At 59.9% G+C, this 56706-nt stretch carries 52 protein-coding genes and 1 pseudogene (1 of these 53 only partly in view); 37 read left to right on the top strand and 16 right to left on the bottom strand.

From position 1 onward, the window contains the following. The 7 genes from ACE04I_RS02010 to ACE04I_RS01980 form a co-directional block, all read left to right on the top strand. A protein-coding gene (locus ACE04I_RS02010; RefSeq protein ID WP_487206453.1) for an ABC transporter ATP-binding protein crosses the window boundary here: on the top strand, window positions 1-677 show its 3' portion. It extends 418 nt beyond the left edge of the window; 677 of the gene's 1095 nt are visible here — the last part of the coding sequence; the start codon falls outside the window, past its left edge; the stop codon is at window positions 675-677. Then, the gene (locus ACE04I_RS02005; protein ID WP_487206452.1) at window positions 677-1483 is read left to right on the top strand and encodes an SDR family NAD(P)-dependent oxidoreductase; all 807 of its coding nucleotides are present in this window, start codon (window positions 677-679) and stop codon (window positions 1481-1483) included. Before ACE04I_RS02010 ends, ACE04I_RS02005 begins: the two co-directional genes overlap by 1 nt. Window positions 1484-1564: 81 nt before the next feature. Then, window positions 1565-2842, top strand: a complete 1278-nt coding sequence (locus ACE04I_RS02000; RefSeq protein ID WP_487206451.1) for an ABC transporter substrate-binding protein — start codon at window positions 1565-1567, stop codon at window positions 2840-2842. 77 nt (window positions 2843-2919) lie between these two features. Continuing rightward, window positions 2920-3849, top strand: coding sequence for a carbohydrate ABC transporter permease (locus tag ACE04I_RS01995; RefSeq protein ID WP_487206450.1), 930 nt, complete (start codon window positions 2920-2922; stop codon window positions 3847-3849). Between the two features lies 1 nt (window position 3850). Next, window positions 3851-4687 (top strand): carbohydrate ABC transporter permease, encoded by an 837-nt coding sequence (locus ACE04I_RS01990; RefSeq protein WP_046793192.1) that lies wholly within the window; start codon window positions 3851-3853, stop codon window positions 4685-4687. Then, window positions 4684-5595, top strand: a complete 912-nt coding sequence (locus ACE04I_RS01985) for a dihydrodipicolinate synthase family protein (protein WP_046793193.1) — start codon at window positions 4684-4686, stop codon at window positions 5593-5595. Before ACE04I_RS01990 ends, ACE04I_RS01985 begins: the two co-directional genes overlap by 4 nt. 10 nt (window positions 5596-5605) lie before the next feature. Then, a complete protein-coding gene (locus ACE04I_RS01980; protein ID WP_046793194.1) occupies window positions 5606-6787 on the top strand; it encodes a mandelate racemase/muconate lactonizing enzyme family protein in 1182 nt (393 codons plus the stop codon). 39 nt (window positions 6788-6826) lie between these two features. Here the strand turns inward: ACE04I_RS01980 and ACE04I_RS01975 are convergent, their stop codons facing one another. Next, window positions 6827-7909, bottom strand: a complete 1083-nt coding sequence (locus tag ACE04I_RS01975; protein ID WP_487206449.1) for an alpha/beta hydrolase family protein — start codon at window positions 7907-7909, stop codon at window positions 6827-6829. After that, on the bottom strand, window positions 7909-9426 hold the full coding sequence (locus tag ACE04I_RS01970; protein WP_082118253.1) for a UDP-N-acetylmuramoyl-tripeptide--D-alanyl-D-alanine ligase: 1518 nt from the start codon (window positions 9424-9426) through the stop codon (window positions 7909-7911). Before ACE04I_RS01970 ends, ACE04I_RS01975 begins: the two co-directional genes overlap by 1 nt. 340 nt (window positions 9427-9766) lie before the next feature. Here ACE04I_RS01970 and ACE04I_RS01965 point away from each other — a divergent pair, with 340 nt between their 5' ends. The 12 genes and pseudogenes from ACE04I_RS01965 to ACE04I_RS01910 all read left to right on the top strand — a co-directional run bounded on the left by ACE04I_RS01965 (window position 9767) and on the right by ACE04I_RS01910 (window position 26502). Beyond that, complete coding sequence (locus tag ACE04I_RS01965) at window positions 9767-11155, top strand: TolC family outer membrane protein (protein WP_245282048.1); 1389 nt, start codon at window positions 9767-9769, stop codon at window positions 11153-11155. Between the two features lie 489 nt (window positions 11156-11644). Continuing rightward, window positions 11645-11968 (top strand): annotated as a pseudogene (locus ACE04I_RS01960) (BapA/Bap/LapF family prefix-like domain-containing protein); the annotation flags it as partial. Between the two features lie 100 nt (window positions 11969-12068). Further along, window positions 12069-13172, top strand: coding sequence for a hypothetical protein (locus ACE04I_RS01955; RefSeq protein ID WP_487206554.1), 1104 nt, complete (start codon window positions 12069-12071; stop codon window positions 13170-13172). Between the two features lie 26 nt (window positions 13173-13198). After that, window positions 13199-15760, top strand: a complete 2562-nt coding sequence (locus ACE04I_RS01950; RefSeq protein WP_046793197.1) for an Ig-like domain-containing protein — start codon at window positions 13199-13201, stop codon at window positions 15758-15760. Between the two features lie 85 nt (window positions 15761-15845). Next, complete coding sequence (locus tag ACE04I_RS01945) at window positions 15846-18086, top strand: type I secretion system permease/ATPase (protein ID WP_487206448.1); 2241 nt, start codon at window positions 15846-15848, stop codon at window positions 18084-18086. Between the two features lie 10 nt (window positions 18087-18096). Next, window positions 18097-19293 carry an HlyD family type I secretion periplasmic adaptor subunit gene (locus ACE04I_RS01940; RefSeq protein WP_046793199.1) on the top strand — a complete coding sequence of 399 codons (1197 nt, stop codon included), beginning with the start codon at window positions 18097-18099 and terminating at the stop codon, window positions 19291-19293. A gap of 189 nt (window positions 19294-19482) precedes the next feature. Continuing rightward, on the top strand, window positions 19483-21021 hold the full coding sequence (locus ACE04I_RS01935) for a hypothetical protein (protein ID WP_487206447.1): 1539 nt from the start codon (window positions 19483-19485) through the stop codon (window positions 21019-21021). Between the two features lie 438 nt (window positions 21022-21459). Beyond that, the gene (locus ACE04I_RS01930; RefSeq protein ID WP_046793200.1) at window positions 21460-22287 is read left to right on the top strand and encodes a metallophosphoesterase family protein; all 828 of its coding nucleotides are present in this window, start codon (window positions 21460-21462) and stop codon (window positions 22285-22287) included. Further along, entirely contained in the window at window positions 22284-23438 is a 1155-nt protein-coding gene (locus tag ACE04I_RS01925; protein WP_046793201.1) for an ABC transporter ATP-binding protein, read from the top strand. The genes ACE04I_RS01930 and ACE04I_RS01925 overlap by 4 nt, the downstream gene beginning before the upstream one ends. Then, window positions 23431-24363 carry a carbohydrate ABC transporter permease gene (locus ACE04I_RS01920; protein ID WP_487206446.1) on the top strand — a complete coding sequence of 311 codons (933 nt, stop codon included), beginning with the start codon at window positions 23431-23433 and terminating at the stop codon, window positions 24361-24363. Before ACE04I_RS01925 ends, ACE04I_RS01920 begins: the two co-directional genes overlap by 8 nt. Further along, a complete protein-coding gene (locus ACE04I_RS01915; RefSeq protein WP_137326737.1) occupies window positions 24360-25196 on the top strand; it encodes a carbohydrate ABC transporter permease in 837 nt (278 codons plus the stop codon). The genes ACE04I_RS01920 and ACE04I_RS01915 overlap by 4 nt, the downstream gene beginning before the upstream one ends. Before the next feature lie 40 nt (window positions 25197-25236). Beyond that, window positions 25237-26502 (top strand): ABC transporter substrate-binding protein, encoded by a 1266-nt coding sequence (locus ACE04I_RS01910; protein WP_046793204.1) that lies wholly within the window; start codon window positions 25237-25239, stop codon window positions 26500-26502. 60 nt (window positions 26503-26562) lie between these two features. On the opposite strand, the gene ACE04I_RS01905 is transcribed toward ACE04I_RS01910, so the two are convergent. After that, window positions 26563-27558 carry a substrate-binding domain-containing protein gene (locus ACE04I_RS01905; protein WP_046793682.1) on the bottom strand — a complete coding sequence of 332 codons (996 nt, stop codon included), beginning with the start codon at window positions 27556-27558 and terminating at the stop codon, window positions 26563-26565. Between the two features lie 178 nt (window positions 27559-27736). Here ACE04I_RS01905 and ACE04I_RS01900 point away from each other — a divergent pair, with 178 nt between their 5' ends. Continuing rightward, window positions 27737-28435 (top strand): pentapeptide repeat-containing protein, encoded by a 699-nt coding sequence (locus ACE04I_RS01900; RefSeq protein ID WP_487206445.1) that lies wholly within the window; start codon window positions 27737-27739, stop codon window positions 28433-28435. 20 nt (window positions 28436-28455) lie between these two features. On the opposite strand, the gene ACE04I_RS01895 is transcribed toward ACE04I_RS01900, so the two are convergent. Beyond that, entirely contained in the window at window positions 28456-29499 is a 1044-nt protein-coding gene (locus ACE04I_RS01895) for an LLM class oxidoreductase (RefSeq protein WP_487206444.1), read from the bottom strand. 12 nt (window positions 29500-29511) lie between these two features. After that, window positions 29512-30132 carry a glutathione S-transferase family protein gene (locus ACE04I_RS01890; protein ID WP_046793207.1) on the bottom strand — a complete coding sequence of 207 codons (621 nt, stop codon included), beginning with the start codon at window positions 30130-30132 and terminating at the stop codon, window positions 29512-29514. Window positions 30133-30270: 138 nt separating this feature from the next. Between ACE04I_RS01890 and gcvA the strand changes: the two genes are divergently transcribed. Then, window positions 30271-31173 carry a transcriptional regulator GcvA gene (gene gcvA, locus ACE04I_RS01885; protein ID WP_046793208.1) on the top strand — a complete coding sequence of 301 codons (903 nt, stop codon included), beginning with the start codon at window positions 30271-30273 and terminating at the stop codon, window positions 31171-31173. 6 nt (window positions 31174-31179) lie between these two features. Here the strand turns inward: gcvA and ACE04I_RS01880 are convergent, their stop codons facing one another. Continuing rightward, the gene (locus ACE04I_RS01880; protein WP_487206443.1) at window positions 31180-32247 is read right to left on the bottom strand and encodes a D-alanine--D-alanine ligase family protein; all 1068 of its coding nucleotides are present in this window, start codon (window positions 32245-32247) and stop codon (window positions 31180-31182) included. 163 nt (window positions 32248-32410) lie between these two features. On the opposite strand from ACE04I_RS01880, the gene pdxR reads away from it, so the two are divergent. The 5 genes from pdxR to ACE04I_RS01855 all read left to right on the top strand — a co-directional run bounded on the left by pdxR (window position 32411) and on the right by ACE04I_RS01855 (window position 36085). Then, window positions 32411-33910 (top strand): MocR-like pyridoxine biosynthesis transcription factor PdxR, encoded by a 1500-nt coding sequence (gene pdxR, locus ACE04I_RS01875; RefSeq protein ID WP_082118254.1) that lies wholly within the window; start codon window positions 32411-32413, stop codon window positions 33908-33910. Between the two features lie 459 nt (window positions 33911-34369). Further along, window positions 34370-34777 (top strand): hypothetical protein, encoded by a 408-nt coding sequence (locus tag ACE04I_RS01870; RefSeq protein ID WP_487206442.1) that lies wholly within the window; start codon window positions 34370-34372, stop codon window positions 34775-34777. A gap of 401 nt (window positions 34778-35178) precedes the next feature. Further along, entirely contained in the window at window positions 35179-35388 is a 210-nt protein-coding gene (locus tag ACE04I_RS01865) for a cold-shock protein (protein WP_046793684.1), read from the top strand. A 127-nt stretch (window positions 35389-35515) separates the two neighbouring features. After that, complete coding sequence (locus ACE04I_RS01860) at window positions 35516-35740, top strand: hypothetical protein (protein WP_487206441.1); 225 nt, start codon at window positions 35516-35518, stop codon at window positions 35738-35740. 48 nt (window positions 35741-35788) lie between these two features. Then, window positions 35789-36085, top strand: a complete 297-nt coding sequence (locus ACE04I_RS01855) for a hypothetical protein (protein WP_046793211.1) — start codon at window positions 35789-35791, stop codon at window positions 36083-36085. An 81-nt stretch (window positions 36086-36166) separates the two neighbouring features. On the opposite strand, the gene ACE04I_RS01850 is transcribed toward ACE04I_RS01855, so the two are convergent. The 5 genes from ACE04I_RS01850 to ACE04I_RS01830 all read right to left on the bottom strand — a co-directional run bounded on the left by ACE04I_RS01850 (window position 36167) and on the right by ACE04I_RS01830 (window position 41410). Then, window positions 36167-36805, bottom strand: a complete 639-nt coding sequence (locus tag ACE04I_RS01850) for a class I SAM-dependent methyltransferase (protein WP_046793212.1) — start codon at window positions 36803-36805, stop codon at window positions 36167-36169. 428 nt (window positions 36806-37233) lie between these two features. Then, the gene (locus ACE04I_RS01845; protein ID WP_046793213.1) at window positions 37234-39300 is read right to left on the bottom strand and encodes an ATP-dependent helicase; all 2067 of its coding nucleotides are present in this window, start codon (window positions 39298-39300) and stop codon (window positions 37234-37236) included. A 193-nt stretch (window positions 39301-39493) separates the two neighbouring features. Further along, window positions 39494-39952, bottom strand: a complete 459-nt coding sequence (locus ACE04I_RS01840) for an OsmC family protein (protein WP_046793214.1) — start codon at window positions 39950-39952, stop codon at window positions 39494-39496. Then, complete coding sequence (locus ACE04I_RS01835; protein WP_487206440.1) at window positions 39949-40581, bottom strand: GntR family transcriptional regulator; 633 nt, start codon at window positions 40579-40581, stop codon at window positions 39949-39951. The genes ACE04I_RS01840 and ACE04I_RS01835 overlap by 4 nt, the downstream gene beginning before the upstream one ends. A gap of 73 nt (window positions 40582-40654) precedes the next feature. Next, on the bottom strand, window positions 40655-41410 hold the full coding sequence (locus ACE04I_RS01830) for an SDR family NAD(P)-dependent oxidoreductase (protein ID WP_046793216.1): 756 nt from the start codon (window positions 41408-41410) through the stop codon (window positions 40655-40657). A 157-nt stretch (window positions 41411-41567) separates the two neighbouring features. On the opposite strand from ACE04I_RS01830, the gene ACE04I_RS01825 reads away from it, so the two are divergent. The 5 genes from ACE04I_RS01825 (at window position 41568) to ACE04I_RS01805 (ending at window position 45340) form a co-directional block, all read left to right on the top strand. Beyond that, complete coding sequence (locus ACE04I_RS01825) at window positions 41568-42152, top strand: TetR/AcrR family transcriptional regulator (RefSeq protein WP_046793217.1); 585 nt, start codon at window positions 41568-41570, stop codon at window positions 42150-42152. 251 nt (window positions 42153-42403) lie between these two features. Beyond that, window positions 42404-43189, top strand: a complete 786-nt coding sequence (locus tag ACE04I_RS01820; RefSeq protein ID WP_082118256.1) for an SDR family NAD(P)-dependent oxidoreductase — start codon at window positions 42404-42406, stop codon at window positions 43187-43189. A 14-nt stretch (window positions 43190-43203) separates the two neighbouring features. Beyond that, window positions 43204-44598: an FAD-dependent oxidoreductase gene (locus tag ACE04I_RS01815; RefSeq protein WP_046793218.1), complete on the top strand. Its 1395-nt coding sequence runs from the start codon at window positions 43204-43206 to the stop codon at window positions 44596-44598. A 95-nt stretch (window positions 44599-44693) separates the two neighbouring features. Beyond that, entirely contained in the window at window positions 44694-44945 is a 252-nt protein-coding gene (locus tag ACE04I_RS01810) for an AbrB/MazE/SpoVT family DNA-binding domain-containing protein (RefSeq protein ID WP_046793219.1), read from the top strand. Then, window positions 44942-45340, top strand: coding sequence for a type II toxin-antitoxin system VapC family toxin (locus ACE04I_RS01805; RefSeq protein ID WP_046793220.1), 399 nt, complete (start codon window positions 44942-44944; stop codon window positions 45338-45340). The genes ACE04I_RS01810 and ACE04I_RS01805 overlap by 4 nt, the downstream gene beginning before the upstream one ends. A gap of 79 nt (window positions 45341-45419) precedes the next feature. Here ACE04I_RS01805 and ACE04I_RS01800 read toward each other — a convergent pair whose 3' ends face one another. Genes ACE04I_RS01800 through ACE04I_RS01790 form a run of 3 tightly spaced genes read right to left on the bottom strand, consistent with a single transcriptional unit; the run spans window position 45420 to window position 47825 of the window. After that, window positions 45420-45755 carry a hypothetical protein gene (locus ACE04I_RS01800; protein WP_046793221.1) on the bottom strand — a complete coding sequence of 112 codons (336 nt, stop codon included), beginning with the start codon at window positions 45753-45755 and terminating at the stop codon, window positions 45420-45422. Further along, complete coding sequence (locus ACE04I_RS01795; RefSeq protein ID WP_046793686.1) at window positions 45755-46621, bottom strand: DUF6772 family protein; 867 nt, start codon at window positions 46619-46621, stop codon at window positions 45755-45757. The genes ACE04I_RS01800 and ACE04I_RS01795 overlap by 1 nt, the downstream gene beginning before the upstream one ends. Window positions 46622-46679: 58 nt before the next feature. Next, the gene (locus ACE04I_RS01790; RefSeq protein ID WP_137326739.1) at window positions 46680-47825 is read right to left on the bottom strand and encodes a mandelate racemase/muconate lactonizing enzyme family protein; all 1146 of its coding nucleotides are present in this window, start codon (window positions 47823-47825) and stop codon (window positions 46680-46682) included. Window positions 47826-47966: 141 nt separating this feature from the next. Here ACE04I_RS01790 and ACE04I_RS01785 point away from each other — a divergent pair, with 141 nt between their 5' ends. The 6 genes from ACE04I_RS01785 to ACE04I_RS01760 all read left to right on the top strand — a co-directional run bounded on the left by ACE04I_RS01785 (window position 47967) and on the right by ACE04I_RS01760 (window position 53722). Beyond that, the gene (locus ACE04I_RS01785) at window positions 47967-48722 is read left to right on the top strand and encodes a FadR/GntR family transcriptional regulator (RefSeq protein ID WP_046793223.1); all 756 of its coding nucleotides are present in this window, start codon (window positions 47967-47969) and stop codon (window positions 48720-48722) included. Further along, a complete protein-coding gene (locus tag ACE04I_RS01780) occupies window positions 48719-49510 on the top strand; it encodes an SDR family NAD(P)-dependent oxidoreductase (protein WP_487206439.1) in 792 nt (263 codons plus the stop codon). Before ACE04I_RS01785 ends, ACE04I_RS01780 begins: the two co-directional genes overlap by 4 nt. Window positions 49511-49646: 136 nt before the next feature. Further along, the gene (locus tag ACE04I_RS01775; protein ID WP_046793225.1) at window positions 49647-50894 is read left to right on the top strand and encodes an ABC transporter substrate-binding protein; all 1248 of its coding nucleotides are present in this window, start codon (window positions 49647-49649) and stop codon (window positions 50892-50894) included. Window positions 50895-50905: 11 nt separating this feature from the next. Then, on the top strand, window positions 50906-51829 hold the full coding sequence (locus tag ACE04I_RS01770) for a carbohydrate ABC transporter permease (protein ID WP_046793226.1): 924 nt from the start codon (window positions 50906-50908) through the stop codon (window positions 51827-51829). After that, entirely contained in the window at window positions 51826-52668 is an 843-nt protein-coding gene (locus tag ACE04I_RS01765; RefSeq protein WP_046793227.1) for a carbohydrate ABC transporter permease, read from the top strand. Before ACE04I_RS01770 ends, ACE04I_RS01765 begins: the two co-directional genes overlap by 4 nt. Before the next feature lie 13 nt (window positions 52669-52681). After that, complete coding sequence (locus ACE04I_RS01760; protein ID WP_046793228.1) at window positions 52682-53722, top strand: ABC transporter ATP-binding protein; 1041 nt, start codon at window positions 52682-52684, stop codon at window positions 53720-53722. 38 nt (window positions 53723-53760) lie between these two features. On the opposite strand, the gene ACE04I_RS01755 is transcribed toward ACE04I_RS01760, so the two are convergent. Next, window positions 53761-55380, bottom strand: a complete 1620-nt coding sequence (locus ACE04I_RS01755) for a rhodanese homology domain-containing protein (protein ID WP_046793229.1) — start codon at window positions 55378-55380, stop codon at window positions 53761-53763. Window positions 55381-55417: 37 nt separating this feature from the next. Continuing rightward, a complete protein-coding gene (locus tag ACE04I_RS01750; RefSeq protein ID WP_046793230.1) occupies window positions 55418-56659 on the bottom strand; it encodes an acyl-CoA dehydrogenase family protein in 1242 nt (413 codons plus the stop codon). Between the last annotated feature and the right edge of the window lie 47 nt (window positions 56660-56706).

The following is a 56706-nucleotide window of genomic DNA, read 5'->3' as shown; positions in this document are numbered from 1 at the left end:
AGCGCGTGGCGATCGGCCGCGCCATCGTGCGCGAACCGCGCATCTTTCTGTTCGATGAACCGCTCTCCAACCTCGACGCGGCACTCAGGGTCGAGATGCGTATCGAGATCGCCCGGATGAAGGAAACCCTCGGCACGACGATGATCTACGTCACCCACGACCAGATCGAGGCCATGACACTGGCCGACAAGATCGTCGTGCTGAATGCCGGCCGCGTCGAGCAGGTCGGCTCGCCACTCGACCTCTATAACAAGCCCGTCAACCGCTTCGTGGCGGGCTTCATCGGCAGCCCGAAGATGAATTTCCTGAAACTCGGGGCCAGGAAAGGCGAAGGTGCCTTCGCGGTGCCGGGTGGTGAAGTGCGCCTGCCGCGCAACCTCTCCTCCGCGCCGGCTGAAATAGGCATCCGGCCGGAACATGTGGAACTCGTCAATCGCGGCGCTGCGGACTCGCTGGCCGGCACGGTAACGATCACCGAACATCTCGGCAGCGATACCTATGCCTATGTGGCGCTCGATGGTTCCGAGGAGATGTTCGTCGTGCGGCTTTCCGGCGACCGCGCCGTCAAGCGCAACGAACCGATCGGGGTGCATGTCGATCCTGCCATGCTTCATGTCTTCTCGGCCGATGGACAGTCCATTGCGTCCGCGCGTCCGGTGGCGCTGGAGGCAGCCTGATGACCGTCCACCCGGAACTCGTCGAGAAAGTACATGTCGAGGCGGCGCACTATCCGAGCCTCAAGGGCAAGGGCGTGCTGATCACCGGCGGCGGGTCGGGCATCGGAGCATCGCTGGTCGAGCATTTCTGCGCGCAAGGTTGCAAGGTCGGCTTTCTCGAACTCCACTCAAACGTGGCTGACGCGACGGCCGAAACGGTCGGGAAAAAGACTGGCAACTGGCCATTTCACCGCGCCGCCGATCTCCGCGACATCGATGCCCTGCGAGCTGGCATTGCGGCACTTCGATCCGAGATCGGTCCGGTCCGCGTTTTGGTCAACAACGCCGGCAATGACGACCGCAGGCCACTGGAAGAGGTGACGCCTGAATATTGGGACGAACGGTTCCAGACCAATCTGCGCCACCAGTTCTTCGCAGCCCAGGCGGTTGCCGGCGACATGGCGGAGGCCGGCGGCGGGTCGATCATCAACATGGGATCGATCTCCTGGATGCGCGGGGCGGCGGGCCTGATCTTCTACACGACCGCGAAATCGGCCGTCATGGGCATGACCAAGTCGCTGGCCCGCGAGCTTGGCGAGCGCAACATCCGCGTCAATTCCATCGCGCCCGGCTGGGTGCTGACCGAGCGACAGGTGGAGCGCGCCAAACGCGTCTACCAGGGAAAATTTTCCGAATACCTCGAGGTCCAGTGCCTCAAGGAACACCTGCTGCCGCCCGATATTGCCCGCATGGCGCTGTTTCTGGCGGCAGACGATTCCCGTCTCATCACGGCTCAGACGTTCATCGTCGATGGAGGAGTGGTTTAGGATCGGACGGGTGTCAGCACTCGCCCTGCGATTTTTTGGAGGTTGAAACAGAGTTTCATCGTCTTTCATTGGGAGGAAGGAATGAACGCAATTCGCAAACTGCTCCGCGCCACGGTAATCTTGGGTGTCGCCATCTCTGGCGCAGCCCACGCGGCCGATACCAGCTTCATGGGCTATAGCTATGCCGAGGAATCGGCAAAGCCTTCCGTTGAGAAATTCCTCAAGGGTTTCACGGAAAAGACCAAATTATCGGTGGAGCCGATCGGCTCCGCCTGGGGCGACATGCAGAAGAATCTCTTCCTGCGCGCCCGCTCCAAGACGCTGCCGGACGTCGTGCAGATTTCCGAGCGCTGGTTGCCGACCTTCAGCAACCTGCCGGGTCTGGTCGATTACAACGAGGTGTTCGGCAAGGAATATCTGGCCAAGACCTATGCGCCCGATGCGCTTGCCATGGGTCAATTGGATGGCAAGCAGCTTGCGCTGCCGTTGATGTCCGGTTCGATCGGCATGGTCGCCAATACGGGCGTCCTCAAGAACGCCGGCATCGAGAAGGTTCCGGCAACGATCGAGGAATTCCAGACCGCTCTCGCCGCCGTGCGAGACAAGGTTCCTAATTCCGTTCCCTATGCGATGGCAACCAAAAACCCGAATTCCATTCTGCTCGACTTCATGATCTGGAACTGGACCTTCGGCGGCCATATCATCGATGCCAAGGGCAAGGTCGTCGTCGACTCGGATGCGGGCCGCAAGGCGCTCGCCTTCATGGTCGGCCTGATGAAGGATCGCCTTTCCGCGCCGGAAATCGATCGTCCGGACGCCCGTCGCCTGATGGGCCAGAACGCGGCTGCCTTCTATATCGACGCGCCGCAGTCGCGTGCCTTCCTGCGCAGCTTCTCCGGCCAGGGCAAGGATTTCGACAAGAATGTGCAGCCGATGGGCGTGCCGGTTCAAAATGCCGGCGACGAACCCAAGTCGATCCAGTGGGGCCATATGATCATCTCGTTCGCCCAGAGCGATCCGGCGAACAAGGATGATGCCAATATGCAGTTCGTCGCCTATCTGGCCGACAACGCCGTGCAGACGCAGTTCCCGGTCGAGCAGAGCGCGTTGCCTGGTACTGTCGATGCCCGCAAGGCTCCCGGCATTGCCGACGATGCCTACCTGAGCGACTGGGCGAAGTTCAACAAGTCTCCAGTCATGAACGAGGTCGGCATCTGGCCGGACGGCGCCGAGCTTACCCAGATCCTCGGCGAAGAGGTACAGGCGGCACTTCTCGACCAGAAATCGGCTGACGACGCCATCGCCTCCATGGGCAAGCGGATGGCGGCGGTCATGAGCAAGGCGGGCTACAGCCAGTAAGCCGGAGCTTATCCGATGCCGCGCCCCAACCGCGGCGTCGGACAATTGAATTTCCAACTTGGCAGGCGACCGATCCCATGACGAATTTAGAGATGACAGGCGGCTTCCGGGTGTCTCCCCTGACACGCCGAGGCGGGCTGAAAGGCGTTGAACGCCGTGTCGGCATGCTGATGCTGCTGCCGGCACTGGCCGCCTTCTCGATCGTTATCGTATATCCCTTCGCGCAGGCGCTCGGCCTGTCGCTGTTCGAATATACGCTGCAGAATTTCGAACCGACTTTCATTGGGTTCGATAATTTCCGCACCATCATGTCGAGCCCCGAAGTGCTCGACAGCTTCATCGTCACGGTGATCTATGTCGGCTGCGCCACAGCCGGCACGGTGGTGCTCGGTCTCGGCTGGGCCCTGATCCTCAATCAACCTTTTCGCGGACGCGGCGCGATCCGATCGCTTTCGCTTTTGCCTTGGGTGGTGCCGAGCACCGTCAGCGCCTTCATCTGGGGCTGGATCTTCAACAGCCGCTATGGCGTTCTCAACGCCCTGCTTCTGGAAATGAACCTGATCGAGGTGCCGCAGGCCTGGCTTTCCACGCCCAATGGCGCGCTAGCAGCGGTCGTGCTAACCCGCATCTGGCGCTCGATCCCGCTGTTCATGGCCTTTTTCCTGGCGGGCTTGCAGAACCTCGACAGGGAGCAGATCGATGCCGCGCGTGTGGATGGCGCCGGCAACTTCGCCATTCTGCGCGATCATATCATTCCGCATCTTCGTCCGGTCCTGCTGGTCGTGGTCGTACTGGGGGTCATCGGCGGTCTGCAGGATTTCGATACGATCTTCGCGCTGACGGGTGGCGGCCCGGTTCGGGCAACCTCCGTCCTCTCGATCGAGGTTTATCGCCGCGCCTTCGAACAATGGGATATCGGCATGGCCTCGGCAATCGGCGTGCTTTGGGTCGCAACGCTTCTGCCACCCGCCTACTTCTATCTCCGAATGCTGGTAAAGGGGCGCTGAGATGTTCGATCTTTCCAGCCGTACCGCCAAGGTCGTCTTCTTCGGAACGATGTGCCTGATCGGCTTCTATATGTTCTTCCCGCTCTACTGGATGATCACGTCCTCCCTGAAGGACAATGCCGAACTCTACCGCGTGGTGCCGACGCTCTACCCGCATGAGATCACGCTCAAGAATTACTGGACGGCGATTTCGGAGAGCAAGCTTCTGACCTATCTCACCAACAGCCTGATCACCTCCGGGTCGAGCGCGCTGCTGAACACGATCCTGGCCCTCTATGCCGGCTTCAGCTTCGCCAAATATCGCTACTTCGGACGCCAGCCAGTCATGCTGTTCATGCTGTCCGCGCAGATGTTTCCCTTCGGCCTGCTCCTGATCAGCCTCTATCCGTTGATGACGGAAGTCGGCCTCCTGGATACGCGTCTGGGGCTGATCCTCAGCTATATCGTTTTCGCGCTGCCGGTCGCGACCTACATGCTCTACAGCTATTTCAGTCAGGTTCCGGACGAGTTGATCGATGCCGCGCGTGCCGATGGCGCTTCGGATTTCCGGATCTTCCACACGATCGTCATCCCGATCTCCATCCCGCCGATCGTCACCGTGTTCCTCTATTCCTTCATGTGGTCCTGGAATGATCTTCTCTATTCGATGACCGTCATCGTCTCGGACGAAAAACGCACGATCGGGCCGGGACTTCTCCTGACCTATCTCAACGAACTCAATGCCGACTGGGGCGGCGCGATGGCGGCTTCTCTGCTCGTCTCCGCGCCGATCGTTGCGGCCTTCATGTTTCTCCAACGTTACTTCATTCAGGGCGTCACTGCCGGAGCTGTTAAATGACCAGAACCCTAGCCGGAGCTTTTCCCGTTCTCCCCACGCCCTTCCGCGACGATGGCTCGATCGATGAGGCCGATTTCCTGTCGATCATAGACTTTGCGCTGGAGAGCAAGGTGGACGGCGTCGTCTATCCGGGTGTGGCAAGCGAGGTGGATACGCTGACACCTGAGGAGCGCAGACGGCAAGTCGAACTATTGGCTGAACGGGTCGGCGGGCGCATTCCGATCATCCTCGGCGCCAGCGATCCGGACCCGAAGGCGGCGGCAAAGCACGTGGCGCAGGCAGCGGAGATCGGGGCAGGGGCAGCCATGGTGATGGCACCCTTGTCGCTCGGCAACGACATTGCCGCGCAGACGGACTATTTCCGGCAAGTCGCCGCCAATGCCGGCGTACCGATCATGCTGCAGAATCAGCCGAAGCCGATCGGTGCTGGGTTGACCCCGGAGGAGGTGGCGGCGGTTGCCAATGCTGTGCCGGAAATCCGCTACGTTAAGGAGGAGACGGCTCCTTGCGGTCAGCACCTGACCCGTATCAAGGCAGCCGCCAACGGTTCGGTCGAGGCGATCTTCGGCGGCGCCGGGGGGCGCTACGTCACCGACGAACTGGCGCGCGGCGCAGCCGGTACCATGCCGGCTGCCGAGCTTGCCGATATTCATGCCCAGATGATCCATGCCTGGCAGAAAGGCGATGCCGCCACCACGCGCAGGCTCTACAACGTTTCGCTCCCGCTTCTGAACTTCCAGGCGATTTTCCGCATGCATATGACCAAGGAAGTTCTGCGCCGCCGAGGCGTCATCAAAAACACATTCGTACGCGGCAAAGGCCCGAAGTTCGACGAGGGCGACCGCAAGGAGCTGGCACTGCTTCTGGCGGAGGCCGATTTGCCTTATACCAATCACAAGCCGAACTGAGCCGGGACCCATGCCCAAAAACGTCGTCGATGCGATCGTCTCGGTGGAGACCTTCATCATCTCCATTCCGCGCGAGGTGCCCTATCTCGGACCGCTCAAGGAAGGAGAGGCGATCAACGAGCGCGGCTACCTGATCCGCAAGGGCAACCGTACCATCTATCCCTCGACCGACATGACACTGTTGATCAAAGCAACCGGCGAGAGCGGCAAAATCGGCTGGGGTGAGTGCTACGGCATCGTGGCTCCCGAGGCCACCAAAGCGATTATCGATGATGTACTCGGTCCGGTCATCATCGGCCGCGATCCGGGCGATGCAGCGGTCATCCACGAGGATCTTTACGACCTGATGCGGGTGCGTGGCTTCTTCGGCGGCTATTACCTCGATGCGCTGGCAGGCGTCGATATTGCGCTTTGGGATCTCGCCGGCAAGAATCTCGGCGTGCCTGTCTCGACGCTCCTCGGCGGGCGGCGGCATGACACGATCCGCGCCTATGTTTCGGGTCTGCCGAAGGCGACATTGAAAGAGCGCTGCGATCTTGCCGCCTATTGGGTCGGCAAAGGCTACAAGGGCATCAAGTTCGCAGCTGTCGTGTCCGAGGAGGATATCGTCAAGGAGATGGCGGCGTTGCGGGAGGCCGTCGGCCCGGATATCGACTTGATGGTCGACCTGCACTGGAAGTTCGAGGCAGGCGAGGCGGTCCGCATCATCCGGCGGCTCGAACCCTATAATCTCTATTTCGCGGAAGCGCCGGTGCAGCCGGAGAACCTCGAGGGCCAGGCGCGGGTGGCGGCCGGCATCGGTGTGCCCTTAGCGCTCGGCGAGGAATTACGCACAACCTACGAATACCGTCCGCGTTTCGAGGCGCGCGCCATGAGCATCGTCCAGCCGGAAATGGGCCACACAGGCATTACCGAGTTCATCCGTATCGGTCAGATGGCGCAAGCCTTTCACATGAACATCATGCCGCATGCCTCGATCAGCGTCGGCATCTTCATGGCGGCGAGCCTCCAAGCCGCGTCCGCGCTGCAGAACGTGCCTTACCACGAGTACCAGCATTCGATCTTCGACCGGAACCTCACCTATACCAAGGGCGACATGGCTTCGGGCGAGGGGACCTATGTCGTCCCGACCGGCGCGGGCCTGGGGGTCGAGCCGAAGGAAGAGGTGTTCAAGTTTGCCATTCGCCGCTAGCCGCAAGGACAGCGGTTGTTTAAGGAAAACGGATCTTGCCTACTTACTGAGGCTTAGTAGATCCAATTCGACGAGCGCTCGCCGGACGACGGCATCGGGCTGGTCCCGCGCGATAAGAGTAGCCGCACGCTTTGCGTGCTCCGCAAGCAGATGGTGGGCGGGATCGGCAGCCTGTGCATAGATGTGTTGGGGCTTGAGACCGGAGGCACGCAACCGCCGCACGTAATAGAGTTGGCTGTAGAAAGGTACGGTCCGATCCTCCGGATCGGAAATGACATATATGCGCGGCGACGGCTCGGTTTTGATCCGATCAATTTCCTCTACGGGATCGTAAAAGGCCTCGACATCATAGAGAAAGCGGCCCGGAATATCCCGCCGGTTCTCCCAAAATGCCGCTACCTGCTTTACCGAGGCAAGCGGTGAGGACATGACAGCCGCGTGAAGATCGGCGCGTTTGTTGAGAAGTGCGGCGACAATCTGGCCGCCGGCAGAGTGGCCTGTCAGGACAAAGGAAGATACACCATATCTTTCCTTGAGACGGTCCATCGCTGCATTCATGAGATCGATTTCGCGGCTATGGCGCCGCTGATTGTGGTCTCCTGAAGATCCGTAAATCCCCGGACGCGCCAGGAAGATGGTTGGCGTACCGGCTTCTGTCGACCACTGGGCCATCTCGTCTGTGATGACCGCCGGAGAGCGGTCGGCATAAGAGGAGCCCACATATCGCTCCCCCTTAGGGGTACGCAGCATGACATCGCCGCTGAAATACACAAGAACCAGGGGGGTACCATTCGATGAAAAGCCGTGTCCGTAATATCTGATACACTCGCCTTTGCCATCCACTTCGATCCACATGCCATCGGGAACTTGCGCGCATTGGTCTGGCGAGCTCACCGCTCCATACAGTACCTCTTCCGCGTCAAAGGGCTCGCTTCCAACTGGTACGGAAAGCTGCTTCGGTGCTGACTGCTCAAACGGGCCGAGCCGGGGCTGATCGGCCAGGGTTACACTCGCCGGGCTCGGGATGCCGAAAAATAGGAACAAATACTTGATCACCTGCCAGCGCAGCAGTCGCCAGCAATAGTTGATAAATAGCTTTAACGCGTTCCTTACGCCGCGCATCAGATTTGCCGGCACCGAACAGGAGTTTCACCGGTCTCGTCCCGTGTTCGGTTTGCGTCCTGCTTCAAGGAGGCAACCAGTTTGTGCATCTCGGTGCTGTGGGAACCTTTGAACAGAAGAGTATCTCCGCAGCTCACGCCACTGGTGAGTTTCATGCGAAGGTCATCGAGCGATGTGGTTAAATAGCCTTGGCGGTGTGAGGGAAGGGCATGAAAGAAGTCTTCGTATAATTTTCCGATGCAGTAAAAACGGTCGATGTCGAGCCGTTTGACAAGCAGGGCGAGGTCTGAATGGTATTTGGGTGCGCCTGGACCGAGTTCAGCCATCTCGCCGAGAACCGCAATCTTGCGCCCCTGTGTGATCCGTGAGGCCAGATTTTCCAGTGCAGCGGCCATCGAGCCGGGATTGGCATTGTATGCATCGTCAATGACGGCTACGCGTCGTCCGGCGAGAACGATCTCAAACTCCTCGCCGCGGCCAGGAAGAGGAGAGAAGCATTCCAGCTGCTTCACCGCCGGTTCGATGGGCAGCCCGAGCGCACTCACGGCTGCAAGCACGGCAAGGCCGTTCAAGGCCATGTGCTTGCCCGCGGCCGCCATCCGATATTCGATCTTCTTTCCGGCGATAGATGCCAGCGCACGTTGATCAGCCGTATCGTATTCGAGCAGCTGAAAAGCGCTTTCCCGTGTGGTCCCGTAATGAACGACCTTCTGGTTTCTTGCCACCGCGGCCGAATGAACCGTCTCCCATTCCAGCATATCCCGATTGAGAACGGCAACGCCGCCTGGAGCCATCCCGGAAAATATCGCGCTTTTGGTCAGCGCGATGTCTTTCAAGGTGCTGTTCTCTCCCAGATGAGCGGGCAAGATGTTGGTGACCAGCGACAGATGCGGACGCGCCAGTCTTGAGCTTTGTCCCATGCGTCCAATTGCCAGCTCCAATACGACAAAGCGGGTTTGCCTAGGCATCGAAGCCAGGTTCCAGGCCACCCCGTGAGGCAAGTTTGCGCTATGGGAAGAGCTTGGCGTGTCTTCCCAGATAGATAAAACGTGAGCCAACATCGCGACTGTCGTTGTCTTGCCTGCGCTTCCGGTAACCGCCAGCACGGTGCTGGTCATCTGATCACGTGCATGTCGGCCCATCCCCAGAATGGCTTCATCGGTGTCGCGGACCTGCAGCACCGGCAAATCTGGCAAGCCTTGATCTGGGATCTGTGCGGCAATCACCGCCGCAGGCGGCGGCTTCAATCCAACAAGAGTATGCAGTGGAATGCCTCTTCCTGCGTCCCCCGGGGGGCGAAGAACGGCAAGATGGCCATGTCTCATTGTTGACGCATGGATGCACAGCCCGCTTGCAGACCAGCCCGCCGGCGGCGCTGCCAACCACGTGCCTTTGGTTGCCTCCACCACCTCTTCGGCCGTCCAGTGGGCGTCAGAAATAGTCCGCTCACCATGAAAAGTTTTGAATTTCGGGGCAGCCATTTCCCCAGCATCCATGCCTGGAAGGTTTTTCTTCATCGAACCTCCGGTCTCATGAGCATTGCTCGGCGTTTTGATATTATTCTAGGGTGAGCTTCACCGAAGTCCATTTCGAGGCACGCTCCGGACACGATGAGTGTGGCAATCTACTAATGAGACGTTAACACATGTCCCGGCTGGCGCTCGACAGCCCTCAATCGATCATTCAACCGTTGGGGTGTGATGCCGGTAGATATCTCGTTTGATGTCCCATGCTAAGCTTTTGCGCAAATTAACGAATCACCTATAGTGCAACATACAGGTGTTTAGGATTTTTCCTGCCAGCCATTGGTGTCGCGTGGGCCGGTTGCAGATTTGCTCTCCGGTTCATGGAGCCCAGATGCGTTTAACCCTTCGTCCCTTTATCCTCGGCCTCATCGCTACTGCTGCACTACTGCAATCCTCCTGCACTCAAACATCAAAGCAGAAACCGGTCCAAAAAGAACAGGCGGTCGCATCAAACCTGATCAGGCCGAAGGATGCCCCCTCCGCGGCCTCGGTAACGTCCGCCAAACATCTCTCTGATGTCGAGGCAATGGTGCATCGCGCGGTGAACCGGCACCCTGCAGTTCAAGAGGCGGCTGGGCGTATCAAGGAGCAGGATGAAGTCATTGCGGAGGCCAAGTCGGGCTATCTTCCGTCCGTCGGTGCAGGATTGGATCTGGGTCTCGAAAGTGGAGCGAGCCGGGATTGGGGTCCCAAGTTCAACATTTCCGCCACCCAAATGCTCTATGACTTCGGCAAGGTGTCCGGTCGGGTCCAGGCAGAATCGGCCGTGCATGATGTCCGCAGGGCTGAGTTCCTCGCCGCCGTCGACGATATCATCCGGGAAACCGCGCTTGCCGCCGTGGAGATTATGCGCAACGAAAAACTTGCCGGAGTTGCAAAGGAACAGATCGATGACGTGCAGGCGATTGGCCGATTGGTCGATGCCAGAACTGATAGTGGGGCAAGCACACGATCAGACAAATTGCAGGCGCAAGCTCGCATCCAGGCTGCGCAAGCCACAGAATTAGAGATTTCGGCACAAAAGCAAAGATGGGAGAGCACGCTGAATGCGCTTTTGGGAACGAATGGTCCCGTTCAGCTTCGTTCATCATTTCCTCCCAAGCTGGAGCGCGCCTGTTCAGGGCAGCAGCCGGCATGGGAAACCGTGCCCGCAGTCCTTGCCGCGAAATCCCGCAAGACCGAAGCGGAGGCGAGGGTAAAGCTTGCACGAGCCGAAATGTTGCCGACCATTGCCCTGGAGGCTTCCGGGAATTTCAACGTTTGGGGGAGCGATGATGACCCGGACTACGTTGTCGGGATAAAAGTCAAAGGAGACCTCTATAACGGGGGAGCTTTTAAGGCGCGCCAGAACGCCGCCCAGTATGCAGCCGAGGCTTCGGAGGCGGCAGTCGCGGCAGCTAAGTTCGACATTCAAAAGACGTGGGCCGAATCTGTTGCACAGGTAAGCAGCCTAAGCGCTCTTTTGAATTCTCTTGGTTCCAGGCAGTCGAATATGCGGGAAACCAGGGATCTCTATCAGAAGCAGTTCCTCGACCTTGGGACTCGAACTCTGCTCGACGTTCTCAATGCGGACCAGGAGCTTCATTCGGCACGTCTCGACGAGATCAACACGCGCTTTGACCTTTATAAGCTGAGTGTCGAGTGCGCCTTTGCGGCCGGTCAGTTGAGGGAAATGTTCGGGCTTGTTCCGCAGACGGCGAAGGCGCAAACCGCGCGTTGAAACTGTAAATAGCTACGTCCCAACCAATGAAGGGTTATGGTCCGTCCAACGCCAAATTACGCAGGCGATTTTAAGGAAGACCAAGATCGGCGCGGATTGCGCCGATCTGATTTTTTTGCGGATCACGTGATGGCGCAATTTGAGACGTTCTGCACCCCTTCGATCATGTGGCGGTGACCTCTTTGGTCCACACTGGGATTTTGGTGTCGCGGGTTGATACGCTTCACCTAGGATATGCCCTGCCGATTTCATCGCTCTTTAATGTTGTCGTGAAGCAGCGATCGACCTTGGGTTGAATTACGAGGCCATTGCGGCAGACTTTCCAGAGGGACCAAGGCGACGTAGTTGCCAATGAGATGGCAAGCGGCGGTTGCACCGCGATGTTGCGGTGAAGAGTGCTTCGAGGCGTCGCCTCGTGCACACCGTTGCGCGACAGCGTCGCTTGAATGGGCCGAATGATACGGCATCGATCACGCGAGGAGCATCCCGATGGTAGCAGTTGTCTCGGACAAGGTAAGCGGCGAAACGGTTACTGTAGCAGAAGATCGGATCTTCATATCAAACCCCAGCACCATAAAGCTTTCATTGTCCCCTGGCGATATCGCCTCCTTCAACCGCTCCGGTCAGGATCTGGTGCTACAGCTCAGAAATGGTGACGAGCTTTGGATCCGCGGTTTTTACACGGGTGAAGGCGACCAGCGGAGCGAACTGATCCTTGAGGACTCGTCCGGTAATGTGTGGGTTGGTGAATACACGGATGCATTGGCTGACTTTGAGTTTGCGCCGGCTGGCTCGGGTGACCAGCTTGTGGGTGCTGCTGGCGGGAGTGGGAGTGGCTCGATACTAGGCATTGCGTTGCCGCTGTTGCTTGCGGGAGGTGGAGCCGCATTGGCGGCCGGCGGCGGGTCCGACGATGATGATGGCGATGCTGACGCGGATGCGGATGCCGACGCAGACGCAGACGCAGACGCTGATGCGGATGCTGACGCCGATGCAGACGCCGATGCGGATGCGGACGCTGATGCCGATGCTGATGCCGACGCGGACGCAGATGCTGATGCCGATGCAGATGCGGATGCCGACGCTGATGCGGATGCGGATGCTGACGCCGATGCGGATGCTGATGCGGACGCTGACGCTGATGCAGATGCAGATGCGGATGCCGACGCTGATGCGGATGCCGACGCTGATGCGGATGCTGACGCCGATGCGGATGCCGACGCCGACGCAGATGCTGATGCGGATGCCGACGCAGACGCAGACGCTGACGCTGACGCCGACGCGGATGCAGACGCCGACGCAGATGCTGATGCGGACGCTGACGCCGATGCGGATGCTGATGCGGACGCTGACGCTGATGCGGATGCGGATGCGGATGCCGACGCTGATGCGGATGCTGACGCCGATGCGGATGCCGACGCCGACGCAGATGCTGACGCCGATGCGGATGCCGACGCAGACGCAGACGCTGACGCTGACGCTGACGCGGATGCAGACGCCGACGCAGATGCTGATGCGGATGCCGACGCTGATGCCGATGCGGACGCAGATGCTGATGCAGATGCTGACGCCGACGCTGATGCGGATGCCGACGCAGACGCTGACGCCGATGCGGATGCCGACGCTGACGCCGATGCGGATGCCGACGCTGACGCCGATGCGGATGCCGACGCGGACGCTGACGCCGATGCGGACGCCGATGCAGACGCCGATGCGGACGCAGATGCCGATGCCGATGCCGACGCTGATGCAGACGCTGACGCCGATGCGGATGCAGATGCTGATGCGGATGCAGATGCAGATGCTGATGCGGATGCCGATGCTGATGCGGATGCGGATGCTGACGCTGACGCCGATGCGGATGCCGACGCTGACGCCGATGCGGATGCCGACGCGGACGCCGATGCGGACGCTGATGCGGATGCGGATGCTGTTGATGATACTGCTTCCGCGGAGGTTGAGCTCAGCTCCGTCGCCAGCCAGAGAACAGATTTCGCCTCCGACACCGCACTCTTAACGGTTGGCGGATGGTCGCACAGCTACGTGTTCGACGTGCCCGAGAATACGACCACGGACGCCACCTTCGACGTATCGGTCACCAGTGCCCTTAGCCTGCTCGATGTGGCGGAGGCGACACTGGAGATCTGGAACGAAGAAACAGGTCAATGGGATTTTGTGGCTGACACCTCCCAGGGTGGCATTCTCGACCTGATCGGTCTTTCCGGCGAAAGCGCACGCATTACCGCCGCGGACCTGACATCGGGGCAATATCGGCTCACCTACAGCGGTGGCGGTCTTCTCTCTGTCGCTCCCACCGTTGAGCTCGATGCTACGTTGAACGACACGACCGTGCTCGCCGACGGTGTAGCGGTCGAAGGGAATGTTCTCGTCAACGACACCGTTGAAGGGGAAGTGCTGGAGATTCAGGACACCTCCGGAAACTTCGTCACCGTACCGGCTGGCGGCATCACTCTGGAGGGAGAGTACGGCAATCTGACCATCAACCCGGATGGTTCATACGTCTACGAACCCTTCGATGACCCAAGCGTTGCGGGGCAGCAAGATGTCTTCACCTATAGATTGGGAACCGACACCGCCACGCTAACAATTTCGATCGAGGGCGTGGGTGACACAACGCCTCCGGCTGCTCCGACCGTCTCTCTTCAAAACGACACCGGAGCCGAAGGAGATGGCGTCACAAGCAACGGAACGGTGGCGATTAGCGGCCTCGAAACGGGAGCAACCTGGGAGTATAGCACCGACGGCGGAGTCAGCTGGACAACCGGCACCGGCACTGGTTTCGAACTTGAGCCAGGCAGCTACCCGGACGTGCGGGTGCGCCAGACAGATGCCGCGGGCAACGTCGGAGAGGCGGTTTCGCTCGGGCCGATAATCGTTGATACCACACCACCGACGGCTTTGACCGCTTCACTCCAGAACGATACTGGCGCTGCGGGCGACGGCCTCACGGCCGACGGCACCGTCACGGTCGATGGCCTGGAAGCGGGCGCGAGCTGGCAGTACAGTATTGATGGCGGTGTGACCTGGCTCACCGGCGCAGGCAACGGCTTCGAATTGGCGGAGGGCGCATATGCCGATGCCGATGTGCAGGTCCGCCAAATTGACGCCGCCGGCAACGAGGGCCCGGCTACCCCCCTTGGCCCGATTACCGTGGATCTTACACCCCCAGCCGCTCCAACTGCGGTACTTCAGGTCGATACGGGCAGCATTGGCGATGGCCTGACCAGCGACGGCACCGTCACCGTCAGCGGTCTGGAAGAAGGCGCGGTGTGGGAATACAGCCTCGACGGTGGTGGCACGTGGCAAGCTGGTACCGGCAACAGCTTCGAATTGCCATCCGGCAGTTACGCTGACGGCAGCGTTCAAGTGCGGCAAAGCGACGTGACAGGCAATGTCGGAGCGACTGTTTCACTCGGATCGGTAACTGTTTTCGATTTGGAACCAGCGGATGATGCGGCGGCCGTGAACCTCACGGTCACCCCGACCACGGACATCCAGCCGGCTGAGTCCGGATCGGTCAGCACGGTCCTCAATCTAGGGGTTCTGGGAGACACCATCGACGTATCGCTGCTTGCCGGGCAAAGCCCGCTGAGCTTCACAGTCGCCGAAAATACAACTCGGCAAATCAGTATCGAAGGGGGTGGCGATGCTCTGGCATCGTTGAGTCTCGTCGGCGATAATGACTATGATCTGCTCGTCTACCGGGTGGCCGATGGCGAGACTCAAGCTACGTTGGTTCATGAGGTGACGAACTGGCTCGAATATGATCCCGGCGTCCTCGGCTTGCTGTCGAGCTGGGACGGGGCAGAACTCACTCTGCCTGAATTTTCCGGCGGCGGCACCTATTACCTTGTGCTGGCCAATCCTGGCGGATTGCTGGATTTGTCTGCGCTTGCGGCCGTGAGCGTGACAACCACCTCCGATGTTGTGACCGACTATCGCAACGTGAGCGGGTCCGCGGAAGGCAATGTCATCACTGATGATACGGCTCCCGACGGCACTGTAATTTCCCAAGTGAACGGAATAGCAGTGACCACGGCTGGTCTCGACATTCCGGGCGACCACGGTGTTCTCACCATCCATCCCGATGGCTCCTACAGCTACGTGGCTAACTCACCATTCGTTGGCTCCACCGGTGACGAGGATGTGTTTGAATACACGATTACTGCGCCTGACGGATCAAGCGAGACTGCTAGCCTGACCATCACCCTTGATCATCCCGGAGTGCCGGGGGCTGGTGTGATGATGGAGACGTTCTCGGAAGACGTGTTGGCTGGCACCGATGGCGATGAAACCGTGCCAGTCGCCGATCTGAGCGCCCAGGCCGACACCTCACAAGAGGCCGAAGTAGCCGAAAGCCCATCCAGCGCGGCGCTTCTCACGCTTAACGGTCTTATCGAGAGGGGTGCTGAGGACGTCGATCTCTCAGCCCTTAAGGAGGAAGCCGACACAACCCCGCAATCGACCGAGACAGTTCCCCTTCCAAGCACCCCCGAGGTGACGGAGATTGCGGAAATTAACCCCGTCGATCCGTTCGAACCCATCATTCGCGAGGATGAACGACTAGACTTGCCAGTCGTCTGATCGCCGTTGCCGAACCATCTTTGGCAGCACCGTTCCATGCGGATCCGGATCCTCCGGATCCGCGAAAATGGCAAGGGAAGGAAGAATGATTCATTCCTTGACTGGCTCTGAGATTACGGCCACCGACCTCATTCCGGGCGAAGCCTGGGTCGAGGTCCTCGGACATCTTGCAGAACGACTGGGGATTCCGCACTCGAAGTTCGCCGCCAGCTACTTCGCGATTGCGCAAGAAGATGTCCCGCCTGTCCAGCGTATCGAGCGCCTGGCGCGGCGGTTCGGAATTGAGGTGCGAGCGATCGAGCCTGTGGCAGCAGGCATTAGCGCGCGCCGGCTACCCATGCTGCTTCAGCTGCGCGACGGTTCTGTCGGGCTCGCAGTTTCCCTCGAGGGCGATCAGGTAAAGCTCATATTTGGCGGAGACAATGGGCACTGGACGGTGCTATCGCTGCAGGACCTGAGCGATCGCATCGCCTATCTTCTTATCGCGCGCGATGCGCGGCAGAGCGCCGATAAGCGTGTCGAGCAGGTCCCGGCAAGGAGTGGAAGCTGGTTTCACGAGCTCGCGCTCAAGGACCTTCGTCCCTATGGTTATGTGCTGCTGGCGACATTCATCGCAAACACCCTGTCGCTGGCTGGCGTCATCTTCTCCATGCAGGTCTATGATCGGGCCGTGCCGGCGCAGTCCATGACGACATTGTCTGTCCTGTTTAGCGGCGTCATGCTTGCCTTAGGGTTTGATTTCATGATCCGGCGCGTGCGGGCCGCCATCATCGACGTCGTGGGTAAGCGCGCCGACATAAAGATCTCTGATCGCGTCTTCGGGCATGCATTGCGCGTCAAGAACCAACACCGCCCGGTAGCGACGGGAACGTTCATTTCACAGTTGCGCGATCTGGAGCAGGTCCGAGAGCTGTTGACCTCTACCACGGTTGCCGCGATTGCCGACCTGCCGTTCTTTTTGATCTTCCTGGCGATGTTTTGGTATATCGGCGGTATCTTGGCCGTGATCCCGGCCGTTGCGCTGATACTGCTGGTGACGCCGGGCCTGCTTGCCCAAAGACGGCTGCGCAAGATTGCCGGGGAGGCCATGCGCGAATCCGCGCTACGCAACGCGATGCTTGTTGAAGCGGTTCAGGGAATGGAGGACATCAAGGTCCTCCAGGCGGAAAACCTATTCCAGCAACGGTGGAATACCTTTAACGCCGCGAACGCCGATTCCCAGCTGCGGCTCCGCTCGTTGACCAATACTTTGTCCAGCTGGGCGCATCTGGTGCAGACAGGAGTTTTCGCGGTTATCGTCTTCTGCGGCGCGCCGATTGTCATGGCTGGAGACATGACCACCGGCTCACTCGTTGCCTGCTCGATCCTTGGGTCTAGGATGATGGCTCCGATGGCGCAGCTTACACAGGTGCTGAGCCGGTATCAGCATGCCAAGATCGGACTGAAGGGCCTCACCAGCATCATGGAGCTGCCGCTCGATCATCCTGACAGCGAAACGAAAATCAATGTCAGCGGCCTTTCGGGCAGCTATCATTTCAAATCAGCATCCTTTTACTACGGGCAATTCTCCGGACGTCCGGCCCTCGTTTTGGAGAATTTCATGATGAATGCCGGTGACAAGGTCGCGCTGCTCGGTGGAAATGGCGCCGGCAAGTCGACATTTCTCCTGGCTTTATCCGGTATGATCGAGCCTGCTACCGGAGAGGCTTTGATCGACAATCTGGCTCTCGCCCATATCGATCCCCTGGATCTTAGGCGTGACGTCGGTCTCGTGTCGCAGCAATCGCGGCTCTTCTACGGCACCATCCGCGAAAACGTGATGCTTGGAGCGCAAAACGCTCCGCAGTCGGCGCTGCTAGATGCTCTTTCGATCACTGGGGCGGACGGTTTCATCCGTCTATTCCCGAGAGGACTCGATCATGTCATCCAGGAAGGCGGACGAGGATTGTCGGGTGGCCAGCAGCAATCCTTGCTTCTTTCACGGCTCATTATCCGTGATCCGAACGTTGTGCTCCTGGATGAGCCCACCGCCTCCATGGATGAAGTGACCGAGCGCCTCTTCATCGAACGCTTCAGGACATGGAGCAAAGGCAAGACGGTCGTGGTCGCGACCCACCGCATGCGCATGCTGGATATAGCAGAGCGGGTGGTCGCACTGGATGCTGGTCGCATTATCATGAACACGAGCAAGGCCGAAGCTCTCCTCAAGCTGAAGGCACAGCCGCGTACAACCGGTCCTTCTGCGTCAAACCGCACAGCTGCGGCGCGCCCGACCTCGGACCTCGTCCAGTCGAGCCGCCACGGTGCTTCCGTGTTAGAGATGTGAAGGTGCCGTAATGACTATTTTTGCCGATAATGACAAACTCGAAACCTGGCACTACGGCGGCGATGACGACGTTCGGCTTTCCCGTGCCAAGCGCGTTGTCGCGCTTTTTGCTTTATGCATATCAACCGGACTGCTTTGGGCCTATTTTGCGATACTTGACGAAGTCTCCACAGGTTCGGGACGGGTGGTCCCGATCCGCAAAGAACAGGTGGTACAGTCGCTTGAAGGTGGCATCCTGTCGATCTTGCATGTGCGGGAAAACCAGATCGTCGAAGCCGGGCAGATCTTGGCACAGCTTGATCCCACGATGACAGAGTCGGACGTGGGCGAATCTGCCGCAAAATATCGAGCCGCTCTGGCAAGCGCCTCGCGCCTTACCGCGGAGGTCAATCAACAGCCGCTGACGTTCCCTGAGGAGCTCGCCGCCTATTCCGACCTGATCACCAGCGAGACCCAGTTATTCGAAGCGCGCAAGCGCAACCTTACTGAAACGCTGTCCTGGATTGATGAATCGGCCGCGCTCGTGCGTGAAGAGCTTGCAGTGAATCAGGGGCTCTCAAAAATCGGAGCTGCAAGCGCCGTAGAGATCATCCGGTTGAAGCGAGAACTTGCGGAACTCGAATTGAAGAAGGTCGAGACCAGTACGCAATACGTCGTTTCGGCGCGCGAAGAACTCGCAAAGGCCAATGCGGAGGTCGCCTCGCTGCGATCTGTCATTAGTGGACAGGCAGACAGTTTGGCGCGCATGACCCTGCGATCTCCTGTGCGCGGCATTGTTAAAAATATTGAGGTTTCCACCATTGGCGGAGTTGTGCCGCCCAACGGGAAGCTCATGGACATCATTCCGCTCGGAGATCAGCTGCTGATCGAGGCACGGATTTCGCCGCGCGACATCGCGTTCATCCATCCCGGCCAACGGGCCACAGTCAAGATCACGGCGTACGACTACTCCATCTATGGGGCATTGCAAGGCAAGGTCACCACCATCTCGCCAGATACGATCCAGGACGAAATCGATCCGGAAATCTATTATTACCGGGTGTTCGTCGAAACCGAGAGCGACGCCCTGCTCAACCAAGCGGGCCAGCGGTTTCCCATTGCCCCGGGCATGATTGCAACAGTCGATATACATACTGGCGAGAAGAGCGTGCTCGACTATCTGATCAAGCCGTTCAACAAAGCACGCGAAGCAATGAGAGAACGTTGAGAGATGTCCGTGGCAATGTTTTCCTCCACACATTTGAATGAGATGCGCAGACAGGCAAAGGTGAGTTTTAAGCCTCTTGCATCCCCGCACCCCCCCGTCGTCCTTTTCTTCTCGTGTTCAGACGGTAGGGCCAGGGCGCAGGTAATAACGGCAACCGGCTCATCCTTCGAGTCCAGCTGGCAGAAGGGAATGGCGGCTATCCGTGAGTTGGCTTTGAAACTTGATCGCCCTTTGCGGTGGTTGCGGGTGGACTGGCCGGGCGAGGTTCACAAGGTTAACTGGGCTGGGCTTCGAGAGCTACTCTCGTCAACAAAACGCAACTATTTCCGCCTCGGTTTGGCACTTGATGAGGGTTTCTCCTGTGCCTTCCTGGAGCAGGAATTAAATGCCAACGCCATGCTCTATGGTGGCAAAGGAATTGACACCGCAACCTTGAATGAGAAGAATTTTCTGATCTACTTCAGGTCACGATTTCCGGGACTGCCGGAACCGGATTTTTGCAGCGGCCAGCCGATTTACCTGTTTTCCGGCGCCGGCCTGTTTCTGGATGGCGACGACATTTTTCCTCTGCATCCTACGGGTCTTAAGGCGGGCCGTCGAGTGGTGGGCGAGGCCGGAATACCTTTGCTTTCCTCGCTGATTTCCGACGCATCGCGCTATCTGACCAGGCAGGTTTGCCCAGACGGACTTTTCGTCTACGGCTATCACCCTTGCTTCGACCGACAGATCAACGCCTACAATACGCTGCGACACGCCAGCACGACCTACGCGATGATCGAAGCTTATGAACTCACACAAGATGAGGAGCTTCGGTGCGCGATCGAGCGGTCCCTTAAAAAGATGACGCACGACTTCATCAAGCAGGTCGATCTGGCAGATGGCACGCCAGCGGCCTTCCTTACGGAGCGCAACCTTGAAATCAAGCTAGGTGGCAATGCGGTTGCACTGCTGGCACTTGCCAAACATGCTCAGGTGTTTGGAACCGAGGCGAATGCCGCCTTGATGGCCAGACTCGCGGAAGGCATTTGCTTCATGCAGGATCGCAAAAGCGGTGCGTTTCGTCATGTGCTCATGTTTCCCACACTTGAAACCCGTGAGCAATATCGGACCATTTACTACGAGGGAGAGGCGGCTTTTGCTCTGATGCGGCTCTATGAGCTCACCGGTGATCAAAAATGGCTTGATTCCGTCGAAATGGCATTTGGGCACTTTATCGCGAACAATTATGCACGACATCACGATCATTGGCTGGGATATTGCGTCAATGAACTGACACGATATCGGCCGCGCGAAGAGTATTTCCGTTTCGCGATAGACAATGTGGCCGACTATCTGGATTTCGTAGCAACACGCATTACCACCTTTCCAACGCTGCTGGAGTTGATGATGGCGACATCGCAAACGCTGACGCGCTTGAACTCACTTCCCGGACTTCGTCATCTGCTCGGGCTTGTTGATCTGAAGAAATTTGAAAAGGCCTTGGACAAACGCGTCCACCACCTGCTCAACGGCCATTTTTGGCCGGAATATGCGATGTTTATGCGAAATCCGGAGCGCATATTGGGCTCGTTCTTCATACGGCATCATGCGTTTCGTGTTCGCATAGACGATGTTGAACATTATCTTTCAGGCCTGATTGCCTACAAAGCATATCTCGAGAAGCAGATTTTGCGGCGATTGGGAGGAGGAGGAGAGAGTGGTCCGCAGCGTTTGGCAACTGTGGCCTGACAACGCCCTAGCCCGAGTGATCTCGAATGCTCCGCCTGCGGTTTATTGAGCTTAGGCATCGGCCAGCAACCGCATGACCTGTCAGAAAGACCAGCCATCAAAAAGAGAGAGGCCCGCGCCAGGCTGCCAAGCAGGGTATGGACCTCTCTACCGTCGAGATTGGGGTTTGGGGGAACGGCAGCCATATACTGCTGCTTAAGTGTTATCGGAGCTATCCTCAAAATTGAGGGGCTTGGCTGCCGAACATGATTGGGCGCCAACGCCCGTTCCCGGCGACAGCACTGATCTTTTCGCCTCGATTTCATGACAAAATTGAAAATTCGCTGAAAAGCGATTTCACATCACTGACACCGACCTCTCCTAAAGACGGCGCCAGAACGGCTGCCGGTCTCCATCGCGATCGTGCCGCAGCCAGGACCAGACCTGCGGAGCAGAACCGTGAAGATCATTCAGATCACCGATACCCATTTCAGCGCCCTGAAACCTCATTTCAATGGCAACTGGGAACCGCTCCGGCAATGGATCGAAGACCAGAAGCCTGATCTGGTCATCCATACCGGTGATCTTTCAGTCGATGGTGCCGGATACGAGGAAGATATCATCTTTGCGGCCGATCTGATCCGCCAGCTCTCCGTCCCGGTATTGCTTGTGCCGGGCAATCACGATGTCGGACATTTCTGCGCGCCGACGCAGCCCGTAACCACGGATCGCCTTGACCGCTGGCGCCGCCTTGTCGGCCCCGATCGCTGGTTCGAGGACCGCGCAGAATGGCGCTTGATCGGACTCAACAGCCTGCTTGTCGGTCTTAATGACGAAGAGGATGCGGCGCAGATGACCTGGTTTGAGGAGGCGCTTGCCTCCCGCGAACAGCGCCGCGTCGCGATCTTCGCACATAAGCCCCTTTTCGTGGACGATCCGCTGGAGGGCGAGACTGGCTATTGGGGTGTGCCGCAGGCGCTGCGGAGGCACTTCTTCGATCTTATGCGCCAGAACGAAGTGATGCTTTTCGCGAGCGGTCACCTGCATTGGAGCTGGGCGGGCAACCATGAGGCTCTCTCCCTCGTGTGGGCGCCGCCCGCCTCTTTCATCCTGGGAGATCTGGAGCGGGTCATGCCGGGCGAGCGACTCGTCGGTGCCGCCGTTCACGAGCTCGGCGAGAAGGTGGAAAGCCGGCTGGTCTCCGTTCCAGGGCTGATCCCATACCTGCTCGATGATGTCGTGGAGGAGGTCTATCCGCAGGCTGCAAAGAAGGTGGCCGCCGAATGAGTGTTCTTTCCCTCGACGGCATCACCAAGTCCTTTGGCGGCAACGCAATCCTCAAGGGTGTCAGCCTTGAGGCCGATCCCGGGGAATTCATCGCGCTGGTCGGCCCGTCGGGCTGCGGCAAGAGCACGCTCCTTCGCATCGTCGCCGGCCTGGAGCATGCCGATGGCGGTACGATCACGCTTGGCGGACGCGATCTCTCGTCGCTGAGAGCAGCCGACCGCAACGTGGCCATGGTGTTTCAATCCTACGCGCTTTATCCGCATCTGACGGCGGCCGCGAACATCGCCGTTCCGCTTGCTATGCGCCGGCTGACGACATGGCAGCGCATGCCGTTCATCGGCTCTTTCCTTCCTGGGCAGAAACAGATCCGCGCCGGCATCCGCCGGGAGGTTGAGGCGATGGCCGCCTCCCTCAAGATCAATCACCTCCTCGACCGCAAGCCGGGACAGATGTCGGGCGGTCAGCGTCAGCGCGTCGCGCTTGCGAGGGCCATGGTGCGTCACCCCGGTCTGTTCCTGATGGACGAGCCGCTCTCGAACCTCGACGCCAACCTTCGCGTCCATGCCCGTGGCGAGATCGTGGAACTGCACCGGAAATCCGGCGTGCCGGCACTCTACGTCACGCACGACCAGTCTGAAGCACTCTCCATGGCAAGCCGCGTTGCGGTCATGATCGGCGGCCAGCTGCTGCAGCTTGCCACACCGCAGGCGATCTACGACGATCCCGCTCACATCGAGGTAGCCCGTTTCATTGGCCAGCCCCGCATCAATCTGCTGCCGGCGAAGGTCGGTGCCGGAGGTCGCGTGCAATTCGGCCCAATTGCGCTGTGTTCACCTGAGCTGGCCACTGGAGCCGAGGTGACGATCGGCATCCGCCCGGAATTCGTCGGGTTGGTGGAGACATCCGGCCTTCCGGCTAGGGTGCAGCGCCTGGAATTCCTGGGTTCCGAAGTGACCGCTTTCGCGCGGCTCAACGCGATCGGCGAGACAGTCGTGATGAAGTTGACGCCTTCCGAAGCGAAAGGGATTGGCGCCGGCCAGCCGGTCCATCTCGCCATGCAGCCTGAAAAGGCCATGGTTTTTGACGGAGATGGCAGGCGATTGGCCGTGCAGGCGGAAGTGGCGCTTATTCCGGAGCGATCCCATGGCTGACGCGACGGCGGACCTGCATTTCACATCGGCGGAAGTGGCGCAGCGCAAGGCGGCCACGCGCGAAGCCCGCATCGCCTGGCTGCTCGCCGCGCCAGCGCTCGTTCTGATGACGCTCTTCATCATCCTGCCGGTCGTCGCGGTCCTTGTTCTCGGCTTTACCGATTTCGAACTGGGATATGACGACTTCCGTTTCGTGGGCTTCGAAAACTACGCGGAACTGTTTTCCGACCGGACGTTTCGCATATCGCTGTGGAATACCTTGGCCTATGCCGCGATCGTCACGCCGTTTTCGATCCTGATCGGGCTCGGCATCGCCATGCTGATCGAGAGCGAGACGAAAGGGCGAGCTTTCTTCCGCACGATCTATTTCCTGCCCGTCGCATCGCTTCTCGTCGCTATGGCGACCGTCTGGCAATATATGCTGCATCCGAGCATCGGGCCGGTCAACATGGCGCTCGCGCTCTTCGGCATCCAAGGGCCGAACTGGCTCGGCTCATCCAGCACCGTATTGTTGAGCCTGGCCATTGTCGGCATCTGGCAGTCGGTCGGCTTCAATATGGTGCTGTTTCTCGCGGGTCTCACCGCCATTCCCCGCGAGCTCTATGCCGCGGCGGAGGTGGATGGCGCCCGTTCGGCCTTCGATCGGTTTCGCCTCGTCACCTGGCCGATGCTCGGGCCGACCACGCTCTTCGTCGTCGTCATTAGCATCATAAATTCCGTCAAGGTGTTCGAGACGGTGAAGACACTGACAGAGGGCGGGCCCAACAAGGCTTCCGAAGTGCTGCTCTTCACCATCTACCAGGAGGGCTTCGTCTATCTGCGCGTTGGCTACGCCTCTGCCATGACGGTGGTCTTCCTCGCCATTCTCGTGGCGCTGATGTTCCTCCAATACCGTGTCCTCGACCGCCAGGTGCATTACTCATGAACCAGTCGCGTCTTTCGATCGGCCGCATCATCCGTTTCGGTCTGCTTTCCCTCGGCGCTCTCGTCTTCGCCGCGCCCTACATCTTCATGATCTCCACGGCTGGCAAGTCGCAGAGCGAGATATTCTCTTCCTCGCTGTCGCTCGTCCCCGAAACCTGGAGCTACGGCGCCAATGTCATGAAGGCCCTGACGCGGGTATCCATGCCGACGCTGCTCCTGAACGGGCTGATCGTGTGCGGGCTCATCCTCGTCATCCAGGTCGTGGTCGCCATCCCTTGCGCCTATGCCACCGCCAAGCTGAAGTTTCGCGCGGCAAAGGCCATGATGGGCCTGGTGATGCTCGGGTTGCTGGTTCCGATCCACGCCACCGCCTTACCCCTTTATGTCGCCTTCGACCGGCTGGCGATATTGAACAGCTACACGGCGCTCGTTGCTCCGTTCTCGATCTCCGTCTTCGCGATCTTCCTGTTCTTGCAGTTCTTCCGCGCCATGCCGGACGATCTGATCCACGCGGCAAGGCTGGACGGTATGTCGGAGGCCGGCATCGTCGCGCGGGTGATCGTGCCGAACGCCTGGCCCGCCATCACCGCCTTTGCGATCTTCTCCGTCGTGGCGCATTGGAACGACCTGTTCTGGCCGCTGATCGTCGTCACCAACCAGAACTACGCAACCCCGCCGCTCGGCCTGCTCTATTTTCGCGCTGCCGAGGCCGGAGACGATTACGGCGCGCTGATGGCCGCAACCCTCATCATCACCCTTCCCCTGGTGCTCGCATTTCTCGCCGCACAGAAACGCTTCATCGAGGGCATCACCATGACCGGTCTCAAAGGCTGACCGGTTTTTCTTCACCATCGTCAACACAGGAAACCGTGCCATGAAATTCATCAGACACGCTCTTGCCGCAGCGGCAGTTTCGGCAGCGATCACGCTTCCGGCCCATGCCGAAACCACCCTGACCGTGCACTACCCGATGCCGGGCTTCTTCAAGGATGTGATGGACAACATCTCCAAGAAGTTCATGGAGGAAAATCCGGACATCAAGATCCAGTTCGCCAATCCTTCCGCGACCTATGAGGAAGGCATCCAGACGATCATGCGCCAGGCCGGCACGGCGGAAATGCCGGATATCACCTTCATCGGATTGAACCGCCTGCGCATGGTTAACGAGCGCGACATTCCGGTCGATCTCGCGCCTTTCATCGCCGCCGACGGCAACATGGCCGAGCAGGGTTTTTCCGATAACATCCTGAAGCTGGCCCAGGTCAACGGCAAGCAGGTGGGCCTTGCTTTCGCGACCTCCAATCCGATCATGTACTATAATGCCGATCTGGTGCGCAAAGCGGGCGGCGATCCGGAAAATCCACCGAAGACCTGGGATGAGGTCATCGAGCTTGCCACCAAGATCAAGGCGCTCGGCGATGGCGTGGAAGGTATCGACTTTCGCTGGCAGGGCGACGACTGGATGTTCTCGGCCCTCCTGTTCGGCGCCGGCGGTACCATGCTGAGCCCGGACGAGAAGACCGTGGCCTTCAATGACGAACACGGTAAGAAGGCGGTAGCGGTGCTGGAAAACATGGTGAAGTCGGGAGCGTTGCCGGTCTTCACCAAGCAGGCTGGCGAACAGGCTTTTGTCGCGGGCAAGGTCGGCTTTGCCTTCCAGACCACCGGCGCGCTGCGCAACACGATCAAGAGCGTCGGAGACAAGTTCGATCTGCGCACCTCCAAGATCCCGCTGATCGATGCGGCAAATGGTAAGCTGCCGACCGGCGGCAATGCCGTCGTCATCCTCACCCGCGACGCAGAGAAGCAGAAGGCCGCCTGGACGTTCGCCAAATTCGCCGCCGGTCCTTATGGCGCCTCCGTCGTGGTTCCCGGCACGGGCTATGTGCCGAACAATGAGCTGGCCGCGAAATCTGCGGAATACCTCGGCGATTTCTACAACGAAAACCCCCTTTTCGTTGCCGGCCTTTCACAGATGGACCGCATGATCCCCTGGTATTCCTTCCCCGGCTCCAACGGCGTGAAGGTTACCCAGACGATCGTTGAAAACCTGTCGCGCGTCGTCGAACAGCAGGCGACGGGCGAGGAAGCACTGGATGATGCTGCCAAGGAAGTGAAAAGGCTTCTGCCGCGCAGCTAAGCCGTCTTCCAGACGACTTGCTGGAAGGGGCGCTTGCCGGCGCCCCTTTTTGCTTTTTATCTAACCGCCAGCCTGCCGGATATCGCGCACGGTCTCTCCGGCAAACAGCCGATGATCGAGGCGCAGATGTCTGGCCGGCGCGCTGGCGGCAATGTCGAGGAGCAAGGAAGCGGCAGCCGTTCCCATGCTGGCATCTGGCATTTCGATGGTGGTAAGGGGCCGGTCGATCAGCCGGCCAATGGAAATCCCGTCGAAGCCGGCGACCGACATGTCATCCGGTACGGACATCCCCTGCCGTCTGAGCGCGCCGATCACGCCGAGCGCCATCAGATCATTGGAGCCGATAATGGCGGTCGGCTTGAAATGTTCGACGGCATCGATGAGGTCGAGATTGTCGTAGCCGTCCACAAAGGCGATCTGCACGGCATCGAGGGGAGCGATGCCGTTTTCCTTCATCGCCCGGCAATATCCCTTGTAGCGCAACAAGGCGCGATCGGAAGACGTGAAGTGCCCGGAAACGAAGAGAATCCGGCTATGTCCTTTTGACAGGATGAAGCGCGTGATCTCATGACCGGCGGCGAAATTGTCGACAGTGACGGCGGCGGAAAAGCGGCCCATCGGTAGATTGTTGAGGAGCACGGTCGGCGGCAGCTCCTTCTTCAGCACCTCGCTGTCCCCGGTGCCACAGAGCGTCAGAATAAGGCCGATCGGGCGCTGCGCCAGAAGCGTCGCAACGGCGGCCAGTTCCTCGTCGGGCTCGTAGTTGGAAAGTGCGATGAGCACGCCATGGCCGGCTGCCTGCATCCGATGCTGGATGCCCCCAACTGAAGCGGAAAAAACCGGGTTCGTTATGCTCGGCACCAGAACACCGACGACCGGCCGTCCGCGTTTGCCGCTCGTCGTCCTGCTGCCGGAAGCGCCATAGCCGATCTCGGCCGCGGCGCGACGGACACGCCGCTCCATGTCCTCGCTCACCGGACCCGTGCCGTTGAGAACACGGCTTGCCGTGCTGATGGAGCAGCCTGCGCGACTGGCGACGTCTTCAAGCGTGGCGATCGCACGCATCCGGTAGACCCTCACCCCTGGTGGCCATTAGCAAGCGCAAGATATTTCGTCCTGGCCCACCGGCGTCTTATAGCGATCCGGTCCCATCGGGAAAAGGACCACGCCAGAGGTCCAATTGCGGCCGGTCGTGATACAACGTTGCAAATCAGGATCGAGCGGGGAGCAGCCGATGGATGCCATAGATGATGATTTCGATGTCATCCTGGAGAACGAGGAACTGAGCCGGCTGGAGATCGAGCGCCATGCCGATGCCGGCCGGCGTCTCAAGCTGACCAACTGCGTAATGGAGGGCGAAGATCTTGCCCGGCTTCACCTCACGCGATGGCATTTCGAGCGGTGCAGATTGATCCGCGCCGAGTTCGACGGCAGCGCACTTGAAGAGTCGCGATTTGTGGGATGCAGGGGAGCTTTCGCAAGTTTTAATGGTGCGGACCTGACCGAGGCTATCATTGACGGAGGTGACTTCAACAACGCCAGCTTCCGCCGCTCGTCGCTGGCCCACGCCAAGCTTCTGCGATGCAAAATGACCGGCGCGGACTTGTCAGATGTGAAAAGCCTCGGCTTGAAGCTGGAGGAGGTGATGCTTTCGCTCGCGAAACTTCCAAAGCTGTCATTCCGTAAGTCCCTGCTAAATCAGGTCGATTTCAGCGATGCCGATCTCCATGCTTGCGATTTTCGGGAAACGGTTTTTGCCGGCTGCTCGCTGCGCGACGCCAATCTCGTGGATTGCCGCTTCGAAGATGCCGACCTCAGGGGCGCCGACATCGGCGGCATCAAGCTTACCGATGTCAAATCTTTCAAAGGAGCCGTAATATCAAAAGCGCAGGCTGCCGAACTGGTCGGACAGTTGGGTCTCAAGGTGGCGTAAGGATGATTTCTCCCGCCTGCTCACCATCGTGCCGCCAAAGGCGCCGGACCATCATGGGAGGGGAAAAGCGGCAAAACGTCCTCGGCCAGTTCCTGGATGATTTCCGCCGCTGGGCGCTCAGCGAACTGGATGCCGAGCGCGGCGTGGTTCACGCCAGCCTCCCGCCACTCGCCCAGGAGATCGATCAATCCCTTGCGTCCCGTGCGTAGTACGAACCCCCCGCGCAGAGGCGTGCGGGGAAAATCCGCATCCTCGACCAGATCCAGCCATTCGTTGGTCATATGCGGGCGGAAACCACGATCGGGTATGCGCGCTCGCCAGGCGTGAATGTTTTGCGCCAGGCGCTTCGGTCCCTCCGAGTTGTGAGCGGCCTGTGGATAGGTCAGCCAGCCGTCGGCATGGGCGGCGATCCAGTCCGGAGGCTGGCGGCTCGATCCGGTCACGATGAGCGGGATGCGACCCGTCACGGCTTTCGGGAACATATCCGCGCCTTGCAGCGTGCCGAGATGTCCCCGCAATGCGGGCGTACCCTGGCCGACCAGTTGGCGGAACCAATAAACGGCCTCCGCAAATCGGGCCGCACGGCTGTCGAAGTCGATGCCGTAGGCGGGAAACTCCACCGGACGGTCACCCGAGGCAATACCCATGATCAATCTCCCGCCCGAGAGGTGATCGATGGTGGTGGCCATTTTCGCCAGATCGATCGGATGGCGGAGCGAAAACACCGCGCTTCCCGTCGCCAGCGCGACATGAGAGGTCCGGGCAGCCAGCCAGGCCATATAGGTGAAAGGGTCGAACACCTGCCCAGCGTCGCCAAAGCCCGGATCGAAGAGCGGCACATCGCGCAGCCAGACGGCGGCAAAGCCGAGCTGATCGATCTTTGCAACGAGATCCCCCTGTGACTGCAATACCGCCATGTCTCCTTGCCAGAACCGCAGAGGAAGGAAGATGCCAAGGGTTAGCCGGTCCGGTGCGAACATGCGACGATAGCCAGGATGGGCGACGAAAGCGTCAGCGGAAGCGCCGCCTGGGATCACGCCCTGCGGGTGATGAGCAATTTGCATTGAATTGTCCTTTCAAGGGGCCGTCGCGGGTTCAGGCAGGATGATGCCGCGCTGCACGGCAGGCCGGGCCGCCATCTGCGAGTGCCAGCGCGACAGATGGCGGTGATGGGCGAGGGAAAAACCACAGATCTCCGTGATATGGGTCCAGCCGAAGGTCGCTATGTCGGCGATGGAATAGTCGTTACCCGCAAGCCATTCGTGCTCGCCCAGTCGGACGTCCAATGTGGCGAAAGCCTCCTCACTCAGGCGGCGATAACGGTCGATGGCCGGGGCAATCTTCTCATCTGCGAAAATCTCGAAATGCACTCGCTGCCCCAAGATCGGGCCCATACTGGCGGCATGGAACTGCAGCCATTTGATCGCTTCCCAACGGGCAAGGCCATCGGGTAGAAGTCTGCCGCTCATCTCCGCGAGATAAAGCAGAATCGCCGCGGATTCGAACAGGACGGCGCCAGTCTCGTCATCCGACAGCACCGGAACACGTCCATGCGGGTTCAGCGCCAGAAACTCCGGCGCGCGGTGTTCGCCCTTGTCGATACGGACATGGACGAGGCGCCATGGCAGGCCGAGTTCCTCCAGCGCGATCGTGGCCTTGAAACCATTGGGTGAGGCATCGGTGTAAAGCGTCAGCATGCTAGTGCCGGAATCATTGGTCATCCTCTGAATTAAGCCAGGCTCATCTTTTGAGGCCGGGATGACTTCACTAATATATGGACAGTATGTCGTTCTGAAACGATACGATCTCGTCAAAGACATTAGGAATTCTAAATTATGAACCCTGTTCTACCCCTTCTGGCACTGCGTGCCTTTGCCGAGACGGGCCGTCACCGCAGCGTAAAGCGCGCGGCCGAAGCGATGGGGGTAACACCGGGTGCCGTTAGCCAGCAGATTCGTCTTCTGGAGGAGCGCGTCGGCATTCCGCTCTTCACGCGCACCCGCTATGGGGTCGATCTGACCGCAGCTGGCGCCGAGGCATACCCCGCGCTGGTAGCAGCCTTCGACCAGATCAGCCGCAGCATGGAACGGCTGCAGGCTGCACGCGCTCGGCCAACGTTGACGATCAGTACGGTGCCTTCTTTCGCGGCCTCGTGGCTGGTTCCGCGTCTCGGGCGCTTCACCGCAAACCATCCAGATGTTGAGGTGCGGGTCGAGGCAAGTTCCGCCTTGGTCGACCTGCGCCGCGATAGGGTTGATATCGCCATCCGCCATGGGCTTGGGCACTATCCAGGCCTCAGGACCGAGCGCCTTATGGCTCCGGTCTTTCTGCCGGTTGCCTCGCCTGCCTTGCTGGCCTCCGGCCCAAAAATTCGCATGCCAGCCGATTGCCTGAACTGGCCGCTCTTGCAGGATTCCGACCGGGCGGACTGGCGGCTCTGGTTCAGTGCATTAGGTCTCCCAAATGATCCAAGGGCCGATCGCGGGCCATCGTTCGATGACGATCTGCTACTGATCCGCTCCGCTATTGCCGGTCAGGGTCTGGCCCTGGTGCGTGACATATACGCGACGGAGGAGATTGAAGCAGGTCGACTTGCGCTGGCGCTCAACATCACTTGGCCGACCGATTTTGCATACTACGCGGTGGCGTTACCGGAAGGCTCTCAACTCAAACCAATCGACGCTTTCCTCTCGTGGCTGAAGACGGAAGCGACGGCAGAGCCAACCAGGTTTGTGTGAGCTTTTTCACGCAGCTCTCGCCATCCCGTGTTCCACCAGCCGATCGATGATTTCCGAATAGCCGACGCCGCTTGCGGCCATCGCCTTTGAATACATGCTGATATCGGTGAAGCCGGGGATGGTGTTCACTTCGTTGACAACGAGACGCATGTCTCCCATCAGGAAGAAATCGACGCGTGCCATGCCGTCGCAGCCGAGTGCGCGGAAGGCGCGGGCCGCCATTTCGCGCATCCTTCCTTCGACCTCCGGGGAAAGCTCCGCCGGTACTTTCAGCGCCGCTCCGGCTTCGTCGATATACTTGGCGTCATAGCTGTAGAAGCCGTGGCTTTCGGCCGGCACGATCTCGCCCGGACGCGAAACGAAGAGACCGCCCTTCGTATCTTCCAGCACGCTGCATTCGATCTCGCGTCCGGCGATGAATTCTTCGGCGAGCAGTTTGCGATCATGCTCGAATGCCTCGGCGAGCGCCGGCGCGAATTCCTGGCTGCCGGAGACCTTTCTGACGCCGACCGACGAGCCCTGCCGGGCGGGCTTGATGAACAGTGGCAGGCCAAGCTCGCCTTCGAGTTCTTCCAGGACGGGCGACACTTCCTGATGGATCGTCACCGAGCGGGCGACCGGCAGCCCGGCGGCCTTTAAAAGCTGTTTGGCGATATCCTTGTCGAGTGCTGTCGCCGATCCGAGGATGCCGCAGCCAGCCAAAGGCACGCGCGCCACCTCGCAAAGGCCCTGCACCGCGCCGTCCTCCCCGTGCAGACCATGAAGAACCGGAAAGAGAATGTCGATCCTGCCGCCTTCGGCAGTCTTTCCGTCAGGTCCGATCATCAGGAAACGACCGCGCCCGCCCGGCACGAGGCAGATTTCGATGCCGGTCGCGGGCCGCTCGAGGTCCCCGTTGCCGAAGCGGCTTTGCAGCCATCGCCCCTCACGGGTGACAAACACGGGCAGTGCGTCATATTTCTGTGGATCGAGCGCCCGCATCACGTTGGTGCCCGACATGACGGAAACGTCGTGCTCGCTGGAACGGCCGCCGAAAAGCACGGCGATGCGCAGCCTTGTCATGGATGGGTTCATGAAAATCTCCTGAAGGAAAGTCGAGCGGAAGGCACATCAAAGCTTCTGATGATCGATATCTTCTTCGTCATTGGCGCTTGCAAGTGGCTCATTCTAAGGGCAGTTTTTGGGAGTATAACAGAGCCACTTTATCCGAGACGCTTGAGCCACTTGGGAACTGCACGTGATACTGAAGAGAAGACGCGAAGAGCCGTCTGCGGGATTTCAGCCCGCGATCGACCCTTCGTCCGCAGCGCCCTTGCCAAGGCAACTTTACCTCTTGCTTAGAAACGCCGTGGCGGAGAAGCGGCTCACAGCCGGGCAGCGCCTGCCCTCAACCCGTCTTGCGTCGGCAGAGTGGAAGATTTCGCGCGGCGTCATTGCGGAAGCCTATGAAATCCTGATCGCGGAGGGTTTTGCCGTCGCCCGCCATGGGTCCGGGACCTATATCGCCCCATCCATTCCCGAAAGCGTCGCGCGCATCGACCAGCCGGGCGGGGAGGGCGTGTGTCCGATCCGCCGCACCGTGTCGGCCGCGGCAACGGCGATCCTCACCCGCGGCCCAAGCCTTGAGCCGCAGAAGGCTTTGCCGTTCGTCACCGGGCGTATCGCCCATGACGAACGAACGGCTCGGCTCTTGAACCGCATTGCGGCGCGCCACGTGAATTACGCCTTCGAAGGCTATGGAGACATCCAGGGCGAAAACGCATTGCGGGCTGCCATCGGCGCGCATCTTGCTGTCTCGCGCGGCGTGCGCTGTACGCCCGATCAGGTTTTTATAACGGCAGGAACGCAGCAGGCGCTCGACCTTGCCTTTCGCGTGCTGATGACGCCAGGCGATACGGCCATCGTCGAAGACCCGTGCTATCCGCCTGCCAGGCAATGCCTGGCGCTGAACGGTATCAACGTCGTCGGTCTTCCCGTCGATCGGGATGGGCTTGACACGGAAAGACTACTGGTCGGTGCTATTCCGCCGCCCTCGGTCTTCTACGTGACGCCCTCCAATCAATATCCGGTTGGGTCGGTCCTTTCGCTTTCGCGAAGGCTCGGCCTCCTCGCCTATGCGGAGGAAAACGACTGCTGGATCGTCGAGGACGACTATGACAGCGAATTTCGATACCAGGGACATCCGATCGCTTCGCTCCATGGCCTCGATAAGGCCAATCGGGTTCTCTACACCGGCACGTTCAGCAAGGCCCTGCTGCCAAGCCTCAGGATCGGCTATCTGGTGGTTCCCGCCGATCTGGTCGGTGCGTTCAGGGCGGTGCGTCCGGCGGTCGACCGCTGCCCCCCGACCTTTCAGCAGCGCGTGATCGCGGATTTCCTCGAGGAGGGCTATTTTCCTGCGCATCTCCGCCGTCTGCGAGAACGACTTCGCGCCTCGCGCGATATGCTGACGGGTTTCCTGACCGAACGCATGGCCGAACATGTCCATGTGCTGCTGCCGGATCAGGGGATCAATCTCACGGTCAAAAGCACCGGAACCTGGCGCAATGACACTGCCGTTTCCTCCGCGGCTCTGAAGAAGGGCGTCGTCGTCATGCCGCTTTCGCGGATGAACGTGGCTTCCACCGATACGTCGAGGCTGCTGCTTGGGTTTTCGGCGCTTTCGGAACAGGAAGCGGATCAGGGAACATGGCTTCTTGCGGAAGTTTTCAGACGCAAAGCGTTCGTGGACGGCTAGGCTTTGGACCCTGTGCTATCGCTTGGTCGGGCTTCAGTGCCCGCCGCGTAAGCCAGGCGTTGAGAGCTATGGCCATCCATTCCAGAGCCGGGGCTGGAGTGCAAGAATGTCCGCCGATCATCGCGACGGTAAATGGAAAAATCTCAAGCGACGACTGCTTCGGCCGTAACAATGTCCCTAAACTTTAGCCCTCTCGGCTTGAGTGCTGTTGTTGCGAGGTTTGTTCTGAGCTTCGTTTGTCGAAACGCTGAAGGTGAGGGCGTGGGAATTTCTTTGAGTGAACGACGCGTTTCGGTCCGAAGCGAACTAACACGGGGTGTCCACCCATTCTGCCGCTATCTATCCAACGGTTACTCTCGCGCCATTGTCTCTCCCCTTGACCTCAACTTTGGTTGAGGTCGTACGAATTTCAAGGCGGTCGCAGCCCATCGACGGCGCCGCACTTCAAAGGAGAACGCCTTGGTCACCTATTTTCGTTATTCGAAACCGAAGTATTCCGGCGGAACACGACTCGTTGGAGCTGCCGTGTTGCAGCTATTGGGTACCGGATTATTGGCATCCATCTTTTGCCTGTTGGATACGTTTACGATGAAGCCGACGATAACTCTCGGTCAGTTTTTGCCATGCTTGGTGGGGAGTGTCACTGGCTTTCACTTTGTGGCTTTTGGTCGACTAGCTACGGACCGCCAACTTAACCTTGTCGCGGCATCGCTATTGGCATTTGGCACCTTTTATTGGCTGGTGTCCTATTCATTGCCTGATCTTTTGCTGGCAAGATTGATATCCGGGTTTGGATTAGGTGTGGTTGTGGCGAGAACTTTCCGACACCGCTTTCTTGAAAATCCAGTAGTTCCACGCATCCGCTAGAGTGCGCATCGGCAGATGCAAATTGACCGCCTAACCAATTTGGGACATGCACATTGCCGGTTCAATTCATGGCCGCAATTGGCGCTTTGCGTCATCGCGCCTATCGGCCCAAAAGCAGACATGCGAGGGCGAACAGCCAACAGTCCTTGTCCCGCTGGAATAACGCGCAGGGCGCGCGGTCCGGGTAAAGGCGTAGATGTCGGATCATGCGCCGAAACTACTGGTTGACATTATGACTGCCAACTACTATCTAACGTTTATCGATCTTTTTCTTGCTGAGCTTTGGTTACCGCGCGATTGGCACCGCGCCTGAACGAACCTTTCCTTTAAAAACATCGCTATCACCATCCACGATGTCACCGACATTGTGGTCGATCACTAATGCTACGAAAGGGTTCATCGTGACCACTGGCACAGTTAAATGGTTTAATTCCACCAAGGGCTTCGGCTTCATCGAGCCTGACAACGGTGGCGCTGACGCGTTTGTCCACATCTCGGCTGTCGAGCGTGCAGGCATGCGCGAAATCGTCGAAGGTCAAAAGCTCAGCTACGAGCTGGAGCGCGACAGCAAGTCGGGCAAGATGTCGGCCTGCAATCTCCAGGCTGCCTAATATCGGTACCTGCTCTCCTTTGACCACGGATGTACTGGCACTGTCGAGGGCATGAACCAACCAAAGCCGGGCGTGATGCCCGGTTTTTTTTGGCCGACAGAACGGCCGAGCCCGAGAAAGGGAATCCATGACACAGATGTTCAGTAAGACTCGTCAACAGGCGGAAAGCGCCTTCAGCAAGGTACAAAGCCAGTTCTTTGCCAGAGACCAGGCAGTGGAAGAGCAAGATTTCGTAACGCAGGCTCGCGATGCGAAGATGGCTCGGTTGCGGGAAGCCCGGCTGGCAAAAGAGTCGGATGACCGTGCGAGAGCAACCTCAGCTCTCATTACGAGGCGGGCAAAACAGGCGTGATGCCAGCTTCACCATGCACCTAGATAATCCACCAATGCAGGACATCCCATGGCAGACGATACGCTCGAACTTCAGGCAAGCACGACGGCATGGCAGATCGCAATGCAGGAAATCCTTCGCATGGTCGTCCGTGACCTCTATCAATCTCATAGTGAAGTCGCCTTCACGACACATATCAAGCGCCTCGAAGAGGGTGCGGTTGACAGCATCTACAGCGACCTCAGGCTGAGAGGAACGGATGAATGGACAGAAACTCTGGTGAAGGAGAAGGCGACCAACATTGTCACGAACCTCCTGACCTCCTTCACCTTCGAGCAATCTGACCCTCGGCCGCGGACGACATAAGTCTCTGTTGATGTGCCACGACCACCTTTAGTAGGACGAATTTACTCTCACGTGCGACGGTCCAGCCTCGGCCGCCCACATTTACCTCTTGCGAGCCACGATGTAGGGCCGTGGTTCGTTACCCTTCGTTGCGTGGTTCTCAGTGGCAAGAATGTCGAAGCCTGCGGTACATATATGCTGGCCGAGGTCCGCCGCCCCGAAGACGCCGGCATAGGGTGCTTTACCGATCACGCGCATCGCGGGCAGCAAGACAAACCGGATGAGCGGGTTCATATCTCCGATGCAGGGCGTCTTGGAAATGAACAAGCCATTAGGTGCAAGCAAGGCATGGATGCAGCGTAGCGTGCCGGGCAGATCGCGGACCAGATGGATGTAGTTGAAGCCCAGAATTGCATCAAACCGACCCGTTTCAGACATAAGCGCTTCTGCGGTCGCAGTGCGGAAGGCAAGCTTGGGGAAGGGGCCCGCGGCGCGCTTCTCTTCGGCAATCGCGATCATTCCAGCGGAAATGTCCGTCGCAAGATAGCTTTGTACATCGCCTGCCAGTCGAAGCGCCGTCGTCCCTGTTCCGCAGCCCAGCTCCAAAACACGGCCGTTTGATCCCAGCAGCGCACGGGTCCGGTCCAACGTGCGCTCATACCCGGCCTGATCCGTGATCGCACCCTGGGCATACTTGCGTGAACTCCGGTCCCAGAAACGGACATCGCTGGCTATGTTCATGATCGGTGCCTCGTGACAAACTTACTGAGGGTCAGAGCAAGAATTTCTCGAAATCATACGCTAAGCTCGGGCGGGCGTGAACGTTCATCGGGCGCCACTTCACCGCGCCTGCAGAAGATTCTTGAAGCGGAGATCACGAATGGGCTTGATTCGCTTAGGTGGATCAGCCTGGCTCTTCCGTCTTGAATGTTGCGCCGCTTGAATGGTCCCATCGGCGCCTTCCTGCGGATAGTTTCCACCGTCGGTAGCAAGCCAGCTGTTAGCGAGTGATCCAAAATAGAGCATGAGAGCGGTTTACGGGTCGCCGCCGCACCAACTTTCCTACAGCTCGAAAGCGAACTGGTCCGATACAGTACGGTCGGCTCGGGAGAGGGAGGATAGCGTTACGCGCTGCAAGCACACAGCCCGCCCGAGATCAGCGTCAGCCATCACTTCCACATTGCGCGCATTCGGGCGCCGACATCCAGCCTGACCTGACGCGCGCTCCGTTCTCCGGCCGATGCACTGATCTGCGGCCAGGTGGTCGCCTCGAAGAACTGCAGCAGTGTCGCGGGGATGAAACGGGTCCTTGAGGCATAGACGTGACGGTCGCCTTGCGAATTCTGTCCCCCGATGAAAAATCGCTGCGGCGTCAGAAGTGTGAGGCTGTCGCGCGCGCGGGTCATCCCGACGTAGAGGAGACGACGCTCTTCCTCGATTTCCGCCGTCGTTCCGACCGCAAGATCCGACGGGATGCATCCATCCACTACATTCAGCATGAACACCGACCGCCATTCCTGCCCCTTGGCGGAATGAATGGTCGACAGGATCAGATAATCCTCGTCCAACAGCGGCACCCCAGCCTGATCGCTGGTGGCGTCCGGTGGATCCAGCGTCAACTCGGTCAGGAAGCGTTCGCGATTGGCATAGCCGCTTGCTATCTGTTCAAGCTGCAGCAGGTCTGCCTTGCGCGTATCTGCATCTTCATGGACCCGCTCGAGATGCGGTTCGTACCAGGTTCGCGCGAGCGCTATCTCTCCCGGCCATCCCGCCTCCACTTTGCGCAGGGCTGACAGCAGCGTCACGAGAGCAGGCCAGTCGCCGCTCTTCGGCGGTGGGGGAATTTCCGCAAGCGACTGCAGTGGTTCCGGGTCAGCGGCGATCGTGTCGAGAATCTTCCCTGCCGTCTGAGGGCCGACGCCTGGGAGCATCTGCAGAAGGCGAAAGCCTGCCACACGGTCGCGTGGGTTCTGGGCGAAACGCAGCACGGCCAACAAATCCTTGACGTGGGCGGAATCGAGGAATTTCAGGCCGCCGAATTTGACGAAGGGGATGTTGCGCCGTGTGAGTTCTATTTCGAGATTTCCACTATGGCTGGAGGAACGGAACAGCACGGCCTGGCTCTTCAGCGGAATGCCGATCTCGCGGTTTGCAAGCACCTGCTCGACGATATAGCCGGCCTGATCAGCCTCGTCCTTCACGGTCACCAGAAGAGGCCGCTGCTCCGACTGCCGATCCGACCAGAGATTCTTCGTGAATCGCTCTCGTGCGAGGTCGATGACGCCGTTCGCGGCCGCCAGAATGGGCTGCGTCGAGCGGTAATTCCTTTCCAGAGTAATCACGTCTGCCGGCTGGGGAGAGAACTCGTTCGGGAAGTCGAGGATATTGCGAATGGTTGCTGCTCTGAACGAGTAGATCGACTGGGCGTCGTCGCCGACGACAGTGAGACCTCGCCCGCCGGGTTTGAGCGAGAACAGGATAGACGCCTGAAGGCGGTTCGTATCCTGATATTCGTCGACGAGGACGTGGTCGAAGCGATTGCCAACATCGTCGGCAAGATCGGGTTCGGACACCATCTGCGCCCAGTAGAGCAGGAGGTCGTCGTAGTCGAGGACGTTTTGCGCCTGCTTCGCCTCGACATATCCTGCAAACAGTTCCTTGAGCTGCAGCTCCCAATTGACCGCCCAAGGATATGAAGACTTGAGCACGTCCATGACGGAACTTTCCGAATTTACGACGCGCGAGTAGATGGCGAGGCAGGTGCTTTTCGTCGGGAAGCGGCTTTCCGTTTTCGAGAGCCCAAGCTCGTGCCGGACAAGATTCATCAGGTCAGCAGAGTCCTCACGGTCATGGATACTGAAGTCGACGTTCAGGCCGATCTGCTCGGCATAGATCCGTAGCAGCTTCGCACCTACCCCGTGGAACGTGCCCGCCCAGGTTAGCGCGTCTGTCATGATCGCCGACGTGTCACCGAGGACCTGTCGGCAAATCCTTTGCACTCGGCGGCTCATCTCCGCGGCGGCCCGGCGAGAGAAGGTCATCAGCAGGATGCGACGCGGGTCGGCTCCATTGACGATGAGGTGGGCGACCCGATGTGCAAGGGTGTTTGTCTTTCCCGAGCCGGCGCCTGCGATGATCAAAAGCGGACCGCCGATCCCGCTTTCCGGCAGGCCAATCCCATGTTCGACCGCCTGCCTCTGGCGATCATTGAGCTTCTCGAGATATGCCGTAGTCATTCGGTCTCACGTGGCTTTCTTGGACGCTGATCCGCTATTCAGCGCCGCTGAACAAAAGTGGAACATAGCGAGCTTCTTCCTTGATGAAAAGCGATCTCAGACCAAGCTGATGATTCCTGCGGGAGTGCGGCTGCGACACGTATTCGAGGGTTCAGGGGACAGCCAGACGCCAGATGAGGGCATCCGGCCAATGTCATTGGCCGAAGCCAACGACCCGGACTTCCGTCTTGACGGAATTGGCAATGAAGCACTCTTCATGCGCCGAGTGATGCAGTTCCGCTTGCATCGCGGCGGTCGGCTGTTCTCCGGCGTAGACGATGGTCGGATCAAGATCGACGCGGCTGATGACCAATTTTCCGTCGACCTTCTCCATCACGCCGATCGCCTTGTCGATATAGCTCTCGATGCCGATTCCCTTGGGTGCCGCGAGCGAGAGAAAAGTCAGCATGTGGCAGCTGGAAATCGCTGCGATGTAGGCCTCCTCCGGATCGACGTTGCCTTCCACGGAATAAGGAAGTGGCACGATATGCGGCGAAGCCGACGCCGGCACGATCTGGCCGCCGTCAAAGCGCCAAGTATGCGCACGGCTGTAGCGCTTATCGATGAAGACCGCTCCTTCTCGCTCCCAATGTATCTCGACGCTGACTTTCATGTCAGATCATCCTCTGCCGGCATGGAAAGAAGTCTTGCTGTCGTTCGTGTGAGATGACGGCGAAGCCGTTGCGCGGCAGTGTGGAGATCCTGCTTCGCGCAAGCAGCAATGATTGCCGAGTGCTCCACGAAAAAGTCAGTGCGCTCTTTGGCGCCATGCTTTTGGTGAAGCGTCGACCGCCGCGATTCTCGTCGCAGCGTTGTTATGGTTTTAAGCAGCCGAGTATTCTTGCATCCGCTGTACAGCGTGAGATGAAACTGCTGGTCAAGTTCCAGTATGCGCACCGGGTCGTATTCTGCGATGAGCTCGTCGTTGAGCCTTTCAGCCGTCCGCAAGACCGCTGACGAGAGCAACGGGAGCGACTGCTCCAAGGCGGCGATCTCCACAATAGCCCGAAGTTCGGAGAGTTCAGTCGCTTCCCGTTGCGAGAGAATTGCTACCGCCAGGCTTCGATCGCGACGCCGTACGACCAAACCACTCCCAAGTAACCGCTCCAAGGCCTGTCTGACTGGCTGCCGGCTCACCCCGAAGCGGTCGGCGATCACCTCCTGCTTGAGAATTGAGCCTGGTGCTAGTTCACCCGACTCAATCTCATCTTGCAGCTCGCTGAAAATCGCCTTTGGATCCATGGATCCAAATTAGTATGCTTCCTCCTTGCGGGTCAGGCGTGGATCGCGCCTGTTCGAGCTTTGACCTCGGCACTCAGATCTGGAAGCCGCCGGCAACGTCGATGACGCCGCCACCGATATAGCCGGCGTCTGGGCCTGCGAGGAAGCAAACGGTCCCCGCAACCTCTTCCAGCGTCGCGATCCGGCGAATTGCGTGAAGATCCATGATCGCCTCGGGCAACTTGTCGGCTACCGCCGATGCCATGTCAGTCGGCATAATGCCCGGCTGCACCACCGTTACCGTGATGCCGCGCGGACCAAGGTCACGCTGTACACCTTTCGCATACCCGGCAATTGCCGCCTTGGTGCCCGCATAGTCCGCCACGCCCGGGAACGGGACACGGCTGCCGAGACCGGAGCCGATGAAGATGATCCGGCCGCCATCCGACAACACCGGCGCTGCCGCGCGCGTGGTCGCCACCGCGCCCATGACGTTGATCTGCCACTGGCGATCGAGATTGACCGTGTCGAGATCGGGGTCGTCGACCGTCTTGCCTTGCACGGCGATCGCTGCATTGTTGACGAGTATGTCGAGCTTGCCGAAGTGCGCCACTACCTTATCGACCAGCGGCTTGGCCGCGGTCATATCGGCCTGATCGCTCCGGATCGCGATGGCGCGCACGCCCTTGGCCTCCAGCTTCTCCACAATCGCTTCGGCTTTTTCGGCCGAGGCGACGTAGCTGATCGCAACGTCCGCCCCCTGGTGGGCAAACGCCTCCGCCACCGCGGCGCCAAGCCCGCGCGAGCCGCCGGTAATGAGGGCGACCTTGCCCTTCAATGTGTTCGACATGAAAATCCTTCCATCATCTCTGGTGTCGCCTGATTTCGAAAGCGACTGTGCATAATTTTTGTAACGAGTGTTACGATAACGATTGGTATGAAATATTGACGGAAGCTGTCAAGCAGTTTAATAACAGTCATTATGGAAATGTGGCCGAGCTGAACTGATGGGACGCCATCGCGAATTCGACGTGGAGAAAGCGCTGGACGCCGTGTTGTGCGTTTTCTGGCGCAAGGGGTACGAGGGGGCCTCCTACGCGGATCTGACCGAGGCAGCCGGTGTGGAAAGACCCGCCCTCTATTCGGCATTCGGCAACAAGGAAGCGATGTTCCGCCGAGCGCTCGATCGCTACTACGAGCGATACCTGGACTACCTTCCCAAGGCGCTTCAGCTTCCGACAGCCCGCGAGGTCGCGACGCGCATTCTATTTAGTGCGATCGATCTCAATACGCGTTATCCGGATCATACGGGATGTCTCGGCATTAATGGGGTCCTGGCGGGATCGGATGAAGCGGAGCCGGTGCGGCAGGCTTTGATAGACGCTCGCGCGACCGCCGAGGCGCAACTGCGTGAGCGCTTCGAACGGGCAAAGGCGGCGGGCGACCTGCCGGAGATGGCCAGACCTGACGCTCTTGCGGCCTTCCTGATGGCTGTCCTTCACGGCATGGCGGTTCAGGCGAAAGCCGGCTTCAGCCGCGACATGCTGGAGGCCGTTGCCGAGCAGGCGCTTTCCACCTGGCCTGCCGGCTAGTTCCGCGCTTTCCGGAAAATCATCTTGAACTGAGACACGCGCCGGTATCGTCGCGGTCAGCGTCCTGTCGGGTATCTCCGTCCGGCGAGCGAAGCTCTTATCCTGTCTCTAAAACAGTTCAGCGACGATTTCGATCTTTACAACTACATAACATAGTAGCTAAGTTTCCTTGTGTGATGGCTGCCGTGAGACAGCGCATGTTTCGTTTGCCCCGAGCCTCCGGGAACCGCTTCAACCAAGGACCGTCGATAATGCCTCAGACCTATTCGACCTTTGCCGACGACTGCTTCGCCGGCCGATCCGTTCTCATCACCGGTGCCGCGAGCGGGATGGGGCTGGAAACCGCTCGCGCCTTTGCGGCCAAGGGAGCAGAGGTGGTCATGGCCGATCGAGATGAGGCGGGCCTGGAGCGTTATGGCACCGAGCTGCGCAAGATGGGCGCCAAGATCCACGCCGTACCGGTTGATGTCGGCGATCCGGAAAGCATCACAAGAGCGTTCGATTACTGTGACGCCAATCTCGACCGGCTCGACAACGTCGTGACCTGTGCGGCCATCATCACCGCCAAACGCATCTTCGAACAGGACTGGGCCCATTGGCGCCGCGTTCTCGACGTCAATCTGCTCGGCACCTTCTTCACCGTACAGGCCGCCGTCAAACGTATGCTCGACAATCCCGCAGGAGGCAGGATCGTCTGCGTCGCCTCCGACGCGGGTGTCCATGGGGGCGGCGGATTGATCGCCGACACGCCTTACGCGGCGTCCAAGGCCGCGACGCTTTCGCTCGTCAAATCCGTGGCGCGCGAACTGGCGGGCAAGAATATCCGGATCAATGCGCTCAATCCCGGCCCGACGGATTCACCGATGCATTCGCATATCGATCCGGCGCTGAAGGAGCGCATCGCCGCCAATCTGCCCATGCGGCGCATGGGGCGTCCGGAAGACATGGCCGCGGCCATCCTGTTCCTGTGCTCCGATGCGGCGAGCTTCACCTATGGCTCGGCGCTCGACGTCGATGGCGGATCAATGTTCCGCTAGGGGAGAACGAGGACATGGAGCAGACGGTGCGGCGTTACGCCTATGCGGCCGATATCCCCGAAATCGATGATGTGGACGTCCTTGTTGTCGGTGGAGGGCCATCCGGACTTTCTGCCGCGGTAGCAGCCGCACGCCTTGGTGTGCGGGTCCGTCTTGTCGAGAGGTATGGTTTTCTCGGAGGCAACCTGACGGCCGGCCTCGTCGGTCCCTGCATGACCTCCTATTCGCTGGATGGCGGCCAGCAACTCATCCGCGGCATCTACGAGGAATTCGTCCAGCGGATGATGGCGATCGGCGGCGCCCTTCACCCGAGCACGATTCCGGCGGGCTCGGCCTATTGCGGCTTCATCGTCTATGGCCACGACAAGGTCACGCCCTTCGAGCCGGAAGCCGCCAAGGTCGTGGCGCAGCGCATGTGCATCGAGGCCGGCGTGGAATTGCTTCTGCATACCATGGTCGTCGATGCGATCGTCGATGGCGCCGATATCGACATGCCGCGGGTGACGGGTGTCGTTTGCGCCGGCAAGGGCGGGCTGAGGGTGGCCCGGGCCAAGGTGGTGGTCGATTGCTCGGCGGATGGCGATGTCGCCCATTATGCCGGGGTCCATACCCGGCAGGGACGCGACAGCGACGGCCTTGCCCAACCGCAGACGCTGTTCTTCCGGGTTCAGAACGTCGATGATCGGGTGGTGGAAGACTATGTCCGCTCCCATCCGGAGGATTTCCGTCCCTTCTCCTCGATCGTCGCCAGGGCGACCGCCGAAGGCCGGTTTCCCGCGCCGCGCCGCGGTATCGGCCTCTACAAGACCATGGAGCCAGGTGTCTGGCGCATCAATACGGGCCGCGTGCTTCGCCGCAACGGGGCGGATGCGCGGGAGCTGTCGCTGGCGGAAGTCGAAGGCCGCGAGCAGACCATGGCGCTCATTGATTTCTTCCGCAACAACCTGCCGGGCTTCGAGAATGTCGAATTGCGTGACACGGCGACCCAGATCGGTGTGCGGGAGACCCGCCGCATCGACGGCGACTACGAGCTGACGCTGGACGACCTGCGTTCGGGACGGTCGTTCGAGGATGCTGTAGCGCTGTGCGGCTATCCGCTCGATATCCACGATCCTGCAGGCTCCGGCGGCGGCACCGGTGGCGAAGCCCCGCAGACCGCGAATGTCTATCAGATACCATATCGTGTGATGCTGCCGCGCATCCATGACGGCCTGCTGGTCTCCGGCCGGGCCGTTTCGGCCACCCACGAGGCCTTGAGCGCCATCCGCGTCATGCCGCCCTGTTTCGCACTGGGGCAGGCGGCGGGCGTGGCGGCCGCGCTCTCGGTCGGCAATCGTGCAAGCCCGCGCTACATCCAATATGAGGACCTGCGGCGGGAATTGCTCGTGCAGGGGGCTTATCTCGGTTGATTAAAGCGATACTCTAGCCTGCGAGACTCTATTCAGCATTGACGGTAATGAAGTTTTACATTACCTTGTTGCGGGAATAGAACGTGGAGGCTGCTATGGCACCGTTGGCAGTTACTGTGAAAGGCCAGGTCACCCTCAAGCGGGACTTGCTGCAACACCTCGGCATCAAGCCGGGAGAGCGGATCGACTTTGAAAAGTTGCCCGGCGGTGAGCTTCGATTGCGGGCAGCTCGACCGACCGGAACTATAGACAATTTCCTCGGCCTGCTTGCTGGCAAAACCAAGAAAGTCGCTACGATTGAGGAAATGAACAAAGCCGCCGCCGCCGGCTGGGCGGGCGAAGAGTGAAAGTCACCGTCGATACCAACGTCCTTGTTCGGGGCGTCGTGCGAGACGATCCCAAGCAAGCCAGCAGCGTGGACCAGATTCTGAAGCAAGCCTCGTTGATCGCAGTTTCCTTGCCGTGTCTATGCGAATTCGTATGGGTGCTGCGCCGAGTTTACAGCTTCGACGACGAGCTAATCGCCTCCGCCATTCGCGCATTGCTCGATACCGGGAATGTCGTCATGAACCGGCCAGCCGTCGAGGTCGGGCTTGCAATGCTGGAAGCCGGCGGCGATTTCGCCGACGGTATCATGGCCCACGAAGGGACATGGCTAGGTGGCGAAACTTTCGTCTCACTCGACCGGAAAGCCGTAAGGTTGCTTTCCCAGCAAGGCGAAGCGGCGCAACTCCTTTCCTGAGAGCCTGAAAGGTAGTGATGCCGACACATTTCTGTACCGTCGGTCCGGCCTCATGCCCGTTTCCGATCGATTGCGTGCATCAGGCTTTCAAATGCACAGTCACCAGAACGGTGCATTCGGACCCTTCTTCGAAGCGCGTGGCAACACGCAGCCAGTTGCCGAAATGCCGGACACGCGCTGCCGCGATCCCGTCCAGCTCCCCCGGCATGACGAATTCGGTACCTTCCGGCACCCAATGCATGCCGTCCGGCGAAATCTCCACCCAGGCTTTCGGGACGGCTCCGATGGGGTCCTTCAGGGCCCGGACGAAGAAAACGGCTTCGCGTGCCCAGCCGGCCTCGTAAGGCTCGCTTGCGGCGTCACCGCTCCAGCGCTCATTGCGGGCGACGATGGCGGTGATGTTCTCGGGCAGCATCAGAAATCCCCCGATATGCAAATGGAATCGACGTAGAGGAAGGCGCGCTTGGCAACGTCCGTTTCTGCGAACAGGCAGAAGTTGAGCATACACCACAGGTTCTTCATCGCTGGGATGCGGATGGAATCGAAGCCCGACAAATCGAAGCTGCGGTCGTTGCATTGCAGCCCGGTCGCCTTCATCGAAGCGAGGTCGAAATCGAAGCGCAAATAGCTCCAATTCACCTTGGTGGGGATCTCGTTATAGCAGAGCCGTTGATCGCCGTTCGGCAGATCCAGCCAGCCGTCGGGAGAGAGATGGTAATGGCTGACGGTCTTGTCCTCGCTGCCGATCGAGGTGAAATGCGTCGTCTCGCGCTTGTATTGCCACTTTTGCAGGTGCTTGCCCTCGAGCGCATTCAGGAAACGCAGATGCGGCATGACCCGTTCGCCATCTCCATCCCGGTCTCCGCATTGCAGATCGAACAGGAAGCCGACCGAGCGGACATCCGTTTCGGAAAGCTTCAGTTCCGTCGCTTCCGGCTTGAAGGTGAAGAAGAGTTCGAAACGGATAGGCCCGCGTTTGCGAAACGTATGTCGCTTGATGGCGACGTTCTGAGCCCCTGGCCGCGGCTTGGTGGCGATCTTCAGCGCATAGGAGGAATCCATGCCGCCATGCGAGCCCGCTTCCCAATGTCCGAGGGTCGAGAGCATGGCGCTGGAGTGCTGGGCATAACCCGGGAGCATGGAATCGAGACTGTCCTCGTAATTGCCGACAAGCTGCGACCAGCCGCAATGACCGCGCGAGAAATCGTCGAAGGATAAGATTCGCGGAAGCGGATCGAAGCGGCTGAGCGCCGGGTCGGCGCGCAGCATGGCAAGGCGCATGGCTTCGGTGACATCGGCGGTGATTGGCGTGGCTAAAGTCGTCATCTTCTCGTGGACCTCACTGAATGCGGAGCCGCTTCACGGCATCCCAATCGATTTCGATGCCGAGCCCCGGGCCTGTCGGCACATCGAGGGTGCCGTCCTTCTGTCGAAGGCAACCCGGCGCCAGGTCGGCAAGCTCGCGCTTGAAGGGGCTGAGGTCGCATTCGCATTCCATGACCTTGAAGTTGGGCAGCGCCGCCGCCAGATGCACGCTCGCCGTTTCGCAGACGATGCCGGACATGCCGATATGTGGGGCATAGCCGACGTCGTGCAGGGCGGCGTAATCGGCCATGCGGCGGGTTTCGGTTATGCCGCCGGCACGCGCCACGTCCGGCTGAAGAATGGAAAGGGTACGGTTGGCGACGAGGCGCTGGGCCTGATCGGCGGTGAAATTGCTTTCGCCCGCCGCAAGCGGCACATCGCAGCGCTTGCGCAGCTCCTCGTAGCCCTGCTCGTTTTCGGGGGCGAGCGGCTCCTCGAACCAGAAATAGCCGTTGGCCGACAGCGCCCGGCCGACTTCGATCGCCTGGTCCAGATTATACGCCCAGTTGGCGTCGACGCAGAGTGCGATATCGTCGCCGGCTCGATCGCGCAGCCGCTCGATGCGGCGGCAGGCCTCCTTCACCGGGTTGGACATCTTCACCTTGATGCGTGGGAAGCCCTCGCCGATATAGCGCTCCAGCTCCCGGTCGGCCTCCGTGTCATCCACCCAGTTCACTGCCGCGGCATAGACGTCGATCCGTTCGCGGCCCGTGCCGCCGAGAAGCTTGGAGATCGGCAGTCCGGCCGCCTTACCCATGATGTCCCAGAGCGCGATGTCCACACCCGCGATGGCTTCTATCAACATGCCGCCGGCGCGTCCCGAGAGCGACCGACGCATGGACTGCCACAATGCCCCGATATTGCGTGCGTCCTGGCCGACGAGCCGGGGTTTGAGAGATGTCTCGATCAGATCGGCATAGGCTTTCGGAGAAAAGCGCGCCAGCGTCTCGCCGACGCCGATCAGGCCCGCATCGGTGCGAACTTCCACGAGGACGATGGACACTTTCGTATAGGAGCCCCACGAGGTGACCGTTGGTTTCGGAAGCGTCTGGCTCAGTGGATGGGCAATCACGTCGGTGATGCGGATGGCTTCGCCGGGTGATGTCTGTGCGGGGTCCATCGGGCTTTTTATGCTCCATGTTTTGCTCGCCGTTGGCCGGCTTGTCTGATACTTCTACCGACAGGATGTTATCTTGGCAACTGATAAACCTAGTTGCTAAGTTGAAAACTGCATGATAGGGTTTGCTATATGAGGAATGAGATGACCGACAACTCCGACAGGAAACCTGTATTCACCGACAAGCCTGCCAGCCCTTCGCGGCTTGCGGACGGGGTTTCCGACGCGATTGCCGCCGCGCTGTTCGATGGCCGCATCTCGCCCGGCGAGCCCTTGCCGCCAGAAGGGGAGATCGCCAGGGAATTCGGGGTCTCGAAGCCGATTGCGCGCGAAGCCTTGCGTCAGTTGACAGCCGCCGGCCTGATCTTCACGCAGCAGGGCAAGGTTGCCCGCGCCAAGGCGCTGAGCGGCGACCCGATGGACAAGATCTATGGCTATGCCGTGCGCTCGAGCCTCAAGCGCCTCCAGGAAGCCAACGAGATGCGCCTCGTCATCGAAACGGGCATCGCACGGCTTGCCGCCGAGCGCCGCGATAGCCAAGGCTTGGAAACCATGCAGCAGGCCCTGGCCGATATGGCGGCCTCGCTGCACGAGCCTGCGGGTTTCACGGCAGCCGATATCCTGTTTCATCTCGGGCTCGCCATGGCGACAGGCAACTTCATGATCCGCGTGCAGATGGAGGGCATGCGCTCCGTGCAGCGCGAGGTATCAGAGCTGTTTTCGCGCCGCGCCAATCGCAGTGACGCCGACTGGCGTGCCACGATCGCGCGGCACCAGGCGATCTACGATGCGGTAGCGGCCGGAGATGCCGATCTCGCCGAACAGAAGATCCGCGCCCACTTCGTCGCGGCCGACATCGCCTCGCTCGAGGTTGCGGACAAATTGGGTGGCCGGCCATGACCATGCCGCGCTTCTCCTTGCAGGGACGGCGCGCGCTGGTGACCGGCGCCAGTTCCGGCATCGGCCGGGCGGTCGCGCTCGGCCTTGCCGAACACGGCGCGGACGTGGCGATACACCATTTCGGCAATGAGAGCGGCGCAAGGGATGTGGCTCGCACGATCGGCGGAAATGTTCCGGTTTTCGAAGCCGATTTCACCGACAGCGCGGCGACGCAGGCTTTCGCCGATGCCGTGATCGAGCAGTGCGGGCGGATAGACATACTGATCGCCAATGCCGCGATCGAACATCGCCTGCCTTGGCGAGAGGTGAACGATGCACATATCGACAAGCATGTCGCCTCCAACTTCGCCACACTCCTCACGCTGACAAATCGGTTCGTGCCGCCGATGATGGAGCGCGGCTGGGGCCGGGTGGTGGCAACCGGCAGCATCATGGCGACGCGCCCCCGTGCCGAGACGGTGGTCTATGCCTCGTTGAAGGCCGCCCAGTTGACGGCCATGCAAGGCATTGCCCGGGAGGTCGGACATCGCGGCGTGACGATGAACGTTGTCTCGCCGGGCGCCATCGAAATCGAGGCCAATGCGGTGCGCTACGAAGACCCCGCCTTCCGCAGGGCAGTCGTCGCCAAGATACCCGTCGGCAGGCAGGGCAGGCCCGAGGATCTCGTCGGCGCCTTCGTCTTTCTGTGCAGCGATGCCGCGGGCTACATCACGGGCGCAAACATTCCGGTCGACGGAGGATGGTCGATCGGGGATGCGCCCGGCGCTCTTCCGCAAGCTGCCGAGTGAGCGGCGTCGGGAGGGCCTGAAAACGAGACGCAGAGTGCCCTCCGGGATCTCTGCAATTGACTACGCTTTACCGAGCGAATGCCGCGGCATTCATTCGGTAAAGGCCGAAGACCAGCGACCAAAAGGGGAGGAAACCATGAGGGCCGCACTAACAGGTATCGTAGCATCCGCTTTGACGTTGTTGATGACGACGACGTCCGCTCTCGCGACCGACCTGCGCATGACCGTCTGGACGGGCAGCGAGGCGCATCTGAAAATGCTGAACGGCATTGCCGAGAGCTTCAAGGCCAGGCATCCGGACGTGAACGTGAAGTTCGAGACCGTGCCGGTGAATGATTATACGCAGAAGCTGACCTTCCAGGTGGCAGGCGGCAATCCGCCCGACATTGCCTGGATGATGGAGGATGCCGCTCCCGCCTTCGAGAACGCCAATTTGTTGATGGATCTCGGCCCGACGCTGAAGGCCGCGGAGGGCTATGATTTCGCCGACTTCTCGCAGCCGGCAATGGGCCTCTGGCAGAAGGGAGAAACGGTTTATGGCATCCCGTTCTCCACCTCGCCCTTCATGATCTACTATAACAAGGACATGTTCGACAAAGCAGGTCTGGAGGACCCACTGGCGCTTGCCGCCAAGGGCGAGTGGAACATGACGAAGTTCCAGCAGGTCGCCAAGAAGCTGACGGAAGCCAATCCCGGCAAATGGGGTTTCGAGTTCAAGGACGGGGAGGGGTATGCCTCGCGGATGACCCATGCACTCCTGCCGCCGATCCGCGCCTATGGCGGCGACATCTGGTCGAACGAGGAATGCGGGTTCGACAAGCCGGAAGCCGTCGCGGCGATCAAGCAGCTCCACGACATGGTCTTCAAGGATAAGTCCATCGTCCCGCCCGGAGAGCAGGGCGATTATTTCTCTGGCAATTCCGCCATGACGGTGAACCAGATATCGCGTGCCTCCAAGATGGCCGAGGCGGGCTTCAACTGGGGTATCGCGCCACTACCGGGCGGTCCGGGCGGAGAATCGCCCGTTATCGGCCAGGCCGGGCTGGTCGTGTTCGACCAGGGCAAGAACAAGGAGATCGCCGCCGAATTCGTCGCGCACATGACCAACAAGGAAAATGTCGCGACCATGGCGCAATTCTTCCCGCCGGCCCGCAAGAGCGTGCTCGAAGCCGATGCCTTCATCAGCGGCAACAAGCTCGTGCCGCCGGAGATGATGAAGAACGTGGCGGCCGCGATTGCCAATGGCCGTGTGCATCCGGCCCATGAGAAGGCTCCGCAGCTCCTGGCGGCAATGGCCCCCAGGGTGGATGCCCTGTGGAAGGCGGACGCAGATGTCGATCAGGCCATCAAGGGTATCTGCTCGGCCATCCAGCCGCTGCTCTGATTGGGTCGAATATGACCGATAGCATTCATATCACCAGGCGCGGCGGGCAGAAGTCCCGCCTGACGCTGAAGGCGAGGGAGATGATGGAGGCGTGGCTGTTCGTCAGCCCGACCGTCATCGGCTTCATCATCTTCTTCCTCGGCCCGCTGTTGGCGGTGGCCTACTATTCGCTCACCGAATGGAACCTGTTGACCCAGCAGGCCACCTTCGTAGGTCTTGCCAACTTCGAGAATGCGCTGCTGGAAAACCCCGATTTCTGGCATGTGGTGCGCAATTCGGTCATCTTCGCACTCGGCCTCGTGCCGCTCAACATGGCGCTTGCGCTCACGCTTGCGCTTGCGCTCTCACGACCCTTTCGGGGCGTCGTGTTCTTCCGCACGGTGTTCTTCGCCCCGGTCGTCACCTCGGCGATCGCCTGGGCCATCGTCTGGAAGTTCATGCTGCAGGGCGAGGGCGGCTTCATCAACCAGGTGCTGGCACTTGTCGGGATTTCCGGCCCCAACTGGCTACGCGAGCCGAACTGGGCCATGGCGGCTGTCATCATCACCCGCGTGATCAAGATGGTCGGTCTCAACATGATCCTTTACATCGCCGCGCTGCAGGCGATCCCGCGCGACTACGAGGAGGCTGCCCGCCTCGAAGGCGCGTCGCGCCGGCAGATATTCAGCATGATAACCTGGCCGCTATTGGCACCGGCGACCCTCGTGATCATGGTGATCACCACGATCGGCTCCTTCAAGGTCTTCGATCACATTTACCAGATGACCGGCGGCGGACCTGAAAACGGCACTCTGGTGCTCGCCTTCTACATCTATCAGCAAGGCTTCAAGTTCTTCAATGTCGGCTATGCCTCGACGCTTGCGATGATCATGTTCGCGATCGTCATGGTGCTGACGCTGGTGCAGGTCGCGCTGAGACGAAAGGGAATGGAATGAGCCTGCGCCAGACCCGAATTCTATACCGTGCCTGCTGGACGATCGCTCTCCTGATTGCGGCGATCCCCTTCATCTTTCCCTTCATCTGGATGGTTTCGGCCGGGTTCAAGAGCGTGACCGAAATCTTCGGCGCTCCGTCGCTGATCCCACGCGTCTGGCGATGGGAAAACTTCGTCGAGGTCTTCACCTACCAGCCGTTCGCGCGACAGTACTTCAACTCGCTCTACATCGCCATTCTCGTTACCGGGCTGACGCTCGTCATCTCGTCGCTGGCGGGTTACGCGCTGGCGCGGATGCGCTTTGCGGGTGCTGCTCTGCTGATGTTGTTCCTCATCTCGGCGCTGATGGTGCCGGAGGAGGTGACGATCATCCCCAACTTCTTCCTGATGCGGTGGTTCGGCCTGGTGGATACGCACTGGCCGCTCATCCTGCTGCCGACCTTCGGGCCTCAGGGCGTGATGGCGACCTTCCTGATGCGCCAGTATTTCCTGGCGCTTCCGAAGGAGCTGGAGGAGGCCGGCAAGATGGATGGCCTTACCCGTTTCGGCGTGTGGTGGAAGATCGCGCTGCCGATGTCGCGCCCGGCGCTGGCGGCGGTGGCCATCATCACCTTCCTGCATTCATGGAACCTGTTCCTGGAGCCGCTGATCTTCGTGAGCTCGCTTGAAATGTTCACGCTGCCGCTGGCGCTTTCCAACTTCAACGACAGTTATGGTCTGCCGCTCTGGAACCTCCAGCTTGCGGCAACCAGTCTCGCCGTGGTGCCGATCCTGATCGTCTACCTGATCGCTCAGCGGCAGATCATCGAAAGCTTTGCGCTATCCGGCGTGAAAGGATGAGGAATTTCAGCTTATGACGAGTGTATTGCTCAAAGGCATCGAAAAGCGGTTCGGCTCGGTCGAGGTCATTCGCGGCGTGGACCTTTCGATCGACGAGGGTGAGTTCGTGGTGTTCGTCGGCCCGTCGGGATGCGGCAAGTCCACGCTGCTTCGCCTCATCTCCGGATTGGAACATATCAGCGATGGCGAGTTGAAGATCGGCGACCGGGTGGTGAACGAGGTGCAACCCTCGCAACGCGGGGTGGCGATGGTGTTCCAGTCCTATGCGCTTTATCCGCATCTGACGGTGAAAGAGAATATGGGCTTCGGGCTAAAGGTGCGGAAAGTGCCTGCGCAGGAGCGCCAGCGGCGGGTGAACGAAGCGGCCGCGACCCTGAAACTGGAACCGTTGCTCGACCGTTACCCCCGCGAATTGTCGGGCGGCCAGCGCCAGCGTGTCGCGATTGGCCGTGCTATCGTCGGAAACCCGGATGTCTTCCTGTTCGACGAGCCGCTGTCGAACCTCGATGCCGAACTGCGCGTGCATATGCGTTCCGAGATCGCCGCCCTGCACAAGCGTCTTTCCACCACCATGATCTATGTGACGCATGACCAGATCGAGGCAATGACGCTTGCCGACAAGATCGTGGTGCTGCGCGACGGGCGGATAGAGCAGGTGGGTTCCCCGCGGGAGCTTTATGAACGGCCGTCGAATGTCTTCGTCGCGCAGTTCATCGGCAGCCCCAAGATGAACATCCTGCCTGCCGCCGATGCGCCGTTGCTGTGTGCCGGTCTGGCGGCTCCGCAATCAGCCGAAACGCTCGGTATCCGGCCGGAACATCTGACGGTGGTGGAACCGCGAGATGGCGTTCTGCGCGGGACTGTGAGTCTCTGCGAATATACGGGCGCGGTGACGCTGCTGCATGTCCTGCTGCCCGATAACCGGATTTGCCTGGTCCTGCATGATGAGGGGGAGGTCCCCGCCGTCGGCGGCGAGATCGGTCTTTCGGCGGAGGCATCGAACATCCATTTCTTCGACGGGCAGGCTCAAGCCATCAGAGCCTTGCCCCATTGAACCGCAGTTCGCGCCGATTTCCGGGACTTGGCTCATGGCTATATGACACGGAAGAAATGCGTGCCATCGCGATCAAGTTGCGCCACGAGGCCATATTCCCATTCGAGATAGTCCTCCATGGCTTGACGCGGCGCGTCCGTGCCCTCGTAAGGACGGCGATATCTATCGATGCGAGGAGATGCCAAGCGTTCCTCGCCCTCTATCACCGGTAATCCCTTGGCCAACCATCTGCCGGTGCCGCCCTCGAGGACGTATACCTCGGAGGAGGTGAGTGCCTGGATGTCGGCAGCCGCGAATTTGGCCAATGTGCCGGAGGCGCAAGTGACCACAATTCGCTCGGCGGCCCCGATGGCTTTGAGCGCATGTTCGATCTGCGCGCGCAGAGCCCACCAGGCGCCAGGAATGTGACCTTTGACATAGTTTGCCGAACTGCCGACATCGATGACGAGCGTGTCTCCGTCGGCCAGCCATTTTCGAAGGGCATCCGGTGAAACGGTGGCTGCGGATGGGGCTGGAATGGTATTCGCCCGATCATCGTCGCGCTCGCTACACTCGCTGTCGTCAACGGGGGTGATGACATATGTCTCCCAACCCATTTGCGAAAGCCATGATGCCGTCATGTCGGCGCGGGTGCCGTCATCATCCGAAAGCAGAATAAGCGCGCCGCGAACCGGAGCGGTATGGTCGGTTTCCTGCACAAGCTGTCCGCCAGGAACGTTCACGAACCCGGGCAAGTGACCACGCTGATATTCCTCGGAAGGTCGCACGTCGATGCGGTAGACGGTGCGATCCGGGCTTGCCAAACCCTCCGCCTCTTGCAACGAAATGCGGCGGACGCCGGCGCGCTCCGCCACTGCGCGGGCATCTGCCCGTGCCAGCGTGCGTGCGTGGGGCGAGGCTTCAGGAAATTGGCGCGTTGCCCCCCGATCCAATGTCAAACCTGCAAGCGTCCAACCGATCGTGCCGTTACGCAGGCCAGCAACCGGATTCGGGATACCCGCATTGATCAAGGATTGTGTCCCGATAATCGAGCGTGTCCGTCCCGCGCAGTTGACGATCACGGTTGTGTTCGGGTCGGGGGCAAGGTCGCGCACCCGAAGCACAAGTTCGGCTCCCGGCACCGACGTACCTGTCGGAATACTCATCGTGTTGAACTCGTCGAAGCGACGCGCGTCCAGAATGACGGGAGGCGTTTCGGAAACGATCAGGCGCCGCACTTCCTCGGCCGGTAGCAAAGGTGTGTGGCGGTGCGCTTCGACGAGTTCTCCGAAGGATTTCGACGGCACGTTGACATCGATAAAAGTTTCATAGCCCGCTTCTTCCCAAGCGGCGAGGCCACCTTCGAGCAGATGGACGTTGCTGTATCTCCAGCCGGCGAGTTTGAGCGCGGCAAGCGGCGCAAGATCGCGATATTCGTCCTTGCCGTAGAGCACGATCAGAACGTCGCGGCGGGGAATGCGTCGAGGAACGTCGAGCTCGAGTTTTCCGAACGGGAAGTTCGCGGCCCAGAGCGGGTGGCCTTTGGCAAAGGGGTCCTCTTCCCTCAAATCGGCGAGCAGGATTTCCCGCCTTGCCAGCAACTCGGCGCGGACCTGAGCCGGAGAGAGCGTCGGGAAAGCCGGGGAGGCGGCGGCGGGCGAAGACAATATTTGGTTCATTGCATGCGCTCCGGTACGAAAGAGATGAGATGGCACATCAGAAGAATGCGCCCGTCGGCGGCAGGCGCCCGCTCAGGAGATTCTGGCCGAGCAGACGTTCCTTGTAGAGCCGGGGATTATGCGAGGCGATGACCTTGATATTGCGCCAATGCCTGTCGAGCGCCCCCTTTTGCGATACGACCGAGCCGGAGCCTAGGTCGATCAGCCAGCCGGCAATCTGGGGTGCAAGATCGTCGATGACGACCTTCGCTTCCGCAGCCGACAAGGACGCAGCCAGAACGGCATCGTATTCCGCTGCTGTTCCATGGCTGTCCCATGCATGCTGGAGACTGGCGATCGTCCGGTCGATCGTCGCCTCGATCGAGGCTGCATAGGCTCTGATCCGCCCAAGATGCGCCTGTAGAACAGGTTCGTCGGCGGGATGGTCTGCCTCGCCGTGATAGAAATTGCGGCCGCGCGTGCGAAGCACATCCACCGCATCCAGTGCAATCCGTCGCGCCACGCCGGCAATGCAATTGGTGAGATAGACCTGATGGAAGGTGAAGCGCCAGGGTGCTGCGCCTTCACGCGGCGGCGGGTCTTGAGGATAGACCTGCTTGGCCGGAATGGTCGCCGCATTGAATTTCGCGGTGCCGGAGCCGGTCAGCTTCTGGCCGAAGCCGCCCCAGTCGTCGTCTCCGTCGACACCATCTCCGCGATAGAGAACATATTGCACCGCCGCGTTCTCGCGGCTTTCGACGGCAAGGCCGACGAAGGCGTCGTTGTAGAGATTGCCGGTCGCATAGACCTTCCGCCCGGAGCCGCGATAGGCCTGCAGGGCATCATCCCATTCGATCCGCGACAGGACCTTCGACGACAGCGCCCCGGCGGCGGTGGCATCGCTGTCGGCAAAGCTCAACCCGACCGTCTTGCCCTCGGCGGCAAGCGCCAGCACATGGGCATGAAACGGATGCCCCGGCTGGCGCAAGGCTGCTTCGACTTGCCAGAGATGGTTGCGGAAGGCGTGCGCGATGTTGGAATCGGCTGCGGCCAGATCGCGCGCGACGGAAAACAGCTCAGACAGCGAAGCTCCAGCACCGCCGGCATCTTTCGGCAGGCGCAGAGATCCAATGCCGAGCGCCTTCAGTTCGGCGATCTCTTCGTGGGGAAGGCGGCGATCCACTTCCCGCTCGACCGCCGTCTTTGCGATATGCTCGATCGCGGGTGCGAGGCCGAGCGATGATGCGTAAGGTGAAACGAGCCGGAGGGAGGCCCCTCCGAATTTGCTGATATCAGACATTCAGTACAATTCCTTGAACGCTCAGACCGCGGCCGCAAGCCCGTTCC

This window comes from Rhizobium moroccans, from assembly GCF_057559155.1.
Note: the sequence above shows the minus strand (reverse complement) of the source record. Positions and strands in the feature narration are given on the sequence as shown.

What these genes read in the sequence shown, in the direction of transcription:
- ACE04I_RS01895 (WP_487206444.1), bottom strand. Translation starts at nt 29,499, where the DNA reads ATGCAAATTGCTCATCACCCGCAGGGCGTGATCCCAGGCGGCGCTTCC.
- ACE04I_RS01825 (WP_046793217.1), top strand. Translation starts at nt 41,568, where the DNA reads ATGGGACGCCATCGCGAATTCGACGTGGAGAAAGCGCTGGACGCCGTG.
- ACE04I_RS01915 (WP_137326737.1), top strand. Translation starts at nt 24,360, where the DNA reads ATGAACCAGTCGCGTCTTTCGATCGGCCGCATCATCCGTTTCGGTCTG.
- ACE04I_RS01795 (WP_046793686.1), bottom strand. Translation starts at nt 46,621, where the DNA reads ATGCGCCTTGCCATGCTGCGCGCCGACCCGGCGCTCAGCCGCTTCGAT.
- ACE04I_RS01790 (WP_137326739.1), bottom strand. Translation starts at nt 47,825, where the DNA reads ATGGACCCCGCACAGACATCACCCGGCGAAGCCATCCGCATCACCGAC.
- ACE04I_RS01850 (WP_046793212.1), bottom strand. Translation starts at nt 36,805, where the DNA reads ATGAACATAGCCAGCGATGTCCGTTTCTGGGACCGGAGTTCACGCAAG.
- ACE04I_RS01810 (WP_046793219.1), top strand. Translation starts at nt 44,694, where the DNA reads ATGGCACCGTTGGCAGTTACTGTGAAAGGCCAGGTCACCCTCAAGCGG.
- ACE04I_RS01820 (WP_082118256.1), top strand. Translation starts at nt 42,404, where the DNA reads ATGCCTCAGACCTATTCGACCTTTGCCGACGACTGCTTCGCCGGCCGA.
- ACE04I_RS01785 (WP_046793223.1), top strand. Translation starts at nt 47,967, where the DNA reads ATGACCGACAACTCCGACAGGAAACCTGTATTCACCGACAAGCCTGCC.
- ACE04I_RS01845 (WP_046793213.1), bottom strand. Translation starts at nt 39,300, where the DNA reads ATGACTACGGCATATCTCGAGAAGCTCAATGATCGCCAGAGGCAGGCG.
- ACE04I_RS01860 (WP_487206441.1), top strand. Translation starts at nt 35,516, where the DNA reads ATGACACAGATGTTCAGTAAGACTCGTCAACAGGCGGAAAGCGCCTTC.
- ACE04I_RS01770 (WP_046793226.1), top strand. Translation starts at nt 50,906, where the DNA reads ATGACCGATAGCATTCATATCACCAGGCGCGGCGGGCAGAAGTCCCGC.
- gcvA (WP_046793208.1), top strand. Translation starts at nt 30,271, where the DNA reads ATGAACCCTGTTCTACCCCTTCTGGCACTGCGTGCCTTTGCCGAGACG.
- ACE04I_RS02000 (WP_487206451.1), top strand. Translation starts at nt 1,565, where the DNA reads ATGAACGCAATTCGCAAACTGCTCCGCGCCACGGTAATCTTGGGTGTC.
- ACE04I_RS01980 (WP_046793194.1), top strand. Translation starts at nt 5,606, where the DNA reads ATGCCCAAAAACGTCGTCGATGCGATCGTCTCGGTGGAGACCTTCATC.
- ACE04I_RS01910 (WP_046793204.1), top strand. Translation starts at nt 25,237, where the DNA reads ATGAAATTCATCAGACACGCTCTTGCCGCAGCGGCAGTTTCGGCAGCG.
- ACE04I_RS01970 (WP_082118253.1), bottom strand. Translation starts at nt 9,426, where the DNA reads ATGAAGAAAAACCTTCCAGGCATGGATGCTGGGGAAATGGCTGCCCCG.
- ACE04I_RS01840 (WP_046793214.1), bottom strand. Translation starts at nt 39,952, where the DNA reads ATGAAAGTCAGCGTCGAGATACATTGGGAGCGAGAAGGAGCGGTCTTC.
- ACE04I_RS01935 (WP_487206447.1), top strand. Translation starts at nt 19,483, where the DNA reads ATGGCGGCTATCCGTGAGTTGGCTTTGAAACTTGATCGCCCTTTGCGG.
- ACE04I_RS01750 (WP_046793230.1), bottom strand. Translation starts at nt 56,659, where the DNA reads ATGTCTGATATCAGCAAATTCGGAGGGGCCTCCCTCCGGCTCGTTTCA.
- ACE04I_RS01815 (WP_046793218.1), top strand. Translation starts at nt 43,204, where the DNA reads ATGGAGCAGACGGTGCGGCGTTACGCCTATGCGGCCGATATCCCCGAA.
- ACE04I_RS01945 (WP_487206448.1), top strand. Translation starts at nt 15,846, where the DNA reads ATGATTCATTCCTTGACTGGCTCTGAGATTACGGCCACCGACCTCATT.
- ACE04I_RS01995 (WP_487206450.1), top strand. Translation starts at nt 2,920, where the DNA reads ATGACGAATTTAGAGATGACAGGCGGCTTCCGGGTGTCTCCCCTGACA.
- ACE04I_RS01880 (WP_487206443.1), bottom strand. Translation starts at nt 32,247, where the DNA reads ATGAACCCATCCATGACAAGGCTGCGCATCGCCGTGCTTTTCGGCGGC.
- ACE04I_RS01775 (WP_046793225.1), top strand. Translation starts at nt 49,647, where the DNA reads ATGAGGGCCGCACTAACAGGTATCGTAGCATCCGCTTTGACGTTGTTG.
- ACE04I_RS01985 (WP_046793193.1), top strand. Translation starts at nt 4,684, where the DNA reads ATGACCAGAACCCTAGCCGGAGCTTTTCCCGTTCTCCCCACGCCCTTC.
- ACE04I_RS01780 (WP_487206439.1), top strand. Translation starts at nt 48,719, where the DNA reads ATGACCATGCCGCGCTTCTCCTTGCAGGGACGGCGCGCGCTGGTGACC.
- ACE04I_RS01890 (WP_046793207.1), bottom strand. Translation starts at nt 30,132, where the DNA reads ATGCTGACGCTTTACACCGATGCCTCACCCAATGGTTTCAAGGCCACG.
- ACE04I_RS01760 (WP_046793228.1), top strand. Translation starts at nt 52,682, where the DNA reads ATGACGAGTGTATTGCTCAAAGGCATCGAAAAGCGGTTCGGCTCGGTC.
- ACE04I_RS01830 (WP_046793216.1), bottom strand. Translation starts at nt 41,410, where the DNA reads ATGTCGAACACATTGAAGGGCAAGGTCGCCCTCATTACCGGCGGCTCG.
- ACE04I_RS01900 (WP_487206445.1), top strand. Translation starts at nt 27,737, where the DNA reads ATGGATGCCATAGATGATGATTTCGATGTCATCCTGGAGAACGAGGAA.
- ACE04I_RS01965 (WP_245282048.1), top strand. Translation starts at nt 9,767, where the DNA reads ATGCGTTTAACCCTTCGTCCCTTTATCCTCGGCCTCATCGCTACTGCT.
- ACE04I_RS01755 (WP_046793229.1), bottom strand. Translation starts at nt 55,380, where the DNA reads ATGAACCAAATATTGTCTTCGCCCGCCGCCGCCTCCCCGGCTTTCCCG.
- ACE04I_RS01800 (WP_046793221.1), bottom strand. Translation starts at nt 45,755, where the DNA reads ATGCTGCCCGAGAACATCACCGCCATCGTCGCCCGCAATGAGCGCTGG.
- ACE04I_RS01925 (WP_046793201.1), top strand. Translation starts at nt 22,284, where the DNA reads ATGAGTGTTCTTTCCCTCGACGGCATCACCAAGTCCTTTGGCGGCAAC.
- ACE04I_RS01975 (WP_487206449.1), bottom strand. Translation starts at nt 7,909, where the DNA reads ATGCGCGGCGTAAGGAACGCGTTAAAGCTATTTATCAACTATTGCTGG.
- ACE04I_RS01955 (WP_487206554.1), top strand. Translation starts at nt 12,069, where the DNA reads ATGATGATGGCGATGCTGACGCGGATGCGGATGCCGACGCAGACGCAG.
- ACE04I_RS01920 (WP_487206446.1), top strand. Translation starts at nt 23,431, where the DNA reads ATGGCTGACGCGACGGCGGACCTGCATTTCACATCGGCGGAAGTGGCG.
- ACE04I_RS02005 (WP_487206452.1), top strand. Translation starts at nt 677, where the DNA reads ATGACCGTCCACCCGGAACTCGTCGAGAAAGTACATGTCGAGGCGGCG.
- ACE04I_RS01765 (WP_046793227.1), top strand. Translation starts at nt 51,826, where the DNA reads ATGAGCCTGCGCCAGACCCGAATTCTATACCGTGCCTGCTGGACGATC.
- ACE04I_RS01835 (WP_487206440.1), bottom strand. Translation starts at nt 40,581, where the DNA reads ATGGATCCAAAGGCGATTTTCAGCGAGCTGCAAGATGAGATTGAGTCG.
- ACE04I_RS01855 (WP_046793211.1), top strand. Translation starts at nt 35,789, where the DNA reads ATGGCAGACGATACGCTCGAACTTCAGGCAAGCACGACGGCATGGCAG.
- ACE04I_RS01990 (WP_046793192.1), top strand. Translation starts at nt 3,851, where the DNA reads ATGTTCGATCTTTCCAGCCGTACCGCCAAGGTCGTCTTCTTCGGAACG.
- ACE04I_RS01940 (WP_046793199.1), top strand. Translation starts at nt 18,097, where the DNA reads ATGACTATTTTTGCCGATAATGACAAACTCGAAACCTGGCACTACGGC.